Consider the following 42798-nt stretch of genomic DNA (forward strand, 5'->3'; position numbering starts at 1 on the left):
ATCTCTTGTTTCATCTGTAGAAAAAATTCTTAAAGAATTTGGAGATAATTATGTAATTAATTTTGCTTAACTACTTATTAGTGAAAGGTACAACCTCTGGAGACTTGTCAGGCAGTTGTTTTTGGGTGTCAACAGCTAAACTGGAATTATTTGCAGCCGGAAGCGCACTGTTACTCGCAATAGCTGGTTAGGCACCCCCTTGGCAACAGCATTAGCGGGATTTTACCCCTCGATTGTCAAAGACTTGACCTGAAAACCGCGAAACTGTTCTTTTTGGCTAACGCGCCACATTGCGATGGGAAAAGTCAATCGATTTTAGATTTGAGATTTGAGATTTTAGATTAAAGCATTGACTTGCGCGAGATAAATTCGGGGGCTCCTTTATCGGATACAGGTTTTTTATTTATCCGTCCTGAGTCTGCGCGTTGGAATGAATCCGGTTTGAAGTTGAATCTGTAAACAAATATTGATAATTGTTATCAAAAAGCTTCAAGGTGAGGGTAGTCGGTAAAATATCCGAATAATTCTTCAGGATTATTTAATGTAAAATTTCTCATCCTCAAAATTCTGCCCATGAGGCGGTAATCTATATCCCATAAGCGATCGCCCGCCCCCAATCCCCCGATCGCGCGATCGCACAAATACCCCCACAGGGGATGGTAAATTTTTGTAAAAAATAGTTGACTAAAGGGCTGGAACTTCTCTCGTTTGGGATACATCAATGCACATACCTGATGGTTTTCTTTCACCGCCAGTAGCCGTTGCCACCGGCATAGCAAGTGCAGCAGTAATTGCAGTTGCCCTAAATCGAACCCGCGCGAGTCTTGGACTCCGACAAGCCCCAATCATGGGCTTAACCACAGCTTTCGTATTTGCAGCCCAGATGATCAACTTTCCCGTAGCCGGCGGTACCAGCGGCCACTTGTTGGGAGGGGCGCTGGCATCTGTGGTTTTGGGGAACCCTTGGGCGGCAACTTTAGCGATGAGTACAGTTTTTATAATTCAGAGCGTCTTGTTTGCCGACGGGGGCATCACCGCCCTGGGAGCCAATATTTTTAACATGGGGCTAGTTGGCATTTGGGTGGGCTGGTGGCTGTTGCAGCCATTGCAGCAACTTTTGGGAGGTTCCAGAAATCGTTTGCCCCTAGCCGCGGGCATCGCCGCTGGCCTCAGCGTCGTGGCTGCTTCGATTTGTGTGGCGATCGAACTGGCAATTTCTGGTACAGTAGGGCTCAATATCGCATTGCCAGGAATGGTAGGCGTACATATTTTAATTGGCATTGGCGAAGGGGTAATTACAGCCGGCGTTTTAACTTATCTCGTCAAAGTGCGGCCGGATTTACTGCCGGGACAACAGCCACAACTGCAGAAATGGGTAGTGCCAGTAATCGGAGTTTTATTAATTTCCGGGGTGCTTTCACTGTTCGCATCAAGTTGGCCTGACGGGTTAGAAGCGGTAGCCGAAAAATACGGCTTTAAAGATAAAGAAGCTGTGGCGATCGAAAATCCCACTCCTTTAGCAGATTACACAGTTAAAGGATTAGAAGAACAGCCTATTGGTACTAGCATTGCTGGACTTTTAGGGTCTGCCTTCAGCTTCGGCGCGGCTTTTGGGATTGCTCAGTTGGTGGTAAAACCTAAAGATGTCTAAACTCTCCATACCTTTTCGATTGCGAATGTCTCTCACAATTGTGATTGGCATGGGTTTTCTAAAGACAGGCGCTTGGCTGTGGCTGGGAATTTATGGGGCGATCGCACTTTTTTGGTCGTTTTGGCTCAGAGCTCCGATGCGAACCCTAGCGCAACTGTTGGGAGCAGAATTGATTTTTCTCTCCTTATTAGTGCTGCCCCAAGGTTGGGAACGTGCCAGTTTTTTGTTGCTGCGTTCCCTAATTTGCCTGCTAATTATGAACAGCTTCCTGCTAACTTTGCCACCCCACAGTTTCGGAATCGCCCTCAAAGGATTACCCCTACCAGCAGGTTTGCAAGAGATTGTACTTTTAACAGGACAATACTTAGAAATCCTGCTGTCCGAAGTCAACCGCATGAAAATATCAGCCCAACTCCGGGGCTTGTCCGGTACCGGAGGATGGCTGCGCTACGCCAGTGCTTCCATGATCGGAGCGCTTTATTTGCGAAGTCTCGATCGGGCAGAAAGAGTACACGCAGCCATGCTAATTCGGGGATATCAAGGAGCTTTACCTGCCGACTCAAAATCAACACCAAAAGAGCGACTGTGGCTGACACTAGCAATTGTAATAGCAGCCGGATTAACAATAGCTTCTTACGGTTATTCGTAATTGGGCATTGGGCATTTAACTGGTTCCCAGGCAGAGCCTGGGAATCCATATCCAGAGGCTCTGCCTCCCTTCTTGCGGAGGAAAATTGGAGGCAGAGCCTCCCGATCTGCGTTCCCCGGCAGAGCCTGTGAGCGAGTAGAATTGGTAATTGATTAATTCATTCCTCTACCTTTTGCCTTCTCCCTTCCCCTCTCTGCGCCCTCTGCGCTCTCTGCGGTTAAACACTCTTAATCCTAAAATAGAGGAAAATAAAACTTGAGTAGACTAAAATCCGTGCCAACAATCGAAGTAGAAAATTTAGTATTTGGCTATCCCGATCAAAAGCCAGTATTGCGGGGAATTTCTTTTACTTTGCAACCGGGAGAAAGAGTTGCTCTACTCGGCCTGACAGGTGCTGGTAAAAGCACTTTGCTCGAAAACTTGATCGGATTAAAAATGCCTCAAGCGGGCGAGATTAGAGTGCAGGGAAAAAAGTTGGAAGAGGCGACTTTATCGCAGGCGCGCAGGCAGATTGGATTTTGCTTTCAAGATGCTAACGACCAGCTATTCATGCCGACTATTTTAGAGGATGTCATGTTCGGGCCGCGCAATTACGGAGTGCCGCCGGGAGTTGCGCGCGATCGAGCTTTATCACTATTAGACGAATTTGGTTTAGTAGAATTTGCCAACCGTTCGGCCCACGAACTTTCGGGAGGTCAAAGAAGATTAGCAGCCTTGGCAGCAATTTTAGCATTAGAGCCGGCAATTTTAATCTTAGACGAGCCGACCAACGGACTAGATCCCTCGTGGCGGCGTCACTTGGCGTCTGTTTTGTCCCAATTGCCGATCGAGGTAATTTTAATCGCTTCTCATAATTTGAATTGGATCGGAAAAACGACTCAAAGGGCGTTAGTTTTGGCGGATGGTGAGATTAAAATTGACAGGAAAACTAAAGAGTTGCTGGCAGATAAATCAACTCTCGAATATTACAATTTGCCGCCCGATTGGTAATAAAAAATTGGTCATTAGTCATGACCAAAAGCAGTCATAACTAACCACAAGCGATGGTAAGGATTGGGGGGGCAATTACAGGCAATATATATCTGTAGTTAAAGCTCGAATTTGCGGACGGTCTCATTGTACAAATGAATAGCTAAATCGCGCAGGATTTGTTCATTTTCAAACTCACTTCCTAACTTTTGTTTTGCCATTTGAACACAGAATTTCATCAACTCTGATGAAGTTTCGAGATGAAGTGCGATCGCCCTTTGCTTTTCTTCAAAGCCGACCTCGATTTCCGCCAGCCTTTTGACCGATTGACAATTCGCAAATTCCTCTGAATTTTCAGCTTTTTTTTCCTGCTTTCTCTTTTGGACTTCCTCGGAAAAACCCCCAGCAATTATCCCTGCCGGTAACGCAAAAATTCCAATTCCCAAAAATGCTAACATGGCTCCTAACAATTTTCCTAAAGGAGTGATGGGATAAATATCGCCGTAACCAACAGTAGTTAATGTCACAACTCCCCACCACATTGCATCGGGGATGCTGCCAAAAGCTTTGGGATGTGCCTCGTATTCAACAAAATACATGATGCTAGAGGCAAATATTAACAGAATAAAAACTGCAAATGCAGTGGCAATCAACTCCTCTTTTTTAGCGTACAACACTGCTCCCAGAGTTCGGACTGACTCTGAATAACGGCTCATTTTTAGCAAGCGCAACAATCGCATAACACGAATTAAGTTAACGAAGTTTAAACTAGGAAATAACAGCAATAAGTAAAAAGGTAAGATGGAAATTAAATCTATCAAACTTAGGGGTGTCAGAGCATATGTCAATCTTCCCCAAAGCGGGTGGCTGTATCTGCGATCGACTGTAGACACCCATAGCCTCAAAATATATTCTATTGTAAATACTAAGGAGGAAACAATTTCGATATTTGCCAAAAGCGATGTGTGTTCTGGCGACAATGTGGGCGAAGTAGAAGCAATAAAAGCTGCGACATTGATCAGGATTAAACAAGTTATGACAACATCATCGGCTAAACTGTATAAATTGCTAGAGTCTGAGGTTTCTAAAATTTCATAAATTAAAGTCGGGATTTTTTTACGCATCTGAGTTTGTCCTAAAAACTTAGCAATTAACGCTGGCGGTTGACTACAGTCTAAGCAATTAAATTCAAAAAAATCAGCAGGAGTTGCCCTAAAGCTAAAAAAATGGTTTCTTCAAAGAGGCTCTTGTTGCCAAACTCAATATTTCTCATGGAAAGTGGGTTGTTTGGGGCAACGGCGCTCTAGTAAAATTTAGAGTTAATCTGGAAAGAATTCCCAACTATTACTGGATTTGCAGGCAAAAATCATGAAGGTAGCCGTATTCAGCACCAAATCCTACGATCGCACATTTCTGGAAGCAGCGAATGTCGGCGGCAAACACGATTTAGTTTTTTTTGAACCGCGTCTGAACCTGGAAACCAGCGTTTTGGCTGCTGGATTTCCGGCCGTTTGCGCGTTCGTGAACGACTGCTTGGACGCGAAAACGCTGCTTAGCATTGCCGAAAAAGGCGTCCGCTTGCTGGCCCTGAGATCCGCCGGATTCAATCACGTCGATTTAGCAGCAGCCAAGGATTTAGAGCTAACTCTGCTGCGAGTTCCTGCTTATTCTCCCTACGCAGTGGCAGAACACGCAGTCGCTTTGATTTTGTCCCTCAACCGCAGAATCCATCGGGCCTACAACCGCGTCCGCGAAGGCAATTTCGCCCTAGATGGCTTGTTGGGTTTTGACCTCCACGGCAAAACGGTGGGAATCGTCGGAACAGGCAGAATTGGCGCAATTACTGCCCAAATTCTGCGCGGATTCGGGTGTCACTTGCTGGGATACGATGTTTACCACAACCCAGATTGCCTCGCCCTAGGCATGGAATACGTCGCACTCCCGGAACTGTTCGCCGCCTCTGATATTGTCAGCCTGCACTGTCCGCTGATACCGGAAACTTACCATTTAATCGGTGCAGAGGCGATCGAGCAAATGAAACCAGGGATGATGCTGATCAATACCAGCCGCGGTCAGTTGATTGACACTAAAGCTGTCACCAAAGCACTGAAATCTGGTATAATTGGGTACCTCGGATTAGATGTTTACGAACAAGAGACGGATCTGTTTTTTGAGGATTTGTCAAATCACGTTATTCAAGACGACGTATTTCAGCGCTTGCTGACTTTTCCAAACGTCCTGATTACCGGACACCAAGCTTTTTTCACCGAGGAAGCTTTGAAAAATATCGCCGAAACCACGATCGGCAATATCACCGACTTTGAACAAGGACGCCCTTGCCCGAATCAAATCGACCTCGATCAAGTGAAAAAATGAGTCAAAAGAGCGATTTGGCAGCGAAGGCAATTGTTTAAAATCAAGTCATATCGTTATTTTTGCTTGCAATTTGTGAAACTCTGCCTTAGTCTCATCAATTAGTCCCTGCAGCGCGGATGCTGTGCTAATTGCCGGAGAATTATACTGGCAGCAATTCACAGCCTGCAATTTTACCTGACAACGGAGGAAGTATCCAATGACACAAGCTAACTTTTCGGACGACGCACAAACAGTCACTGAAATCGTCACAGTAGATCTGGTGGAGGACAAACCGGGAGTCATGACTACAGTGACAACCACAGAAACAACGGCAAGCCAGTTCCAAGATATTAAAGACCAAGTTATTACAATTTTGTCGGAACTCCCAGCCTATCTATCCAATTTTTTTGCTGACTACCAAAAGCCCCTCATAACTGTTGGTTTAATTCTGGCAGGCGGTATTAGTATTAAGGTAATGCTGGGAGTGTTAGGAGCTCTTAATGATGTCCCTTTGGTAGCTCCAGTTTTTGAGTTGATTGGCATGGGATATACGGGTTGGTTTGTTTACCGCTATCTGCTCAAGGCTTCTAATCGCCAAGAGTTGTTAACGGAAATTGATTCTTTAAAAGAACAAGTTGTAGGTAAAGATTCTTAGAGGAAGGAAGGCACAACACGGATTTTGACACGGATACACGGATGAATTTAACTGTTTTTCTTTTTGTCTCCCGCTCTCTCAGCAGGACTAAGGAAAAAAAATGATTCGATCCGCTATTGTTAGTGGTAAGGTGCGCGGCCCGGCGCACCCTACGGATACAGTGTATGCGTCCAGGACTGTCTCTATGTCTCCCGCTCTCAATTTGGATGGCAAACTTGTTGTAAAGTGGCGGTAAAGTCGGGGTAGGAAATGGCAGCAGCTTCTGCCCGGTGAATGTTAGTAATACCTGTGGCGTTGAGGGCTGCGATCGCCAAACTCATCGCTATTCTGTGGTCGGTGTAGCTGTCAACATCCGCGCCGGTCAAAGGAGTTCCCCCGGTAATTTCTAAACCGTCGGGTAACTCGGAAATTTGGGCTCCCATGCGGTTGAGTTCGGCAGCAGTCACGGCCAGCCGATCGCTCTCTTTGACTCGCAACTCGGCCGCATCTCGAATTATTGTAGTACCCGACGCAAAGATCGCCGCTACGGCCAAAATCGGGATTTCGTCAATCAGTCGGGGAATTAAGTCGCCCGCAATGGTGCATCCCCGCAATTGGCCGGAACTGCGAACCAAAATATCCGCTACCGGTTCCCCGGCCGCCTCTCGCTGATTTTGCAGTTCAATGTCGGCCCCCATCATTTCCAAAGCTTCCAAAATGCCTGTACGAGTTGGGTTGACGCCGACATTTTCGACTACGAGTTCCGAACCCGGAACGATCGCCCCAGCAACTAGCCAAAATGCCGCCGAACTAATATCCCCCGGTACAATCACATTCTGCCCTTGCAGTTGTGTCGGCCCAGTGACTGTCACGCTACAAGTTTCTGGATCGACGCTCAATTGGGCTCCAAACGCTCGCAGCATCCGCTCGCTGTGATCCCGCGACAGAGCGGGTTCTGTGACTGTAGTTTCTCCGCTTGCCATCAAACCGGCGAGCAAAATGCAAGATTTAACTTGAGCCGAGGCGATCGGAGAATGGTAGTGAATCGGTTTTAACTGCTGTCCGAGTATCCCTAAAGGAGCTAAAGAATTACTTTTTCGGCCCCAAATTTGCGCTCCCATTTGTTGCAGCGGTTTAATGACGCGCGACATGGGGCGCGATCGCAAAGAACTGTCACCCGTTACCGCAAAAAAACGCCCCGGATGAGAGGCTAAAATTCCCAACATCAGCCGCATCGTCGTGCCGGAATTACCCGCGTCCAAGACTTCTACAGGCTCCTCTAACTCGCCAATTCCAACGCCCCGGACTGTCACCCGTTCTGCATTGAGTTCCGAAACTTTGGCTCCCAGGAGCGAGAAACATTTAGCCGTGCTGCGGGGGTCTTCTCCTAGGAGTAGTCCCTCAATAGTAGTTTCACCTTGGGCGATCGCACCCAACATCAAAGCTCGGTGAGAAATCGACTTATCGCCGGGAACTCGAATCCTCCCCACCAGCGACAAGCCCGAGGCCGGTTTTTGAATGCTTAAAGTTTGGCTTTTGTCAAGAAGCGTAGTAGTTATAATGTCAGCTTGCATTGAGATAAACTAGGATTAGATGGCGTTAGCTATCCTACCTTTTTCTCAGTCCTAAGTTAGTCGTCTTTTGTACGGCCTGCGGGTTTTTTCCCAATGTGTCCGGTTAACTTAAAGGCTGATTAAACTCGCCCGGAGACTCCGCTGTCAGTTCTCGATGACACGGGAGTGCGGACGCAACGGCACGGATTTCACATTAATTTCACAAATATTATCCGTGTATCTGCTTAGATTTCATCTCCAGCTCTCAGTTATCGACCAGATGATTGAAGTTTGACTGAACAATTTTAGATTTTCGATTGCGAGTTGTAGATTTTTCATTTTTTTAAGCAAAAGCTCCGGAATTTGGAACCCAGCCAATCTAAAATCTAAAGTCTAAAATCTCAAATCTCAAACCGCCCGATCCACAACAACCCCTAAACTTTTATTTATGCTGACCCATCACCGCAAGCCAGTAAGTTTATCGCTCGTCTCCACAGATTTACCTTTGTGGTCAGTCGTTGAAACCGCTGCTACCCTTTATCAAAAAGACCGGGATCGCTTTCACTTGTTGTTACACGAACCAGCAATAATCGATCGCGAATTTTCCGACGGTTCCAACGAATCTGCCGAGCAAGTTACAATCTTACCCCCAACTACAAAACCCCGGTTGCTCTGGCTAGAAGTTTCGCCCTATCGAGTCATTATGACGATGCAAGGAAACGGTAAATACAGTTACCGCCACTGCTGGGAACGAGGAATGTACGGCCTGAGCCGTTATTGGCTTCAGGGCGAATCGCTGGCGACTCCCGAACAGTTGCGACTCCGCAACTTCACTCGCAACTTGACGCTGACAGGAAAGCCGGAACCGGATCACTTGCAGTTAGAATACGAGTTGTGGTCGGAGAAAGTGCAACTCGGTCGCTATATTTTGAATCTAGAAATTCATCACTAAATTGGGTAATTGCAAAGGGGTAGATAGTAAGTGAAGGCGACGCATTCCTCAAATTCATTCACCCCCCGTGGGTTGTTGGGGTTCGCGTGGCCATCTCAAAACTCCAAACTCTTAGCCTTTAGCGATCGCCCTTACAATAATTAATCAGTTTGCTAGTCAAAGCGTCTTGATTTGCGGCTGCTTGATTCGCCTGTTGACCGGCTCTGATAATATCTGCTTGAGCTGTTTGTATTTGCTCTCGACCTTCTATACTTGTAGAAGCGAGATTTGCAGCCTGAAGACTTTTGCTTATGTCGCCGAGTGCTTGACTAATTTCCTGGAAGGATTTAACCGATGGCTCCTGAATTTCTTTGAGGGTTGGATCTGTTATTCGCAGTTCCTCAAGTTCATTCGCTATCAGGTTCAAATTTTTAGCTAAATTGTCGGTAGTTGCAGCATCGTTGCTGTCTTTATCAACATCAATGAGAGCGTTGCCTTTGTTGACAATTTCAGTAAATTTAGTACACTGGATAGTTCGGCTATCGCTGCAACTAATCGTCAGCGTACAGCAAGCAACAACTATCAGCAAGATGGCAATCTGTTTGCGAAAAAAGTACATGAACCCTCGGTTGCAAAAAAGTAGATTCTGGGATTTTGTCGTAGAGTGCGTCACTCGATTTTCGATTTTCGATTTTCGATTTTCGATTTACTTGCGACATTGAATCAAAGGAGCTGGAACTTTGGTCTAAAATTAGGGATTGTCCACAAGGCGAGTGTACGCGGCACAGTATCCGTTTTTGGGTGTGTCAGCGGGCCGATCGATATATCGACTGTCGAAAAACTTTCGCGACATTGAGACACGCTCTACTAAGCTAAACTACGTACCTGTTTAGGAACTATGGTCAAAAACAGCAATAACCTAAAGAAGGGAAGCATTTGGGGATATCTTACCCTGCTTTTGCCTATTTCCTTGACGGCGGTTGCCAGTTTCGAGTCGGGAAGGATGTTTTGGGCGATCGCCACCACAGCGGGCATTGCTTGGGCTTACAAGCTCTACCACCAGCAACAAAAACACAAACTCGCTCATTTAGACTCGGTTTTCTATAAGTTGATCAAGGAAAATCAAGGGCGAGTTACGGCGTTGGATTTGGCGATGAATGCAAAACTCCCCGGAGAAAAGGTTCAAGAGTATCTCGACGAACGAGCCTCTGAGTTTGCAGCGGATTTTGAGGTGACGGAACAAGGCGGAATTTTGTATTATTTTCAAATAGCTCCAACTGTCAATCAAAGCGAAACAGCTAATGTGGCAATAGCTGTTCAAGAGCCTCCCACAAATCGGGAAAAAGCACAAGATAAAAAACCAAATTTATTCCCCATTGCTCAAACCAAGACTCCTCAAAAGCCCAAAATCTCTTTTACCCAGACGGAACTCTCCCGCAGGTTCAAAGTTCACGCAAGTACGATCGGCAAGTGGAAACTTAAGCCGGAGTTTGCTCAGTGGAGCCGCGAAAAAGACCCAGAGGATCTCGCCTGGGAATATTCTACAGAAAACAAGCGATTTTATCCCAAAGATTGAGTGCCTCCGGTATTTGCCAAAATATCTCTATAAACCCGGTTTATACGACGCTCTGCGGTTGGTAACGAATAATTTGGCAACAAACCTGGTTTCTGAGAATTGAGCGCGTCCTGGGCTGATTTTACTGCGATTGACCGAAAGCATCCAGGATACCCGCCACGTGATTCATTCCGAAAGCAGACTCAGAACCCAGAAATAAAAAACCTGTATCCGATGAAACTTGCCGAACGTATTTATCTCGCGCAAGTCAATGCTGCAATTCTTTAATCTAAAATCTAAAATCTAAAATCTAAAATCGATTGACCGCTCGATCTCTTTAGGTTATTTTAAGTAAAATCGTCTTTTGCTGAGTTTGCCAAGTAAAAATCGGTAAATTCGATCGTCCTATCTGTGACTTTTTTCTCCTATGTCCAAAACAACCTTGCGAGTAGTCGCCCGCCTCGCTGCCTTTCCCGACAAAGTAGCAGAACTTAAATCTCTGCTGCTGAGCATTATAGAACCCACTCGCAAAGAAAAAGGCTGCATCAAATACGAACTCCTGCAAAATCAAGCCGATCCCACAGATTTTACCTATGTTGAAGAGTGGGAAAGTGCTGATTTGCTCGAACTACATCTCGGTTCAAGTCACATTCAAGACGCCGTGCAGAAATTAGACGGTTTGGCCGTTGGGCCTCCAGATATCCGCCGCTATGAGTTGCTAGCTTAATCGGGTTTTTATAGCAATTTGATTAAGGTTTTTGAATTAGCTTCGACCCCCCTAGCCCCCCTTAGTAAGGGGGGGGACAAGAGTGAGAGTTAAAATTGTAGTAACTTCCTAAAAATTATGATACCTGCAACAATAAAACAGTTATTTATTTATCCAATTAAAGGGCTGACACCCCAAGCAATGTCGGAGTTTGCTTTAACAGCCGGGCACGGAATTAAGGGCGATCGAGCTTTTGCCTTAATGTTTGCAGATAATCTTGAAGCTGCAAAGATGCCTGCTGACAATGTGCCTTGGATGAGCAAAAAACATTTTGCCGTCCAAAACGATTGGCCTTTGTTAGCAGCTTTAGAATGTCATTATCAACCGGAAACTGCCGTTTTAACAGTCCAGCGTGAAGGAGTTGCAGTGTTATCCGCAGAAACGAACACAGCAGCGGGGCGCGATCGCATCGGCGCTTTTTTCACAGAATATTTGGCGGCAATTGAACCGACAAAAGAAGCGAGACACCCGCAGTTTGCCCCTTTGCAATTAGTCGGCGACACCAGCGGCGAAACTCGTTATCCCGATCGAGAACCCGTACACATTTCTTTACTCAGCCAAGCCACATTAGACCAATTAACAGAAATTGCTGTTCAAAACATTGACGTGGGCCGATTTCGCCCGAACATTGTGCTAGAAGGTATGGCAGCTTGGTCAGAATTTGAGTTGATCGGAAAACAGTTTCAATTAGGCACAGCGCGCATAGAAGTTACAGCACGAATCGGTCGCTGTGTCAATATAGAAGTGAATCCAGAAACAGGCGATCGGGATATTTCCCTACTCAGTTTACTGCAACAGGAATTCGGTCACGCACAAACAGGAGTTTTAGCCAAAATTATCAACAGTGGCACAGTTAAAATCGGCGATGTTTTGACTGCTGTAAAATAGTAGGACTTACGGGCGGGCAGGATGCCCAACCCCTACTCCCCACAAGAAAACTCATTCTTTGTGGAACAGGCATCTTGCCTGTTCAGGAGAATATCTTGCCTGTTCATGAGAATGGTGCAAGATGTGAGATGCACCCTACAAGTCAATAGTCTCTTAATAAAAAGCGACATTAAGATTGTGAATGCTGGCTAACTTCCTCTACAGATAAACCGAGTGCTTCTGCCACTTGCTCTGTATTCAATCCCATTGCCAACAACCGAGGGATGGCATCCCGCCGCGCTTGGGCTTCTGCACTCAAAGCCTGCTCTGCTAAGGAAGCTCGTTCTGTACCTGTCAGCAGCAAATTACCCTCGCTATCCCACCACCGCAGCCACAGCATTGTCTGGTTTTGATAACTGCCTTCCCACAGTCCTAATTCTACGCCCATTGGCGCGATCGGATAATGAGCGCGATCGTTCGGAAGCAACTGCTGGTAAAACCCATTGTTCAGGCTGTAAACCTCCAGCCTGCCACTATTGATTTCATAGATGCCATAATACGGAATCCGCATGATCCGCTCATATACCCAAAACTTCCCAGGCCTTTGCGCCGCTCCAACTTCCGAGTACGATAGTGGCGTTGTGTCCCGCTCTTCTGAACCGTCTCCCGATGCGAACTCCAAAGCAATCATCGGAGCCATGAATTCGCGCCACAGCACGTAAGAGCGACGAATCTGATTTCCTAGTGTTGGTGGCACGTTCGGCACGTAGAACCAATCAGGAGCTTCTGCTCCCTTTTCAAGTGGGTCTGTTTCTCGCCAGTAGATGCCACAGTCTTGCCCTATAGCATATTGCCCATCGGGATGAAGCCCTTGCAATACCGACCCGATAGAATCAGTCAAAATAATGCTCTGAGGATGCTCCTGAAAATTCTTCACAAAAGTGCCGTCTTCCTCTGGCAGTTGAGTGTGGTCGGGGAAGGGAGAGGGAAGGACAATCTTTTCGGTTGCCGGGGTCATGCTACCTCTCAAGTATTGCAGCTTACCTGAATATCTTAACTCATCCTGCTTCCGGCACTCTCACCTTATTACCAATCAAATTCAGAAAACTCGCTCCAAAATGTTGAATCTCCAAAAAATTAGCATAAGCAGGAGTTGACTTGTAAACTCTAAAAGTCCGCATAATTCCTAAAGTTGCCGCGCTTTCCAGCGGGCCGATAAAGCTAGTATCCCTATCCAAAAAATGAGACTGCTTAGCCCAGTGTGCCATCTGTTCCGCATTCAAAAAATAGCAGCCGGAATGAGGATTCAACGCCCGCTCAAAAGCGATTTTTTGTTCCATGATTTTTCCCGTTAACTGCCGCTGCTCCTCTACATTTTGAAACGCAGAAGTCGCTGAGTCTGCTAAATTACCATCAACATATGCTTTAAAAACCGCGCCTTTAGGCGCTATTTCATAGCGATTAGGTTGCAGCAAATTCCCATTTCCTCCGTGATGCGTAAACCACTTTAATTTACTAAAAAACCACGGATCATGCAGAACTAAATCATCTTCCAAATAACAGAAATAATCGTATTTGTTAAGACACGCTCGCAAAACTGCTTGACACTCAAACCCCAACAGCAGCGGTTCGCATTTGGTAGCATGGTGCATAAAACATCTGGGCTGCACTGGCAGTTGAGGCAACAGATGATAACCTTGAGTAGTGCAAACAACAATGTCAATTTCGTGCTGTTGAGATTGATTTGCTGGGATAGTTGCACATTCGCGAATGTCAATCATGGACTGAGATTTGCCGTACAAAGCTTGCAGCGATGTCACGCAAGCGGTTAAAGCATTTAGTCGTGGTTGCGGATCATTTCGCTGGGAAGCGTGTTTCCCGTCGCCGCTGGGATTGTAAAAGTGAGCAATAGTGAATAGAATTCGCATTGGTGTGGAGTAACAATTAGAAATTAAACAATAAAACAGAACGATCGCACAATAACCCTATAAATCTTACCGCACTTAGTCACCAAATAACTCCGGCAGGCGATCGCGCAACTCAGCATTTAAACGTGGCAACTCGTCGCGCATCTGTAAGTACCAATCTCGGCGTTGCCGGTAGTGCCCGCACAGCAAGCGGTTGTCCCGCACCCATTCGTAAGCATTCGCGGCTATTTTCCGGCGTCGAGAAGTGTCAGAAATCAGCGAATTTAGTTTTGTTTCAAACTCTTTTTCATATCTATAAATCAATCCTGTTTCACCTTCGACTATCGAATCTTCGTACACAGTGGGACTTGCCAGCACCGCTACTCCCCGCGCTGCACATTCAATAAATTTTAAGTCGGATTTTGTTTCGTTAACCGGGTTGGAAACAAGCGGGAGCAAAGCTATATCGCAACTGTACATAATTTCTTGATACCGTTCGTAACTGCAAAATGGTTCAAATTCTTTTTGCTGTATTTTCAAGGATTCAAAAAATTTTCGGTCGTGGATTACTTTAACTCGAATCCGGTGCTTGTGTGCGACTAAAACTCGATTGAGTGCTGCCATAATCGGCTGCCAATCTTTTTCGCGGTTGAGTGCACCAAAAAAGATTGTGACTGTCTCTTCTGCGGGATAAACTCGCGGCGGAGGTAGATAAGCTAATTGATTGGGAAATACAGTAACATTAGGATTGTAAGACCGCAAAATTTTTGCTAGCGGTTCCGTAGAAGTTTGAACGCAGTGACAGCCGCGATAGCTGAGGTAATTATTGTCGGCGTATTCGCGGCGGCGAATGGGGTTGTCGTCAATTTCAGCTACTATTAAATAGCCTTGTTGCAACAGTTCTTTGAGTTGGGGAATATAGCCGGGATATTGCATGATTGTCCGCTGCCAAATGAAGACTTTTTCTTCTTCCGGTAGGGGGGGAATTAATCCTGCTGTTTTCACGCCGGATACGGTGCGGACACCGGGAATTGTGGCGCTAAATTTGTCCGGTTCCAAAACTCGCACACGATCGCACCCTGTAGGAGCCATAATGATAGTCTGAATCAGCAGTCTGCGCGCAGGTACGGTCGATTTGGTCGATCGCACGATATAATATTCAGCACCGGTTTCCGTAGCAAAACTGCTCGATGTTAGCTCTAAAGCCTGTACCATTGGATGCAGCAATTGCTGAAACTGGACAAAATTTTCGGTTTTGTGTCCCTTCCCTTGAAATTCATAAACCTGCAATCCGGCTTGAGCAAATAGTGATTTAATACTTTCTAGGGTAAACCAGTGCTGCATCTTGTTGTCGGGATTTTCCCACTGTCCCCGCAACAGATTGACAATTCGCCGCCAGTATTGAACATTAGGGATTCTGGCGAGAATTTGCCCCTCTGGATTCAGCAAACCACTGTACTGCTTGAGCACTTCCCAAGGGTTTTTGAGATAGGGTAGCAAGTCGCCAAAAACCAAACAATCGACGGTTCCTGGGGCGATGTCGAGACTTTCGAGAGCAATTTCTTCAATATCGGCTACCGTCACCCAGTTTAGCCGATCGACTGCAATTTTAGCTTTTTCTCGATCGCATTCAATGCCAATATACTGACAATGGGGATTGATCAGCTTGTACTGTTCGCCCGTCGAACCCGTACCGCAGCCAATTTCAACAATGACTTTAGCATCCGGCGGTAGCAGCTTCAAGAGGTCGTGGTTGACGCGATCGATCACTTTCTCTAAAATTCCTGATTAGTTTATCGTAAAATACAACAGAGCCACCCATGCCGACAGACAACCAGCCGAAGGTTAGCATTGCGATGCCAGTATACAATGGCGATCGGCACATTTGTCAAGCACCAAATTTTCTGTTGCCAACTCTTTCTCTTCCCTCTCTTCTCTTCCTCTGCGTTCTCGGCGCCCTCTGCGGTTCATTTAATCTTTTTCACCCATCCTGCAATGATTGTTATATCTTAGCAAATATTGAGCAAATTTATAATTTATTCTTAACCCCTATCCTCATTTAACGCGATTGAGGAGTTCCATTAATTCTGCTTTTTTTCCAAAAATCAACACAACAATTTGCTAAATACATTAGAAACTATGAAGCCTAATCTAGGAATGAACATCGCCGGCTACATCAACGGCGAATTTGGCATAGGAGAAGGTGTCAGAGCCAACATCAGAGCCGCAGAAGCCACCAACATTCCCTTCGTCATCAACAATTTTACCCGCAGTCCTCACCGCAAGAAAGACACCACCTATCAAAATTTTAGCCAAGATAATCCCTATCCTGTAAACTTAATTCAAGTCAACGCCGATGAAGTTGCAACCTTTATCAAACATACAGGTTCCACCTATTTTGAAAACAAATACAATATCGGCTTTTGGGCTTGGGAACTTCCCGCATTTCCCCCAGAATGGCAGCCAGCATTTAATCACTTTCAGGAAATATGGACTTACAGCAACTATTGCGCCGAGGCAATTTCCGCAGTCTCGCCAATTCCGGTTATCAAAATCATGCCCAGTATTGCTCTCCCCGCACCTTCCCTGAAAAGAGAAGCACTGAATTTACCGAAAAATAAATTTATTTTCTTGTTTGTCTTCGACTTTTCTAGCCGCATAGAGCGCAAAAATACTTTGGCGACAATTCAAGCATTTAAGCAAGCTTTTGGGGAAGATAACAGCGTATTATTGGTCATCAAATCTTCTAATTCCCACAAATTTTCAGCGGCGCAAGCATCCTTAAACTCAGCCATAGCAAATAATTCAAATATCAAACATCTAGACGGATATTTGTCCAAAAATAAACTTAACGGCTTGCTCTATAATTGCGACTGTTATGTATCGCTGCACCGCTGCGAAGGATTTGGCTTAACAATGGCTGAAGCCATGTTTTACGGGAAACCCGTAATTGCCACCGGCTATTCATCCAATACAGAATTTATGAATGTCGGCAATAGCTATTTAGTCAAGTATAAGTTAATCCCAATAGAGAAAGATTGCGGGCCTTACAAAAAAGGCAATGTTTGGGCCGAACCGGATGTCGAACACGCTGCGGATTTAATGCGTCATGTCTTCAACAATTACCGGGAAGCTCAGCAAGTTGGAAGAATAGCGGCTGATGAAATTAAGACTTTACTGAATCCGCCAACAGTCGGGATAAAAATTCAAAACCGTCTTGAATATATTGCCGGAATTACAGATAATTTCAAAAGCTTGGAGGGCGGAATACGGAAAAAGTCCTCTCAGGGGGCGACAGTAAAAAATGCACAACCTTTAGTTAGTATTTGTATTCCGACATACAACGGAGTGGCATTTATTGGCGAAGCGATTCAAAGTGCTTTGGCCCAAACTTACCCTAACATAGAGCTGATTATATCCGATGACGGCTCCACAGACGAAACAGTTGCGATCGCCCAATCATTCCAATCACAAACCTCAGTCGATTTCCGCATCATACTGCACCGCAACTACGGCTTATCACAAAACTGGAATTTTTGCATATCCCAAGCAAAAGGTCAATACATTAAATTTCTCTTTCAAGACGATTTACTCGCCCCAGAATGTATTGAAAAAATGGTCGCACTCGCCCAAGAAAACCCCAAAATAGGTATGGTTTTCTCCCCGCGCGGCATCACCATAGCTGAAGATGAATCTAACCCAATTTTGCGGAGAGCTTCCCAATCAATTAAAGATTTGCATAAAAGTTGGTCGAATTTAAAATCTATTCAGCCCGGAAAAGAATTACTGGCAGATACTAGCTGCTTGAATAACCCGATAAACAAAATTGGCGAACCTAGTACCGTCTTAATTGCTGCGCGAGTCTTTGAAGAAATAGGATTATTTGATTCGGGATTATCTCAGTATGTAGACTTAGATATGTGGTGGCGAATCATGGGGAACTATCATATCGGATTTGTAGACGAAAAACTGTCCTCACTGCGGATTCATCCCGAACAACAAACTTGGAAAAACTTCGCCGCTGGGGAAAACCATAAAGATGTAGTCAGATTTTACAAAAAACTACTAAATAGTCCTGATTACAGTTTCCTGGATCAACAAATCAAACAGACAATTCGCCAAAAGTTGGCATTGAGAACCCAGCCGAGTTTATCTGAATTGTCAGCACTGCTTGAGCAATACAATAAATTGCCATCAAAACAGCCTATTCTCGCGCAACTCCGCCAATACCGCCAACAGCTAGCGGAATATTGGCTGAATTTGCCAGCGCAAAAATTAGAAACGGCTTACTCGCAAGACGCGGGAAAAGCTCATAAATTGCTACTAGATAGCACGCTCAAAAATGAAAGTTTAACCGAGTCAGAACAAAGTTTGATCCAGCAGTTATCCTCGAAACTTGCTGAAGGAGGGGAAATTGCCGAGAAGATGCAATATCTCCTCGCAGCGATGCTGTACCGCGACGCTTATCAGTTGCCACTTGAGTATAAAAATGCAGCGATTCCCCAGTGGTTTTTTGAGGATTTTCTGAAATTTATATTTCAGTCTCCCGGTTATTTTAAACAAAACTGGGAAGTAGAAAGTTACTCTGAATATTTCCAGCAGTTAATCAAGTACGTCGCTGCTAATATCGCCAGTTTTCCCGATTCAGAAGTTTGGCGTTATTTGGCGGCTTTTATTGCGAAAAATGTTAGCTTCCAAGCTGTGTATTTGAGCGAGATTAATCTGCTCAATATATTGAGTCAGCGAGCTGATATTCTGGAATTTTATTTGAAAAATATCGGCTGTCAAATAGAATGGAATTTTTCTCTGATAGAACCTGAAAGAACTAAAATCCGAGTTGGCTTTTTGCTTGATAAAATTAGTGATGAATCCGAGACTCGTGCTGCAATTGGGAGTTTGGAATATTTAGACAGAAGCAAGTTTGAAATTATCGTGTACTATTTCCAGGTACAAGACGAGCGACTGGGGAAATATTGCGAAAATTGCGCTGACAAACTGGTGCAACTGTCAGAAGATTTGCCCAATCAAGTCCGAGAAATGCGATCGCACGATTTAGATATTCTGCTAATCTGCACCAATACTACCGACACTTCTCAACCAAGCGCGCTGCTGTGCCTGCACCGACTAGCGCGGGTGCAAATAGCTACTGCTGCATCAACCCCCGCAACCACCGGCGCCCGAAATATTGATTATTTCATTGCCGGAGATTTGACATTGCCTGCAGGTGCAGCCGCAGAGTATCGCGAAAAATTAATTAGTTTAGAAGGTTCGGGAGTTTGTTTAAGCTATACTGTAGGATCAGCACCTGGCAGAGTTGAACCGACTCGCAGGAGTTGGGGAGCCACCGACGAATCTGTAGTGTTCATGTCCGGCGCTCCAGCTTTGACAATTATCCCAGAATTGAGAGAAACTTGGGCAAAAATTATTGCTGCCGTACCAAATTCTATTTTAGTTTTGTATCCCTTTAGTTCCCGCTCAGAAAACTATCCGACGGTGCCTTTTTACAACCAAATTCGATCGCTCTTTGCCGAATTTGGGATTGACAAAAAGCGCTTAGTTGTGATTAAAGCGCTGCCATCTCGCGCCGATTGCATAAAATGTCTGGAATTGGCTGATATATATTTAGACTCCTATCCATACAGCAGTGCCTGCTCCTTAGCAGAACCCCTGTTGGCCGGATTACCTGTAGTGGTAAGAAAAGGGCAAACAACTCGATCGCGACAATCAGCCGCAGTGCTCGAAGAACTACTACTTCCGGAACTGGTAGCAAACAGCGAGAACTCTTATTTAGAGCTGAGCACAGCACTGGGAACCAACCCAGAACTGCGTCGGCACTACCGCGAGCGAATCCACCAAAAAATGGCGGCAAACCCGAAATATCTCGACAGTCGCGCTTGCTCGACCCAACTCGGAACACTCTTTGAAAGACTATTGCGAGAGTGAAGGAAGAAGGAAGTTCAGCAACTAAGCAGTGTACGGGATTTAACGGATGGATGTTGAGGCAAGAAGGAAGATGGCAGAAGTAAAGATTTTCCAACTCTCCAACTCTCGCATCCCGCTACCATTATGAGACCCGCGGGGAACCCCTCGCTAGGCAGAACGTCAAGAAATAGACAGCAATAGCGCTAGCCCACTGACGGTCTGCTATCATCGGGGAATCGAGGGGTTAGTGGTTGTCGCTCTTTTCCTGCCACAGCTAAATTAAAAGGGGAAGCGCAAGTCAGTTGGAGATAAAAAAATGACAGGACTTTTTCAAATAGGCGATAAATTACTGCAAGCTCAGGATATGCCATCGCTCCTGAAGCGGTATCAGTTGATGCCACAATTCTTGCGGGGTGTAATAGTAGACCAAGCGATCGCATCCTTTACTTGCAGCGACGAAGAACGAAAATCCGCCGTGGAGAACTTTCTGGCACAACACCAACTGACAGCCCCGGAAGCCAAAGAAGCTTGGCTGCGCGGCCAAAATATGACGGAAGAAGAACTTCAAGAGATGGCCGTTAGGCCCTTGCTGATCGAAAAATTTAAGCAAGCCACTTGGAGACCTAAAGTAGATAATTATTTTTTAACCCGCAAAGCCAGCCTAGACCACGTAGTTTATTCCCTGGTACGCACCAAAAATCCAGCACTGGCAAACGAACTTTACTTTCGCATCCTCGAAGGGGAACAAACCTTTGCTGAAGTGGCCCGCGACTATTCCGAAGGGCCGGAGTCCAAGTCAGGTGGCTTGTTGGGTCCAGTACCCCTCAGCCAGCCCCACCCGGCAATCAGCAAACTTTTGTCCGTCAGCCAGCCAAATCAACTCTGGACGCCGCGTCCTCTGGCAGAATGGATGGTAATTATTCGACTAGAAAAGTTCATGCCGGCCCAACTCGATGAATCGATGCGGCTGCACTTGATTAACGAACTCTTTGAAAGCTGGCTCGCCGAACAGATATCGCAAATAGGCCCGCTACAGCCCCTCTCCTCTGTGTCTTCAATTTCATGACAATCAAGCAATTGGGTCAGGGGCCCCCGGATTTATCCGTGGAGACTTGAAAAAGCGTAGCATCCTGACAAAAACCCCCTGGATTCATCTGTGGATTCAATCTAAAATCTAAAATCTAAAATCTAAAATTGGATGACTTCTTCCGCTGTTTCCCTCTCCCAAATTCAGGATTTCCTAGCTCAAACACCTCCCTTTGACCGACTGTCAGAGACGGCTCTGACAGCCTTGGTGGCTAAATGCCAACTCCTTGGCTACCGGACGGGGCAACCCCTGTTTGAACGGGAAAAAATGCCGACTCAGGTGGCAATTATCTATCAAGGCCAGGCGCGGCTGCTGGGCTTTGACCAGCGCTCGCAGCGCCACGTAAGTTTACGGTTGGTGCAGTCGAAGGAAATCCTGGGCTGGGCTGGCTTGCTCAGGGGAGTTCCCTGCGAAACGGCGATCGCCTCTACAGATGTGATCGCGATCGTCCTACCCGCCGAAGATTTCCTGAGCGTACTGGAAAAACAGCCGACCTTTGGAGAAGCCTTTCGCGAACACTGTTCCTTGAGCGAAGTATTTGAACTGTTGAGCCTGGAATTGCAACGCCAAGCCGACGGCACTTCCAATCTCAAGGAACTCACCCTGCAAGCTTGGCAAGATGCGACAGTTGTCAACGTACCAAACGGCAACAAAAAAACTCAAGACATCGCCAAAGAGCTAGATGCCGATCGAATTTGGCTCGTCAGCAGCGGCGTCTTGGGCGACTTTCCCACCGGCAGCCGCTTCTCTGTGGAAAACGCAGCCAAATCCTTAAAAGTAGAAGGCCGCCTCGGCGCTCGCTTGGTCGGCTTCCGGGAACCCCCCGAACCCCAACCCGAAACAGACTCATTAAATGGCACGACAGAGACAGGAGGCTCTGGGCAGAATCCGCCCAACGGAACCTCGATCGCGGTTATAGACGCCCCAGATCGTCCCCCAGAACCCAAAACCGACCAACCAAAGGATGCCGGGAGATACCCAGTTTTCCGCGCCAAAGGGCAGATTGAGGCCCCGCTTGCTTGCTTCCAGATGTTGAGCAAGTATTTCGGCCTCAAGTTTCGTCGAGATATCATCCGCAAAGTTCTAGAAAATCAGTTAAAAACCGCCGGTTCTATCAGTATGCAAGCCTGCGGGGCGATCGCCCAAAGCATCGGCCTCACGCCCCAATTGGCGCAAGTGCCTGCAGAAGCCATCAACCGCATCAAAGCGCCCGTAATGATTAAATGGGAAACCAGCTTTGCCATTATTTACAGCATTACCGAGCAAGAATTAGTGCTGGCGACACCCGAAAAAGGGTTAATGCGGAAGCGGATACCTCAGTTTAAAGAAATCTGGGGAGAATCAGGAGAAGTCCTGCTGCTGCAAGCTCCGCAAGTTGAACAAAAAGAGCAGTTCAGCTTCTGGTGGTTTGTGCCCGCACTGATGGAACACAAGACAGTGTTTTTTGAGGTGTTGCTCGCTTCGTTTTTTGTACAGTTATTTGGTCTTGCCAACCCATTAATCAGCCAAGTAATTATTGATAAAGTATTAGGTCAGCGCAGCATTGACACCTTGGATATTTTGGGGGCGTTTCTGTTAGGTGTTGCCCTGTTTGAAGGACTGCTCAACGGTTTGCGTACCTTTTTGTTTATAGATACCTCAAACCGCATCGATGTCAAATTGAGTGCGGAGGTAATCGACCACTTGCTCCGGCTGCCCCAGAATTACTTTGACAATCGGCGCGTCGGAGATCTGGTTTACAAATTCAGCATGATGGGCCAGATTCGGGAATTCATGACGAGTACAGCTCTGACAGTGGTTCTTGATGCGGTATTTTCGGTGGTTTACGTCGCCGTGATGCTCTCCTACAGTGTGCAGCTAACGGCAGTATCTTTGGCAGTGGTACCGATACTGGGGCTGATGATTGTTCTAATCAATCCGCTGGTGCTGCGCCTGATAAAACAGAGAAATATGCGTTTTGCTGACTCTCAATCTTATTTAGTGGAAGTAGTCAGCGGGATTCAAACTGTTAAGGCTCAAAATATTGAATTGAAATCCCGATGGGAGTGGTCGAGCCGCTACGCAAAATACATTACAGCCAGTTTTAAAACAATTATCACGGGGACTACTGCCGGTACGATTAGCGGCTTTTTAAACCAGGTGGGTAACTTAGCTCAGTTGTGGGTGGGAGCTTATTTGGTACTGGGAAATGAGATTACTTTGGGTCAGTTGATTGCTTTCCGAATTATTTCCGGGAACGTGACTGGTTCGCTGCTGCGTTTTGTGAGCGTCTGGCAGAGTTTCCAAGAAGTCTCGATGTCGATCGATATGCTTAAGGATGTGGTCGATACGCCGACGGAAACCAGCGATGAAGACCGGAGCAATATCCCGCTGCCGGCAATTCAAGGGCAGGTTACCTATGAGGAGGTTTCCTTCCGATTTCTGGAGAGCGGCGCACTGCAATTGGCTAATGTTAATTTGGAATTTCCCCCTGGGAGTTTTGTGGGAATTGTGGGGGGAAGCGGTTCCGGTAAAAGTACGGCGATGAAGCTGTTGCAGCGTCTTTATCCGCCGTTGTCGGGCCGGATTTTTATTGACGGCTATGACATTGCCAAGGTGGAATTATATTCGCTCCGCAGCCAACTTGGGGTGGTGCTGCAAGATACTTTGCTGTTTAACTGCTCGGTACAGGAAAATATTGCTCTGAGCAATCCCGATGCGAGTACGGATGAGATTGTGCGAGCAGCAAAATTAGCGGTAGCTCACGATTTTATTATGGGCTTGCCTGCTGGCTACAATACGATAGTCGGAGAGCGGGGTTCGTCGCTTTCTGGGGGTCAAAGGCAGCGTTTGGCGATCGCCCGGACGATTTTGCAAAACCCGAAACTGCTGATTTTGGACGAAGCTACAAGCGCCCTCGACTACCATTCCGAACGCCAAGTTTGCAATAACTTAGCAGAAGCTTTTGCTGGCCGCACGGTGTTTTTCATTACTCACCGCCTGACTACCATCCAAAACGCTGATGTAATTATTATGATGGATCAAGGCTCTGTAGTCGAGCGGGGAACTCATAAAGAATTAATGGCTCTTAAAGGGCGTTACTACTGCCTCTTCCAACAACAAGAGTCATCGAATACCTGATATCTAACAACTCACAACTGATCACTAACGCTTAACAACTGAGAACTAACAAATGGCTATGAAATCGTTAATACTTTCTGAGCAACCAGTCATTCTCGAAAAACCAGCGATTTGGTCGCACTTGTTTTTGTGGATGATCATGCTGATGACCACTTCTGCTGTAGTGTGGGCTTATTTTGCTAGCGTAGAGCAAGCTGTCCCCGCTGTGGGCCAATTGGAGCTCAAAGATGGTGCTAGAGACATCCAAGCACCTGCTACGGGCGCTGTGGTGAGACTTCACGTTGAAAATGGCGATCGTGTGGAAAAGAACCAGCCTCTGCTCACTTTCAACCCCCTTGCACCCAGTGCCGATTTAACATCGATACAGAAAACTAAAGAAGCTCTGGAAAAGGAAAATAAATTTTATGAAGATGTTGTCAGCGGCAAAATTCAAGGCCCTGTTCCTTCTAATCTAGAATCAACAATCAGGGACAGACAGAGCCTCACGGCACAAAATCAAGTGCTGCAAGCTTTGATTGACGAGCTGTACCTCAACAGGGGAGCAAGCGGAAATTTTGATGCTGCTCAGCAAGGACTTTATGTTAATTATCGATCGGAATTTCTGTCTCGCGTAGCTGCTGCTCAAGGCCAAGTTCAGGAGTTGGAAAAACAACTGAAGCAAGCTCAGGATGCTGAGAAAGCCGCCGGCGATCAAATGACAGTGGCACAGCAACAATTGGGTTTTGCCCAGAACCAATTAAATTATGCTCAGCAGCAGTTAAGTTCTTCGCAAGAGCAAGTAAAATCAGCCCTGGCTCAGAGAGATTTGGCCCAAGAACAGTTAGCGAAATCCCAACAAGTATTGAAGTCGAACCAAAACATTCTAGGCAGACTCGCCCCCCTTGTGGAGGAAGGAGCCATCGCTGAACTGCAAAAAGAACGTCAAGAGCAAGATGTTTTCAGAGGCCAAAGCGACGTTCTCAAACAGCAAGATCAAATCAAGCAGCGCGAAGGTGAAATCAACTCTCGCAAAGGCGAAATTAACACGCGCCTCGGTGAAATCAATACGCGCCGAGGCGAAATTAACGCGCGTCAAGGTGACATCCAAAAAATTAGTGCTGACATACAGCGCCAGCAAGGAGAGCAAGCACGCATTCAGGAGTCCATCGCCCGCGCCCAAGAACAGTTAAAAAACACCAAGGATACCTGGGCGAAAGAACTTTATACCAAAATTGCTGAAAACGAGAAACAAATTGCCAGCAGCGATTCTCAACTAAGCCGCTTCAAAGTGGAAAACCTGAAAAAGTTGTCCGAGGTGAACGCTCAGCTAGAAAAGGCTCAACAAAACCGCGACACTCAAGTGATGAAAGCTCCCGTATCGGGTGTAATCTTTGATTTGAAGCCTTCTACCAAGGAGAAAGCTAAGTTGGATATGGCGAAAGATCCGATATGCCAATCCATTATTAATTCGGTGGTGAAACCGGGCGAACCGCGCCCAGCACGCTGCGAAGAAGCTTATTACGAAGCGCAGCAAACTGAAAAGCTGCTCAAGGTTTTGGATGACGACAACGGTCTGCAAGCAGTGGTTTACCTGGAAAACAGCAATGTGGCTCTGGTATTGGATGCTTTGAGACAGAAGCGGGCAAAATTGGAGCAGTATCACGGCAAGCAATTAGACGGAGAAAAGGTTGACTGCGAAATAGGTAAAAGTTGCGTTTGTCCAGAGAAGGAAGTTAACAGAGAGAAACTGGGTTTAACGAAATACCAATGCGTGCCTGTGGAAGTGAATGTAGAAGCTTTCCCGGCGCTGGAGTTTGGTACTGCTGAGGGTGAAGTGATAGAGATTAGCAGCGATGCAGAGCCTCCTACTGAACTGCGGAAATACTACGCTTTCAAAACCAAAATTAAGCTCAAAAATCAGAAGTTCGTTTTGAACAAGGGCAAGGCAAATGAAGTGGAGGTGAACTTGCAGTCGGGAATGTCCGTGAGTTCTAATATCAATATTGGCAAGCGGAGTGTTTTGCAGATGTTTATCAACCGATTTACTGGGAAAATGGATACGTTCAAGACTATTAAGTAGCGAACAGTTGACGGTTGACGGTTTACTGTTGACGGTTTACTGTTGACGGTTTACTGTTGATGGTTGACGGTTGATTGTCAGTCGAAAAGCTGATGATATCATGTCCGTTCGAGCGATCGCGATTTTTGTAGGGGCGAGTTCAGCAACAATACTTGCGAATAATTGACACTCTCAAAAACCCGCCCCGACCGGGATATTATGGTTAATCGATCGGACATGATATGACTAGATTTTACAATTCCGATGCTACCGGATTGGATATTAATGAAAAAAATCATATTATTTACTTTATATCTAATTCCTGTCCTCTTATTAATCGGATTTGTAGCGAATTTTAGCGTTAACGTTCCCGTTGATGACGAGTGGAGGTTAGCTAGCCTTTTTGAAAAAATAGCTGCGGGAAATGTAACTTTTAACGATTTTTGGGCTTTGCACAGCAACCACCGTATACTTTTCCCTAAAATAATTATTGCGGTGCTGGCTTTTGCTTCCCGATGGAATATTAATTATCAGTTGTGTCTCAGCATAGGTTTGGCTGCGATAACTTTTATCGCTATGTATAAATTATCCTCGATGCAAGTTAAGAAGATCGCGGATGATTTGTGGCCTTTAGCTAATATTTTAACTTGTATTTTGCTTTTCTCTCTAGTTCAGTACGAAAACTGGCTTTGGGGATTTCAATTAGCGTGGTTTTTCGTAAATTTGTGTTTTGTCGCTGCGGTTTATGCGCTGGTTTCACCTCACAAATTATTGCCTAATATAGCGGTTTTTAATCGGATGAAACAGAGATGTTGCACCACGATTAATAAGCTATTTAGGAACGGGCAAGATGCCCGTTCCACAAGAAGATTGAATTTTTGTGGGACGGGCATCTTGCCCGTTCTGGAGAATGATGCAACACCTCAGATCGAACAGAGTAGGGACACGGCACTGTCGTGTCCCTACGATATTCAAATATCGATTGCGGCTGGATTCTGCTTTATTGCCAGTTTTTCCCTGGCGCAAGGCTTGCTTTCTTGGTTGGCTGCAATTCCGGCTGTGGTGGCTGTAGAAGGAAATGCGGCGCAGAAAAGAAAAAGACTTATTGTCTGGATGCTGCTGTTTGCGACAACTTGTGCTGTTTACTCAATTGATTATCATCCCAGTCGGAAAACAAGTATTATTTCATTGTTGAATAAGCCGTTTGTGGTGATTGATTACTTTTTAAGTTTGCTGGGTTCGCCAATTGTGCGATCGCCTGGAATTTCAGCATTAGTTGGATTGCTAATAGTTGCAAGTTTCTTATTTTTGGTATTCTATTTCTTTGTCATTGGGAACCCTGCGAAGCTATCTCCCGCCCCTGCGATTCCTTCGCCCCAGGCAATGACAGATAGGAATGATATTGCTGAAAGCTATAGCAATCCCAACTCAGTTATGAACGTGGTTCAGGCTGCGACGCTGGACGGGCAAGATGCCCATCCCACAATTCATTTAGGATTACGGCAAGATACTCATTCCAATATTGATTTAGGAGTGCCATATCAGGCTTTACCTTGGCTGTCAATAGGTTTTTTTTCGGTTTTATCGGCTCTGTTTATTACGGCGGGAAGGGCTGAATTTGGGGCAATTCAGGCGCTAGAATCGTCTAGATATACGACTAATTCTATTTTGCTATTAATTGCTGTGGTTCAGCTAGGGCAATTGTTTGTTAGAGGTAATTATCAAGAAACAAAAGCAACGTTAAGACGTAATTATAAATTTATTTATCGGGTAGTTGCAGGGCTGTTAATTGCTACAATTATTGTTAACTCTCAACAGGCGATCGCCCAATCTAGATCGGCACTTATTTACAAACAAGGTGCTCAAGATTGTTTGCACTTAATTAACTATCTGGAACCCTCGGATTTTTTCAAAAATTCGCAGGAAAGCTGTTTGAGGGTGCTGAGCAAAAAAACTTGGCTGGTGAGAGAAGGCGCTGCAATAATCGACAAAATAGGTTGGATAAAGTTCGCGAAAAATGTAGAGTTTATTTCTAATACCGAGAAAGTTTACGGTTATTTAGACAAACCTCAAACTAGCGATAAATCCTTGACTGTTAAGCAAAATGATGCTGTCAAGGCTGCTGGTTGGGCGGTTTTGCCAGAAAAATTGAAACAGCCGAATATTGTACTGCTATCTGTCGGCGATAAACAATCTTTTTTTGCTAACGCTTATGTAAATTTGGACAGTCCCGACATTGCTGAGAGTTTAAAATCTGAGTTATACAATAATGCCAGGTGGGCTGTTGATTTGTCGGATAATAATTTGCCGATCGCCCAAACTGAAATTAAAGCTTGGGTGTATAATCCTGTTGACAACCAGTTTGTCCAGTTGCGCGGAGGATGAGGAGTGAAAATTTCTGTGATTATACCAGCTCACAATGAGGAGGGCTGTTTGTACGGTACTGTGCGGGCGATCGCCCAGATGCTCGAATTAGAAGGCATTCCGCACGAAATTTTGATTGTGAATGACAACAGTGTCGATCGAACAATTGATATTTGCCAGGAGTTGTCAGAGACTTTTCCCACAGTTAGATACATCAACAATCAACCTCCCAACGGTTTCGGATTTGCTGTGCGCCGGGGATTGGCGGAATTTGACGGAGATGCTGCGGCAATTGTGATGGCGGATGCTTCCGACGATCCGATGGATTTGGTAGCAGGATACCGCAAGTTGCAAGAAGGATATGATTGCGTTTTCGGTTCCCGCTTTATCAAAGGTGGTGTTATAGTTGATTATCCAATTCACAAGTTAGCAATTAACCGCTTAGCAAACTGGTTTGTCAAAAGTATTTTCGGCTTGCGGTACAGCGATGTCACCAATGCTTTTAAAATTTACCGCCGAGAAGTAATTGAAGGCGTACAACCAATTTTGAGCCATCATTTTAATTTGACAGTGGAACTGCCTTTAAAAGCAATTGTTCGGGGTTTTTCCTATACGGTGATTCCTCTCAGGTGGTACAATCGGACTGCTGGTATTTCTAAGCTGAAAATCAAAGAGATGGGCAGTCGATATTTGTTTATTGTCTTGTATGTCTGGCTCGAAAAACATCTGTCTCGCGGCGACTACCACCGGACTAGAAAGATAGCAAAATTAAAAGTGAATGCCTGAGAGAATTTTAATTGTTGGTGGTGCGGGTTTTATCGGCAGTTGTTTGGCAATTGGCCTGAAGAAACTGCACCCAGAATGGCAAATAATTTGTTTAGATAACCTGCGTCGCCGGGGCTCGGAATTGAATCTGCCTCGGCTTAAAAGTTGCGGGATTCAGTTTGTTTACGGGGATATTCGCACAGCGGCGGATTTAGATCCAGTTGCACTCAATGCTGACTGCATTATAGATTGTGCTGCGGAGCCTTCTGTGCTGGCTGGTTTTAGTTCGCCTCAGTACGTTTTGCAGACGAATTTACTGGGCACTGTAAATGTTTTGGAGTTGGCGAGACAAACGGGTGCGAGTTTGCTGTTTTTGTCTACGAGTCGGGTTTATCCGATCGCCAGTGTCAAGTCTGTTAAACTGTTGGAATTGCCGAATAGATTTGCGATCGCCCCTGAGCAAACTTTACCCGGTATATCTGAGTTGGGCATATCAGAAGACTTCCCATTAAAAGGACACCGTTCGCTTTACGGAGCAACTAAATTAGCTTCGGAATTGCTGATTGAGGAATACAGGGAAGCATACAATGTGCCGGCAATTATTAACCGTTGCGGGTTAATTACCGGTGCTTGGCAAATGGGTAAAGTAGATCAGGGAGTTTGCGGTTTGTGGGTGGCGGCTCACTATTTTCAAAAGTCGCTGAGTTATATCGGTTTTGGCGGCAGCGGGAAGCAAGTTAGGGATTTGCTGCACGTTGAAGATTTGTTGAGGTTAGTTAATTATCAATTAGAACATTTTGCGGAATTTGACGGCGAAGTTTTTAATGTTGGCGGCGGTTTGAGCAACAGTCTTTCTTTGGTTGAGACAACTGATTTGTGTCAAAAGATTACGGGGAAATCGATTCCGATTCCTCCTGTTTTGGAGGAACGCGCGGGGGATATTCCGATTTTTATTACTGATTCTTCTAGGGTGATGGAGAAAACAGGATGGCGGCCTGTTATTGGGCCGGAAGCAGCTTTGCAGGATATTTATAATTGGATTGCTGCTAATGAGGTGGTTTTAAGTTCGATTTTGTAGGGATCTTTTAACTACAGATGCACGCTGGCCAGACGCCTGTGCCGCAATAATAGCCTTCATCCCCAAACTTCTGTCAAATCCAAAACAAACCCCGGCAACACATCTTCACCCGACAAAGTTTCAGGATTTTCCAGCACTTCTACATCTTGACTTTGCCTGTAAATCTCCACTTTTCTGTTTTTCCTATCTATCAACCAACCTAAACGAACCTGGTTTTCCATGTATTCTTTCATTTTCTCTCGCAGTGGCTTCATATTGTCACTTTTAGAACGAAGTTCTACCACAAAATCAGGACTTAAGGGAAGAAAGCCTTCTTTTTGTTCTGGGGTGAGTGCGTCCCACCTTTCTTGACGCACCCAAGACGCATCAGGAGAGCGATCTGCCCCATTTGGCAGGTGAAAACCAGTAGAAGAATTAAATGCTTTACCGAGTCTAGTCCGCCGATTCCACAGCCAGAGTTGCCCTTCTATATCCAGATTTCGATATCCTGTTTCGCCTCCGGTTGGTGGGTTCACGATTAATTCTCCTGTTGCTGTGCGTTCTAATTGTAACTCTCGATTGGCGATGGTCAATTCAACGAACTGTTCGCGGGTAACGGTGAGTGTTAGTGTTAGTGGAATATTGAGTGCAAGGGCGGCGGATGATTGAGTTTGTGTCATCATTTTTGTCCTCAAAGTGATGCTTTAATGGCAGATTCATCCTAATTGGGCTAAGCCCGAAATGCGGGATACTTTGTAACTTTTATGATAACACTTAAAAGTGCCATCTACAAAGTGCGATCGGCCTTTTGTCAACCAAAGGTCGATCGCATCTGGTATCATAGAAAAAAAGTTCCCCGCCCCGACGCAAAAACATGATAACTTCTACAGTTGTTGCCCCATCGAAAGTCTATTCTCTAGAAGCATGGATGGAAAGTCCACCGGATCTGCAAGAGTGGGTTGATGGCGAATTATTGGAGAAAAATGGCATGACTCTCAAGCATAGCGAAGTACAGGGAAATCTTTACTTTTGTTGGAGAAACTACAAAGACTCCAGCGGACAGGGAGGAAAAGTTTATACCGATGTTCCCTGCCGCACAAACAAGCAGGGGCGCTATCCTGATGTTGCCTACCTTCCCCCGGAATTAGCAGCACAATTTGGCAATCTCAAAGTGCTGCCGCAAAGTTTTCCTCTATGTGCTGAAATTGTTTCGCCAACAGATTTGGCGGAAGATGTAATTGCTAAAGCTACAGAATATTTAGAATCGGGAAGTGAGGAAGTTTGGCTGGTATATCCTGAAAACCAATGGATTATTGTAGTAACAAAACAAAGCAGAAGCATCTTTATTGCTGGGGAATCTGTTACCACTCAAATTGTTTTACCGGGTTTTAGCATTCCAGTAGATGAGTTATTAAAATGAGCGCTTTCCCTACATTCTCATTTTCAGCCTCCGACGGCAAGTGTCGATATTGAGGAAGATACTCAATTGTTTGGTTTCGCTGCTTTAACAAACATTTGCCCTCCCAAAAAACGCCACAAAAAAGGCAATTTCAAGTAAATTTTTAACAGCAAGGGCGAGGCCGGTCTGCCTTTCGTCGAAAAGGGTAAAAATCTCGGTACAATCAGGTCAATTTCAAACCCGACAGTTTGTAAAAGCTCTTGCAGCGATAAATGCGTTATCGGTAATTGATGGTCGATAAAATCGTAGTATTCCTTGTAGGAATATTTAAAATTAGGCTGAATTACCAATAGAGAACCGCTAGGCTTGAGGGCCTCGAAGCAAAAAGAGATAATTTCTACAAGTTCCTCTTTGTTGCGGAGGTGTTCAAAAAAATTTGATATAAAAATACTATCGAACTGTTCGGTAAAAGATGTGTAATCTTCCAAATTAAACACATCAATATTAACCACATTTACATCAGCATTAGCAAATAACTTTGAATCGGGATTAAGATCAATTAGATATTTTTTTTTAGCCCGAATTTGATTGATAAACTCGCAGTAACCGCCGCCAATATCTAAAACTGCTGATTCGGGAGGAACATAATATTGTAAAAATTCGTCAATTAAAACTTTCCAGAGTGCCACCTTGGCTTGCAGTTGTCGGGAATCAAATCGGTTGGCATACAACTTTTTGAGATATGTGTCAGTTTTCATAGTAAAATAGCCTAGACTGAGTATGAGTTTATCACGCGATACAGCCAACTATGAATGTTATATCTACTGAAATACCGGAAGTTCTGATTATTGAGCCGAAAATTTTCGGAGACGATCGCGGTTTCTTTTTTGAGAGTTTCAATCACAAAGCTTTTGTCGAAAAAACAGGCGTGACGGCCGAATTTGTGCAAGACAATCATTCCAAATCCTCTAAAAATGTGCTGCGCGGTTTGCACTACCAACTGCAGCAGCCTCAAGGCAAATTGCTACGGGTAGTTGCTGGCGAAATATTTGATGTAGCGGTGGATATTAGACAAAGTTCGCCGAATTTTGGAAAGTGGGTGGGGTGTTTGCTGAGTGCAGAAAATAAACGGCAATTTTGGGTGCCGGCGGGATTTGCTCACGGTTTTTTAGTGGTTTCCCAGACTGCTGAAGTTTTGTACAAAACTACAGATTATTATGCACCGGCACACGAGCGGTGTATCCTGTGGAATGACCCGGATTTGGCGATCGACTGGCCGCTAGATGGTGCCCAACCAATCTTATCAGCTAAAGACCAAGCTGGACAAACGTTGAAAACAGCTCAAGTGTTTTGATTATGAAAATTTTACTCGCAGGCGGCAGCGGACAGCTAGCTCAAGAATTGCAGCCGATTTTATTATCTTCGGGAGAGGTTATTGCGGTCGATCGCACTCGCCTCGACTTATCCCAACCGGAAAGCATCCGTCAAGCAATGGCTGAAATTCAACCGGATTTAGTCGTCAATGGGGGTGCTTACACTGCGGTAGACAAAGCAGAAAGCGAACCGGAATTAGCAAACGCCATCAACGGTATTGCACCCGGAATTCTCGCAGAAGAATGCGAAAAACTGGGAGCAAGTTTGATTCACTTTTCCACTGATTATGTATTTGACGGCAGCCACGGTTCTCCTTATCTGGAAACAGATTCTACTAACCCGCTAGGAAGTTACGGCAAATCTAAATTAGCAGGCGAGGAAGCAATTCGGCAAGCGGGAAACCGACATATTATTATTAGAACCGCGTGGGTTTACGGCAATGGTGGCAAAGGTAATTTTGTCAAAACCATGCTGAGGTTGGGAAAGGAAAGGGAAGAAATTCGAGTAGTAGCAGATCAGATCGGAAGCCCTACTTGGACGGGCGATTTAAGTGCGGCGACTTCGCAAATTATTCCTCTCCTTGGGCCAGAAAGTTTTGGGACTTATCAGTACACTAACAGCGGTGTTTGTAGTTGGTACGATTTTGCGATCGCCATTTTTGAGGAAGCAGCACAACTCGGCTTACCCCTAAAAGTTCAGCGCGTAATTCCCATCACCACCGCCGAATATCCGACACCCGCAAAACGTCCGGCTTTTTCTGTCCTCTCTACGGTAAAAATATCAGCACTTCTAGGCACGTATCCTCCCCACTGGCGGCAAGGGCTCAGACAAATGCTGGCAAGAGAAGTCAGTCGATTTTAGATTTTAGATTTTAGATTTTAGATTTACTTGCAGCATTGAATCTGGGAGTTTGAACTTTAGTCTAAAATTTAGGGATTCAGGACAATAGGACTTATCCACAGGTGGCCAGAAACCGGGTTTTTTACGAAAATCCTTCGCTGTAGCCTAGAGATTAAATAAAAAACCCGGTTTCTTTGTCGGGAGTGCATCGCTAAACCTGCCCCATTAATTAAAAATACCCCATGTCTGAATCCATGAAAATCAAGCAACAATATATTTTAATTGCCGCATCAGTTCTCGGCATTCTAATACCAGCTTCATATATTTTGTACTTGATATCGCAAGCGGGAGACTTGTCTAATTTTGATTATTGGTGGATGACGTGGAATTTTTATTCAGTAGACGGTTTGTCTACAAATCCTTTTAATTGGATATTTCGGGCGAACGAGCATTTTGTCTTGATTCCGGCAATTATTTATGGCTTGAATATAGTTGTCACCCAAGGTTCAAATATTGGTTTGTGTTTAGTTGCCTGGTTCTTGGCTTGGATTCAGTGCCACGTATTAATTGCTCTGCTGCCGTTAAATTTGAGGCGTTTTCCGCTGCAATTTATCTCGCTACTCCTTTGCATTTCTATTTTTAATTTTACTCCGGCGGCGGCTCACAATTGGATGCGGGGATTCAGTGGCGTTCACTGGATAATTGCTAATTTATTTGTGATTTGTTCGATATTTTGTTTGCAATCCTATGTGACGCTTTTGTCAAGAAAGAGGGACGCGGAGCCTCTGGCTCTTCATTCCCAGGCAGAGCCTGGTAACGAAGGATGGAAACAAAATAAGTGGGTAATTGGCAGCATTGTTTTTGGCGTTTTAGGCTGTATTAGTTACAGCACTCCTTTAGCTTTGTGGCCGATATTGTGTGCTGCTGCTGTTGTGCTGCGGTTTCCTCGGCGAATAACTTATTTGTATTTCATTGCTTCGATTGCAGTGATTGGGATTTATTTTTTAACTTATAAAACTCCCTCTCATCACCCTTCTTTAACTAAAATTAACCCGCTGAAAACTCTCGAATATATTCCCATTTATCTCGGCGGAATTTTTAGCGAAAATATTATTGTTGCTTCAATTATTGGTATAATTGGTTTGATTGCAACGACGGGTTTTGTGGGTTATTGGCTATTTGTAAAAAAGGTCGCTCGCCCGGATTGGCTGCCTTGGCTATCAATCCAACTTTACACGCTGCAAACGGCGTTAATGGCCGCGGTTAGTCGATCGGGATTTGGCGTCGAACAAGCCACCGCTTCCCGTTACGCCACACTCCCAGCCTTGTTTTGGATGAGCACAATTGTGCTGACAGTATTGTGGGTGCGCGAGTTGCAGCCAACACCAAGAATTCAAGGGCGTTGGCTGACACCGCTGTTTGCAGTCGCCACAGTCGCGATTATTTTAATGTATGGGGTGGGAGGCGAAACTGCAATGGCGATCGCCCGCAGAGCAACCTATCAGCCGTTAGTAGCATTATCACTGCAATTAGGCATCACCGACGTAACGCTAATTAAAGACCGCGTAGGCAACAAACCCGCCGCTTTTGTCGGGTTAATCGACGCCTTAAAAACTAACAACTTAGTGCCATTTAACCGAGACATCAAAAAACACAATTTTTGTGCAGCATTAGACACAAAAATCGACGCAAATTTACTGTCAGCGCCCAAAGACGGAGTACCCGGATATTTTGATACAGTAACTAAACTCGCACCCGCCGCCTCCAGAGTAATTGGCTGGGTAGGAGACCCCGAAAACAATGTAAAATGTATTGCCATTCTCAACCAAGAAAATGTCGTCCGAGGTTTCGCCATGTCAGGATTTCCCCGCCCAGATTTAGTTAAATTGTTTGGCCCTTCCTACGAATTTGCAGCTTGGAGAGGATATATTCAAACATCACCAACAGATAAATTATTGACAGCCTATGCCTCCTTTAAAAACCGCCAAAGTTGGGTAGCCTTGCGAAACTCCCAAGTTATCAATAAAAACTAAAAAACCTCTCTTTCTCCTCCTCTGCGCCCTCTGCGCCCTCTGCGGTTAATAAAAAAATCTCATTGACAACACAAATGAAATAGAATAGCCCTATGCCAAAACATCTCAGCTTCGTAATCCCAGTTCACAACGAAGAAGCCACCATAAAATTGCTGTTTGACAAAATCCAAATTGTCATGTTCCAAACAGCAATTGACAGTTACGAAGTCATTTTCATAGATGACGGTAGCCGCGATTATTCCTGGCAAGAAATCACAGATTTAGCCAACAAACATCCCAAACTAATTAAAGCGATTAAAATGCGCCGCAACTTTGGCAAATCCGCCGCACTTTCAGCAGGATTTCGCAATGCAGCCGGGTTAATTATCTTTACTCTCGATGCTGACCTTCAGGATGACCCCGCTGAAATTCCCAAATTCTTACATCATTTAGAATCGGGATTTGATTTAGTTTCAGGTTGGCGAAAACAGCGGAACGACCCGCTTTCTAAAACTTTACCTTCCAAGCTGTTTAATGCCGTTGCGTGTTTGCTGACTGGGGTGCAAATGCACGATATGAATTGCGGTTTTAAAGCTTACCGTAGAGAAGTTTTGCAGTCTATTAAATTGTACGGGGAATTGCACCGCTACATTCCAGCTTTAGCAAACAATTTAGGGTTTAAAATTGGCGAAGTAGTTGTGGAACATCATCCGCGAAAGCACGGAAAATCAAATTACGGCTGGGAACGTTATGCGCGGGGATTTATTGATTTGTTGACGGTGTTAGCCACGACGCAGTATTTGCACAAACCGGGTCATTTGTTTGGGGGTTTGGGATTGTGTTTTGGCTTGGTTGGAACTGTTTCGCTGAGTTATTTGATAGTTATTTGGTTTCTGAATTTGGCGGGGATGAATTTTGGGCCGATCGGGAATCGACCTTTGTTATTTTTTGGGATTTTGTGTACAATTCTGTCGGTGCAGTTGATTTCTTTGGGGATTTTAGCTGAGTTGATGGCGCGGAATGTGGATGCTGATTATGTGGACAAGCAAATTAGCGAAATTATTGATGATTCGGGTTTTGATATTTAACCACATATCTGATTCTGCGGTTGAAACCGCTTCTATACAAACAAAGTCTGCCTTCGCAGACTGAATAAATATCTCATGTTTTCAAGAATAGTATTATCTAATTTTAAACAGTATCCATTTGCCTTCTTTCTCTACTATTTCTCCGTCAATATTTGGATGCCAATCGCTGCGAGTCAGGATATAATCGGCATGATAGTTTTTGGCTACTTTGACTAAATCTGCACTGCTGCGGCGGAGAAAAAAGTCATTTCCTCCCCAAATCATTTGCGGGTTTAAGGGGACTCCTAAAACGGTTTCCATGCGAGTTTGCCATTCTTTGATGCCTTTTTCGGTAAAGGGAAAGTTCTTGAAATTGACGACAATCGCTCTTTCGGAGAAAAACTGGAAGCTGGTAACTGAAGGTGGAATTAATACGAGTGAATCGCGGCTGCTACTTTGCGAAAATCGCACAGCTAATTTGCTTAAGTCGTCTCTGGGAACGGTATTGATATTAACTCTTGTTTGAAATACATTTAATATAGGTTTGGGGAGAATTCCTGCTATTCCACAAACTAAGGTGGCGGTAGTTATTAAGGCTAAGGTGTGAGTTAAACTCTGTTTTATAGATGTAGCTAGGGATGTTTGTTCTAAAATGAATGGGAAGGCGAGGATTGAGAAAAAGATTGGGATGCTAATTATTCGATCGCCCATTATTTCCCATGAATCAGTCACCGGATATATCACGCTGTAAATTACCGTGCCGGCTGCTATAATCCACAAGAATATATTATATCGTTTTGGAAATACGTATTTTTTTGTTTGCCAAACTGATAATCCTAAGAAAATGATACCCCTAAAAGGCAAAGTTAGTACAGCTAACAGCAACAAGCTAACAGCTATTTGTTTTTCTCTGTAAAGTTGCTCGACCGTCAAAGCAACAGCAATAAATATAATTAATTGAGCAAAAGGTACGGTTCTAGCTAACTGTAGTTTGGCGATAAAAGCCACCGGGTAAATTTCTACAAATATGTAATTTAGAAACAGTGCAAAAATTGATGTGCCAACAATTACATAAAAATTAATCTTGTCTTCTTTTGGCAATAAATCGGAATTTTTGATGCACAGCAAGCCACCCATTATGAAACATATAAAGTTGAACCAATTCCCGACATCCCAATTTGACGGGAGGATGTGGTGGGGGTTGCGGACTTTCGCGTGAATGTAGACAAACTGGGCGTTGTCGATAGTGTGAGTGCTGGTAGTACCTGTTAATAACATCGGTACGTAAACGATACTTGCCATTGCTGCTAAAAGTGCGATCGCCAAAATCAATGTTTTGAACTTCCGCTGTCTTACAGATTCAATAACTAAAACGGGAAGCATCATCAACCCCGGCAACAAACCAACTAAAAATTGCAGCAAACAACCCAGTCCAAAAAAGAAATATCCTGTCAGCCATTTCTGGCGCAAACTAAAGTAAATTCCCCAGATTGCGAAACCCATTGCGAAGGTACTGGGTACTGATTTGGTGGAAAATATCAGCGTGTTACCAACATCTGTAAATGAAGCGGCTATACATAAAAAAGCCATCGCTGCGGCAGGCAGTTTGGAATTAGTATAAATATTAATAATTGCGTAGCAAGCTAGGATAAATGAACCAAAGGCTAGGAATTGATAAATAAAGTGCGCTAGGGGAATGCTGGTTCCTAAGTTGGCGAGCAAATAGATAATATAATAATAGTAATATCTCGGATTAAACTTAACCATTTCCTGGACGTAATAGTCATTTTTATACAGTTCAGGATTTAGCATAAATTGAATGGGCGGCACTTCTGGAAAATTGCCTCCAATGGGGAAAATATAGCCAGTGGCCATCAGGGAGCCGATGATGACAAAAGTATAGAGAGATAGATTAAAATACCAGTGGGATTTTTGATGTTTTTGCATTGACGGTTCCACCTACCTACTGACAGCCAAATTGTTAATCTCCAGTTGGCATTGGTTTGATAAATCCTGTTGGCTGCTACTCAATACCTCAAGCAGCAGATAAATGGGATGTTTGCCCTCAACTAATAGATTTAAGCCGATCGCACTTTTTGGACTATAAGCCATCTCTGCTGAGTCTACTAATTTACCTTGCTTGTCCCACAAAGTCAAGCGCAGGGCAACTCCCGGACATTGTTTGTTAGGTAAATTGAGTTTCCCGGTAACTTTTACTTTCTCTGAGATGGAACCTAAATACAGGAAAGATGTATCGAGTTTCTTGCTGTTTTTAATTGGATGAGTTACAATATTATATAGGTCATCCGATTGTTGACTGACTGAATAATTGGCACTTGTGTAGATTGATTGATGCAAACTAATCCAATCTAACTGCGTGCCTGGTCGATCGACTATTTGCCGCTGCATCGCCTCCAGAGTCCTAACTGCCGTTGCTGTATCAGTCGGCCGCATCCTCCGGTAAACGCTGAGTGTCACGCCGTTTTCTAGCTTAAACTGTTCCGGTAGCAATTGGAAATCGCGGGCAATTTCCCAGTTTTGAGTAAAGGCATCGTACACAACTTTAACAACATCTTGTTCGTGCGATCGCAAAACTTGTTCGTCAGTCGGTAACACCTGCTGAAAAGGTACAGCAACCACCGCATATTGTGCCTGCAACAACTCCGGTAGCGGGTAAGTATCGCGCGAGTCAATTTGCGGCCTCCCGATGGTATTTAATTTCCACCAACCCTCCGGCGGGTTTAATTTTCGGTTGGCTTGTCTGAGGATATTAGCATTAAAACTGTTAGAAGCACCGGCAATATAAATCGGTTCTTCATTCGGTGCTAATTTTCGCAGAAACTCCACTAATTTTACAACTTCGTCGTAGTCCGATCGCACTAACGGCGGAAAATTAGCCATAAACAGTCTTGACAAATCAATCTTGAGAGGAATTAACCCGACTGCGGCATTCAAAACCAGGTACAAACCCGCCGCGCCCAGCATCAAATACCGGACTTTTCCCTTGAGTGTCAGCCAAGTTGTCCAGAAAAATGTGGATAGTCCCAAAAGTGCGATCGGTGTAATATGAATTGTATAGTGCAAGTAGCCGTAACGCAAGACTAACAGCCATTCAATCAGCGACAAAACCCCAAATAACGAAACAAAAATACCCGCCGCCGGAACCAGCATTCGAGTCAGAATTCCCGCCGAAAAACCAATCAGTACCAGCAGCCAAGTACCCAAACCGTAAAAATTCGCATAACGAGTTAAAATATCATTTACAGGCAAACTCCAAGCGACATACAAACTGCGGTAGTCAACCGTCAGAGCACTGCGAGTAAAATCTCCCGCTACCAACATTAAAATAGTCAAGCTAGTTGCAGCTATCAAAACCAATTTGATGCCGGATTCAAACAAATTTTTCCAACCTTTGTTTTGAATACTTTGAAATAGCAATCCTAAATGACTTGTGGGATGGGCTTCTAGCCCGTCCCGGCTAAAAGCCTGAACCATTTTGATAACTGCCTTGGGATTGCTATACTGTATAATAAACTCGATGAAAGCCTGTAAAGTCGCGGCACCAAAAAATGCGATCGCACTATAAGCAAAATGGCGCCGCAACAGAATAGCCGCCGCCAGAAAAAACCCAATTAACGGGATTTTCCACCAAGATTTCAGCTTAACATCCTGCAAATAAACCAAAATTGCCAAGGCTACAAACACACATCCGCCAGTATCCAGATATCCCCGGAGAGTCGGTATCCAACTCATCGGAATTAATAAACTCAGCAGCACCGTTGACCAAAACACCCGGCGGGAATAAACTGGAATTAGTTTGGCAGAAATTGCCCCCAGCAACAGGCGAAACGGCAGCACATAAATCAGGGATACGCTAAGAATGTAACTCAGCCGAGAATCGCCAAATAAGAGAATAAACGGCACTAACGGCAAACAGATTAACAGGTTTTTTTCCTTAGATAGCGATTCTATAACTCCGCGCCATGCTTTATCTGGCGAGTCTCGAAATAAATTTGCCGTGTTGACTGTAGCGGTATTGTATCCCGCGTAATCCCACCAATAAAAAGTATGTTCGCTGGATACATAGATTGATGTTACTGCAACTGTTACGAGAACAACTAAAAACAAGAAAAACCCATCAATCAGAAACTTGCGAGGCGATTTAAAAGAAACACTATCAAATAATCCCATCAGTCTAGCAACCCTAAATCAATTGTATAGTCCTGGACGCACGGGTACTCAGAAACCGGGTTTTTTTGCCAATATCTTGCATCAAAACTTTTAATTTCGGTAAAAACCCGGTTTCTTTGGTATTGATGCGCGTCCAAGATTGTTACCTTAAAACACTACCTTGCAAAAAACCCTCCAACTTTTCTGCATATTGCCGATTCGCGATCGCACTTGGATGCAGGTCATGAGGTAAATTATTATTGGCAGGTATTTTCAAATCAACCGAAATATCGGCCGTAGCAATTCCCTCCTGACTTAACTCCTCCAACATCTTAGCAGAACCGGCATTAATTCCCGCAACAACTAACTTAACACCATTAGCCTCAGCCACACGGTTAAATTCTTTAATAATTGCCTTAGAAACCTCATGGCTTCTATACAATCCCTCTTCAAATTGATTGTAATTAACATCCAAAAAATGGCTTAATGCAGAAACCCGCATCAGCGGGAACTCGTGATATTCAACTTTTGCCATTTTGTAGGTAAAATTATTTTTTCCATTCAGCCTAGCATCGGGCTGGAATAGAATACCCAATTTATTCCAAGCAGCCATTTGCTTTCTTCTCGCCCTTAACAGAGTATTGCGGCGGTCATGAAATCCCGCATAAGCAATCACCGCTATTTTGGGTTTATTTCCTTGCTTTAGTGCTTCTTTAAATTGAATCAACGAGTGCAGCGTGCCGTAGCCGTTAACTCCAAAATTTACTATTTCATATTTGGGTAATTTCTCTTGCAACAACCAAGCATAAGTTTCGCTGTCATTCAATGACCAACCGTAGGTAAAAGAACAGCCAAATATCCAAATTTCAGGCTTTTTTGACGATAAATTGTAAGTATTGAGGGGATGTGTTATTCTGAGACTATTATTGAGATGAGTTGCATTAAATGAGTAATTGCCGTTAAGTGTTACCTTGAATTTACCGGGCAAATGTTTGTAGCCGAGTTCCGAGTCTTTGGTGAAAAAGTTACCTTTTGGTTCGACGGCCACATCAACATTTTCTATTTGCCAGGGTTTGTATCCCGCAACTCGCAAGACGATTTCAGCCGTGGTGGTAGATAAAAAAACTGGAAAAATTAGATAAGTTATTAATCTGAAAGCAACATTTTTAGCAATTTTTTTTTCGCTCATTAACATAATATGAAACGTCAGCAAAAGTATAATAAACTGCCATGCGAGTATTATCTAGTTCATGGATCTAATTTAATTAGATTGAGCGCACCAATATCAGCAACGGGCTAGAAGCCCGTTCCACAAAAAATAAACTTGATTGTGGAACAGGCCGGAAAGCCTGTTAAGCGAGAATAGTGCCACATCTGAGTTTAAACTCACATCTTGCACCAATATCAGCAACGGGCTAGAAGCCCGTTCCACAAGAAAATCTACTTTTTGTGGAACGGGCATCTTGCCCGTTCTTGAGAATGGTACAACATCTGAGTTTAAACTCACATCTTGCACCAATATCAGCAACGGGCTAGAAGCCCGTTCCACAAGAAATAAACTTGATTGTGGAACGGGCATCTTGCCCGTTCTTAAGAAGAGTGCAAAATATTGGTTTAAACTCACATCTTGCACCAATATCAGCAACGGGCTAGAAGCCCGTTCCACAAAAAATAAACTTGATTGTGGAACGGGCATCTTGCCCGTTCTTAAGAAGAGTGCAAAATATTGGTTTAAACTCACATCTT

The 42798-nt window shown here is 44.6% G+C and carries 34 protein-coding genes; 21 read left to right on the forward strand and 13 right to left on the reverse strand.

The features are described from left to right. Positions 1–479 precede the first annotated feature (479 nt). Positions 480–722: a hypothetical protein gene (locus tag QUB11_RS10285; protein ID WP_333200009.1), complete on the reverse strand. Its 243-nt coding sequence runs from the start codon at positions 720–722 to the stop codon at positions 480–482. Here QUB11_RS10285 and QUB11_RS10290 point away from each other — a divergent pair. The 3 genes from QUB11_RS10290 (at position 722) to QUB11_RS10300 (ending at position 3290) form a co-directional block, all read left to right on the forward strand. Further along, entirely contained in the window at positions 722–1651 is a 930-nt protein-coding gene (locus QUB11_RS10290; protein WP_333200010.1) for an energy-coupling factor ABC transporter permease, read from the forward strand. The two genes, QUB11_RS10285 and QUB11_RS10290, sit on opposite strands and share 1 nt — an antisense overlap. Further along, on the forward strand, positions 1644–2300 hold the full coding sequence (locus tag QUB11_RS10295; RefSeq protein ID WP_333390446.1) for an energy-coupling factor transporter transmembrane protein EcfT: 657 nt from the start codon (positions 1644–1646) through the stop codon (positions 2298–2300). Before QUB11_RS10290 ends, QUB11_RS10295 begins: the two co-directional genes overlap by 8 nt. A 255-nt stretch (positions 2301–2555) precedes the next feature. After that, complete coding sequence (locus QUB11_RS10300) at positions 2556–3290, forward strand: ABC transporter ATP-binding protein (protein WP_333153286.1); 735 nt, start codon at positions 2556–2558, stop codon at positions 3288–3290. Between the two features lie 98 nt (positions 3291–3388). Here the strand turns inward: QUB11_RS10300 and QUB11_RS10305 are convergent, their stop codons facing one another. Next, a complete protein-coding gene (locus QUB11_RS10305) occupies positions 3389–4393 on the reverse strand; it encodes an ion transporter (protein ID WP_333390449.1) in 1005 nt (334 codons plus the stop codon). Positions 4394–4637: 244 nt separating this feature from the next. Between QUB11_RS10305 and QUB11_RS10310 the strand changes: the two genes are divergently transcribed. Both QUB11_RS10310 and QUB11_RS10315 read left to right on the forward strand, forming a co-directional pair. Beyond that, positions 4638–5645, forward strand: a complete 1008-nt coding sequence (locus tag QUB11_RS10310) for a 2-hydroxyacid dehydrogenase (RefSeq protein ID WP_333390452.1) — start codon at positions 4638–4640, stop codon at positions 5643–5645. Positions 5646–5841: 196 nt separating this feature from the next. Further along, on the forward strand, positions 5842–6279 hold the full coding sequence (locus QUB11_RS10315) for a CAAD domain-containing protein (RefSeq protein WP_333200019.1): 438 nt from the start codon (positions 5842–5844) through the stop codon (positions 6277–6279). Positions 6280–6476: 197 nt separating this feature from the next. On the opposite strand, the gene aroA is transcribed toward QUB11_RS10315, so the two are convergent. Next, entirely contained in the window at positions 6477–7832 is a 1356-nt protein-coding gene (gene aroA, locus QUB11_RS10320; RefSeq protein WP_333200020.1) for a 3-phosphoshikimate 1-carboxyvinyltransferase, read from the reverse strand. Positions 7833–8259: 427 nt separating this feature from the next. Here aroA and QUB11_RS10325 point away from each other — a divergent pair, with 427 nt between their 5' ends. Next, entirely contained in the window at positions 8260–8763 is a 504-nt protein-coding gene (locus QUB11_RS10325) for a hypothetical protein (RefSeq protein ID WP_333200022.1), read from the forward strand. 118 nt (positions 8764–8881) lie between these two features. On the opposite strand, the gene QUB11_RS10330 is transcribed toward QUB11_RS10325, so the two are convergent. Further along, positions 8882–9361 carry a hypothetical protein gene (locus QUB11_RS10330; protein ID WP_333200024.1) on the reverse strand — a complete coding sequence of 160 codons (480 nt, stop codon included), beginning with the start codon at positions 9359–9361 and terminating at the stop codon, positions 8882–8884. Positions 9362–9640: 279 nt separating this feature from the next. Here QUB11_RS10330 and QUB11_RS10335 point away from each other — a divergent pair, with 279 nt between their 5' ends. From QUB11_RS10335 to QUB11_RS10345, 3 genes are all read left to right on the forward strand, one after another. Then, positions 9641–10318 (forward strand): hypothetical protein, encoded by a 678-nt coding sequence (locus QUB11_RS10335; protein WP_333200026.1) that lies wholly within the window; start codon positions 9641–9643, stop codon positions 10316–10318. A gap of 406 nt (positions 10319–10724) precedes the next feature. Continuing rightward, positions 10725–11024: a putative quinol monooxygenase gene (locus QUB11_RS10340; protein ID WP_333153279.1), complete on the forward strand. Its 300-nt coding sequence runs from the start codon at positions 10725–10727 to the stop codon at positions 11022–11024. Positions 11025–11141: 117 nt separating this feature from the next. Continuing rightward, complete coding sequence (locus QUB11_RS10345) at positions 11142–11951, forward strand: MOSC domain-containing protein (RefSeq protein WP_333200028.1); 810 nt, start codon at positions 11142–11144, stop codon at positions 11949–11951. Between the two features lie 169 nt (positions 11952–12120). On the opposite strand, the gene QUB11_RS10350 is transcribed toward QUB11_RS10345, so the two are convergent. From QUB11_RS10350 to QUB11_RS10360, 3 genes are all read right to left on the reverse strand, one after another. Next, positions 12121–12948 (reverse strand): Uma2 family endonuclease, encoded by an 828-nt coding sequence (locus QUB11_RS10350; RefSeq protein WP_333200030.1) that lies wholly within the window; start codon positions 12946–12948, stop codon positions 12121–12123. 40 nt (positions 12949–12988) lie between these two features. Beyond that, entirely contained in the window at positions 12989–13858 is an 870-nt protein-coding gene (locus tag QUB11_RS10355; protein ID WP_333200032.1) for a calcium-binding protein, read from the reverse strand. 75 nt (positions 13859–13933) lie between these two features. Continuing rightward, on the reverse strand, positions 13934–15607 hold the full coding sequence (locus tag QUB11_RS10360) for a methyltransferase domain-containing protein (RefSeq protein WP_333200034.1): 1674 nt from the start codon (positions 15605–15607) through the stop codon (positions 13934–13936). A 369-nt stretch (positions 15608–15976) separates the two neighbouring features. Between QUB11_RS10360 and QUB11_RS10365 the strand changes: the two genes are divergently transcribed. The 7 genes from QUB11_RS10365 to QUB11_RS10395 all read left to right on the forward strand — a co-directional run bounded on the left by QUB11_RS10365 (position 15977) and on the right by QUB11_RS10395 (position 30211). Continuing rightward, the gene (locus QUB11_RS10365) at positions 15977–19780 is read left to right on the forward strand and encodes a glycosyltransferase (RefSeq protein WP_333200036.1); all 3804 of its coding nucleotides are present in this window, start codon (positions 15977–15979) and stop codon (positions 19778–19780) included. A gap of 295 nt (positions 19781–20075) precedes the next feature. Then, positions 20076–20825, forward strand: coding sequence for a peptidylprolyl isomerase (locus tag QUB11_RS10370; RefSeq protein ID WP_333200038.1), 750 nt, complete (start codon positions 20076–20078; stop codon positions 20823–20825). A gap of 132 nt (positions 20826–20957) precedes the next feature. Further along, entirely contained in the window at positions 20958–23966 is a 3009-nt protein-coding gene (locus QUB11_RS10375) for a peptidase domain-containing ABC transporter (protein ID WP_333200040.1), read from the forward strand. Positions 23967–24024: 58 nt separating this feature from the next. Next, the gene (locus QUB11_RS10380; protein WP_333256355.1) at positions 24025–26025 is read left to right on the forward strand and encodes a chromosome partitioning protein ParA; all 2001 of its coding nucleotides are present in this window, start codon (positions 24025–24027) and stop codon (positions 26023–26025) included. Between the two features lie 264 nt (positions 26026–26289). Further along, complete coding sequence (locus QUB11_RS10385; protein ID WP_333200044.1) at positions 26290–28389, forward strand: hypothetical protein; 2100 nt, start codon at positions 26290–26292, stop codon at positions 28387–28389. A 3-nt stretch (positions 28390–28392) separates the two neighbouring features. After that, a complete protein-coding gene (locus QUB11_RS10390) occupies positions 28393–29154 on the forward strand; it encodes a glycosyltransferase family 2 protein (protein WP_333200046.1) in 762 nt (253 codons plus the stop codon). Further along, a complete protein-coding gene (locus tag QUB11_RS10395; RefSeq protein ID WP_333200048.1) occupies positions 29147–30211 on the forward strand; it encodes an NAD-dependent epimerase/dehydratase family protein in 1065 nt (354 codons plus the stop codon). The genes QUB11_RS10390 and QUB11_RS10395 overlap by 8 nt, the downstream gene beginning before the upstream one ends. A 56-nt stretch (positions 30212–30267) precedes the next feature. On the opposite strand, the gene QUB11_RS10400 is transcribed toward QUB11_RS10395, so the two are convergent. Further along, entirely contained in the window at positions 30268–30873 is a 606-nt protein-coding gene (locus tag QUB11_RS10400; protein ID WP_333256352.1) for a Uma2 family endonuclease, read from the reverse strand. 191 nt (positions 30874–31064) lie between these two features. Here QUB11_RS10400 and QUB11_RS10405 point away from each other — a divergent pair, with 191 nt between their 5' ends. Beyond that, positions 31065–31610: a Uma2 family endonuclease gene (locus QUB11_RS10405; RefSeq protein WP_333200053.1), complete on the forward strand. Its 546-nt coding sequence runs from the start codon at positions 31065–31067 to the stop codon at positions 31608–31610. 62 nt (positions 31611–31672) lie between these two features. Here the strand turns inward: QUB11_RS10405 and QUB11_RS10410 are convergent, their stop codons facing one another. Next, positions 31673–32347, reverse strand: a complete 675-nt coding sequence (locus QUB11_RS10410) for a methyltransferase domain-containing protein (protein WP_333200055.1) — start codon at positions 32345–32347, stop codon at positions 31673–31675. A 50-nt stretch (positions 32348–32397) separates the two neighbouring features. Here QUB11_RS10410 and rfbC point away from each other — a divergent pair, with 50 nt between their 5' ends. The 4 genes from rfbC (at position 32398) to QUB11_RS10430 (ending at position 36903) form a co-directional block, all read left to right on the forward strand. Beyond that, positions 32398–32943, forward strand: coding sequence for a dTDP-4-dehydrorhamnose 3,5-epimerase (rfbC, locus tag QUB11_RS10415; RefSeq protein ID WP_333142708.1), 546 nt, complete (start codon positions 32398–32400; stop codon positions 32941–32943). A gap of 2 nt (positions 32944–32945) precedes the next feature. Further along, a complete protein-coding gene (gene rfbD, locus QUB11_RS10420) occupies positions 32946–33824 on the forward strand; it encodes a dTDP-4-dehydrorhamnose reductase (protein ID WP_333200057.1) in 879 nt (292 codons plus the stop codon). A gap of 221 nt (positions 33825–34045) precedes the next feature. Further along, a complete protein-coding gene (locus QUB11_RS10425; RefSeq protein ID WP_333200059.1) occupies positions 34046–35836 on the forward strand; it encodes a hypothetical protein in 1791 nt (596 codons plus the stop codon). Between the two features lie 92 nt (positions 35837–35928). Continuing rightward, positions 35929–36903, forward strand: coding sequence for a glycosyltransferase family 2 protein (locus QUB11_RS10430; protein ID WP_333200060.1), 975 nt, complete (start codon positions 35929–35931; stop codon positions 36901–36903). Positions 36904–36996: 93 nt separating this feature from the next. Here QUB11_RS10430 and QUB11_RS10435 read toward each other — a convergent pair whose 3' ends face one another. From QUB11_RS10435 to QUB11_RS10450, 4 genes are all read right to left on the reverse strand, one after another. Continuing rightward, positions 36997–38829: a DUF6798 domain-containing protein gene (locus QUB11_RS10435; protein ID WP_333390455.1), complete on the reverse strand. Its 1833-nt coding sequence runs from the start codon at positions 38827–38829 to the stop codon at positions 36997–36999. A gap of 12 nt (positions 38830–38841) precedes the next feature. After that, positions 38842–41073, reverse strand: a complete 2232-nt coding sequence (locus QUB11_RS10440) for a hypothetical protein (protein ID WP_333390458.1) — start codon at positions 41071–41073, stop codon at positions 38842–38844. A 142-nt stretch (positions 41074–41215) separates the two neighbouring features. Continuing rightward, a complete protein-coding gene (locus tag QUB11_RS10445) occupies positions 41216–42241 on the reverse strand; it encodes an SGNH/GDSL hydrolase family protein (RefSeq protein WP_333200065.1) in 1026 nt (341 codons plus the stop codon). Between the two features lie 96 nt (positions 42242–42337). Beyond that, positions 42338–42798, reverse strand: a 461-nt coding sequence (locus QUB11_RS10450) for a hypothetical protein (RefSeq protein ID WP_333200067.1), incomplete at its 5' end; no start/stop codon positions are given.

It is taken from the genome of Microcoleus sp. B6-A1 (assembly GCF_036705085.1).
Taxonomy (GTDB): domain Bacteria; phylum Cyanobacteriota; class Cyanobacteriia; order Cyanobacteriales; family Microcoleaceae; genus Microcoleus.

Coding starts and splice junctions, on each gene's coding strand:
- QUB11_RS10290 (WP_333200010.1), top strand. CDS start 722: ATGCACATACCTGATGGTTTTCTTTCACCGCCAGTAGCCGTTGCCACC.
- QUB11_RS10295 (WP_333390446.1), top strand. CDS start 1,644: ATGTCTAAACTCTCCATACCTTTTCGATTGCGAATGTCTCTCACAATT.
- QUB11_RS10305 (WP_333390449.1), bottom strand. CDS start 4,393: ATGCGTAAAAAAATCCCGACTTTAATTTATGAAATTTTAGAAACCTCA.
- QUB11_RS10310 (WP_333390452.1), top strand. CDS start 4,638: ATGAAGGTAGCCGTATTCAGCACCAAATCCTACGATCGCACATTTCTG.
- QUB11_RS10315 (WP_333200019.1), top strand. CDS start 5,842: ATGACACAAGCTAACTTTTCGGACGACGCACAAACAGTCACTGAAATC.
- aroA (WP_333200020.1), bottom strand. CDS start 7,832: ATGCAAGCTGACATTATAACTACTACGCTTCTTGACAAAAGCCAAACT.
- QUB11_RS10325 (WP_333200022.1), top strand. CDS start 8,260: ATGCTGACCCATCACCGCAAGCCAGTAAGTTTATCGCTCGTCTCCACA.
- QUB11_RS10330 (WP_333200024.1), bottom strand. CDS start 9,361: ATGTACTTTTTTCGCAAACAGATTGCCATCTTGCTGATAGTTGTTGCT.
- QUB11_RS10335 (WP_333200026.1), top strand. CDS start 9,641: ATGGTCAAAAACAGCAATAACCTAAAGAAGGGAAGCATTTGGGGATAT.
- QUB11_RS10340 (WP_333153279.1), top strand. CDS start 10,725: ATGTCCAAAACAACCTTGCGAGTAGTCGCCCGCCTCGCTGCCTTTCCC.
- QUB11_RS10345 (WP_333200028.1), top strand. CDS start 11,142: ATGATACCTGCAACAATAAAACAGTTATTTATTTATCCAATTAAAGGG.
- QUB11_RS10350 (WP_333200030.1), bottom strand. CDS start 12,948: ATGACCCCGGCAACCGAAAAGATTGTCCTTCCCTCTCCCTTCCCCGAC.
- QUB11_RS10355 (WP_333200032.1), bottom strand. CDS start 13,858: ATGCGAATTCTATTCACTATTGCTCACTTTTACAATCCCAGCGGCGAC.
- QUB11_RS10365 (WP_333200036.1), top strand. CDS start 15,977: ATGAAGCCTAATCTAGGAATGAACATCGCCGGCTACATCAACGGCGAA.
- QUB11_RS10370 (WP_333200038.1), top strand. CDS start 20,076: ATGACAGGACTTTTTCAAATAGGCGATAAATTACTGCAAGCTCAGGAT.
- QUB11_RS10375 (WP_333200040.1), top strand. CDS start 20,958: ATGACTTCTTCCGCTGTTTCCCTCTCCCAAATTCAGGATTTCCTAGCT.
- QUB11_RS10380 (WP_333256355.1), top strand. CDS start 24,025: ATGAAATCGTTAATACTTTCTGAGCAACCAGTCATTCTCGAAAAACCA.
- QUB11_RS10385 (WP_333200044.1), top strand. CDS start 26,290: ATGAAAAAAATCATATTATTTACTTTATATCTAATTCCTGTCCTCTTA.
- QUB11_RS10395 (WP_333200048.1), top strand. CDS start 29,147: ATGCCTGAGAGAATTTTAATTGTTGGTGGTGCGGGTTTTATCGGCAGT.
- QUB11_RS10400 (WP_333256352.1), bottom strand. CDS start 30,873: ATGATGACACAAACTCAATCATCCGCCGCCCTTGCACTCAATATTCCA.
- QUB11_RS10405 (WP_333200053.1), top strand. CDS start 31,065: ATGATAACTTCTACAGTTGTTGCCCCATCGAAAGTCTATTCTCTAGAA.
- QUB11_RS10410 (WP_333200055.1), bottom strand. CDS start 32,347: ATGAAAACTGACACATATCTCAAAAAGTTGTATGCCAACCGATTTGAT.
- rfbC (WP_333142708.1), top strand. CDS start 32,398: ATGAATGTTATATCTACTGAAATACCGGAAGTTCTGATTATTGAGCCG.
- rfbD (WP_333200057.1), top strand. CDS start 32,946: ATGAAAATTTTACTCGCAGGCGGCAGCGGACAGCTAGCTCAAGAATTG.
- QUB11_RS10425 (WP_333200059.1), top strand. CDS start 34,046: ATGTCTGAATCCATGAAAATCAAGCAACAATATATTTTAATTGCCGCA.
- QUB11_RS10430 (WP_333200060.1), top strand. CDS start 35,929: ATGCCAAAACATCTCAGCTTCGTAATCCCAGTTCACAACGAAGAAGCC.
- QUB11_RS10435 (WP_333390455.1), bottom strand. CDS start 38,829: ATGCAAAAACATCAAAAATCCCACTGGTATTTTAATCTATCTCTCTAT.
- QUB11_RS10440 (WP_333390458.1), bottom strand. CDS start 41,073: ATGGGATTATTTGATAGTGTTTCTTTTAAATCGCCTCGCAAGTTTCTG.
- QUB11_RS10445 (WP_333200065.1), bottom strand. CDS start 42,241: ATGAGCGAAAAAAAAATTGCTAAAAATGTTGCTTTCAGATTAATAACT.